At 64.1% G+C, this 44,761-nt stretch carries 36 protein-coding genes, 2 tRNA genes, 1 other RNA gene and 6 pseudogenes; 24 read left to right on the forward strand and 21 right to left on the reverse strand.

What is annotated here, in order from left to right:
- Positions 1 to 73: 73 nt before the first annotated feature.
- Positions 74 to 661: pseudogene (locus XpopCFBP1817_RS22555) on the forward strand (methyl-accepting chemotaxis protein); the annotation flags it as partial.
- A gap of 120 nt (positions 662 to 781) precedes the next feature.
- Here XpopCFBP1817_RS22555 and XpopCFBP1817_RS04135 read toward each other — a convergent pair.
- A complete protein-coding gene (locus XpopCFBP1817_RS04135) occupies positions 782 to 1,483 on the reverse strand; it encodes a pirin family protein (RefSeq protein WP_128416117.1) in 702 nt (233 codons plus the stop codon).
- A 135-nt stretch (positions 1,484 to 1,618) separates the two neighbouring features.
- Here XpopCFBP1817_RS04135 and XpopCFBP1817_RS04140 point away from each other — a divergent pair, with 135 nt between their 5' ends.
- Together XpopCFBP1817_RS04140 and XpopCFBP1817_RS04145 are read left to right on the forward strand one after the other, a co-directional pair.
- Positions 1,619 to 2,563, forward strand: a complete 945-nt coding sequence (locus tag XpopCFBP1817_RS04140; protein WP_128416118.1) for a LysR family transcriptional regulator — start codon at positions 1,619 to 1,621, stop codon at positions 2,561 to 2,563.
- 44 nt (positions 2,564 to 2,607) lie between these two features.
- A pseudogene (locus XpopCFBP1817_RS04145) lies at positions 2,608 to 3,584 on the forward strand (DedA family protein/thiosulfate sulfurtransferase GlpE).
- Positions 3,585 to 3,737: 153 nt separating this feature from the next.
- Here the strand turns inward: XpopCFBP1817_RS04145 and XpopCFBP1817_RS04150 are convergent.
- The 10 genes from XpopCFBP1817_RS04150 to XpopCFBP1817_RS04195 form a co-directional block, all read right to left on the reverse strand.
- Positions 3,738 to 3,814, reverse strand: a tRNA-Arg gene (locus XpopCFBP1817_RS04150).
- A 98-nt stretch (positions 3,815 to 3,912) separates the two neighbouring features.
- A tRNA-Arg gene (locus XpopCFBP1817_RS04155) sits at positions 3,913 to 3,989 on the reverse strand.
- Positions 3,990 to 4,038: 49 nt separating this feature from the next.
- Complete coding sequence (locus XpopCFBP1817_RS04160; RefSeq protein WP_128416119.1) at positions 4,039 to 4,911, reverse strand: alpha/beta hydrolase family protein; 873 nt, start codon at positions 4,909 to 4,911, stop codon at positions 4,039 to 4,041.
- Positions 4,908 to 5,717, reverse strand: a complete 810-nt coding sequence (gene thiD, locus XpopCFBP1817_RS04165; RefSeq protein ID WP_128416120.1) for a bifunctional hydroxymethylpyrimidine kinase/phosphomethylpyrimidine kinase — start codon at positions 5,715 to 5,717, stop codon at positions 4,908 to 4,910. The genes XpopCFBP1817_RS04160 and thiD overlap by 4 nt, the downstream gene beginning before the upstream one ends.
- A gap of 37 nt (positions 5,718 to 5,754) precedes the next feature.
- Positions 5,755 to 6,429, reverse strand: coding sequence for a YoaK family protein (locus XpopCFBP1817_RS04170; protein WP_128416121.1), 675 nt, complete (start codon positions 6,427 to 6,429; stop codon positions 5,755 to 5,757).
- A gap of 6 nt (positions 6,430 to 6,435) precedes the next feature.
- A complete protein-coding gene (locus XpopCFBP1817_RS04175; protein ID WP_128416122.1) occupies positions 6,436 to 6,918 on the reverse strand; it encodes a hypothetical protein in 483 nt (160 codons plus the stop codon).
- Positions 6,918 to 8,315 carry a PhoH family protein gene (locus XpopCFBP1817_RS04180; RefSeq protein ID WP_128416123.1) on the reverse strand — a complete coding sequence of 466 codons (1,398 nt, stop codon included), beginning with the start codon at positions 8,313 to 8,315 and terminating at the stop codon, positions 6,918 to 6,920. Before XpopCFBP1817_RS04180 ends, XpopCFBP1817_RS04175 begins: the two co-directional genes overlap by 1 nt.
- Positions 8,316 to 8,397: 82 nt before the next feature.
- Positions 8,398 to 8,880 carry a peroxiredoxin gene (locus XpopCFBP1817_RS04185; RefSeq protein WP_128416124.1) on the reverse strand — a complete coding sequence of 161 codons (483 nt, stop codon included), beginning with the start codon at positions 8,878 to 8,880 and terminating at the stop codon, positions 8,398 to 8,400.
- Positions 8,881 to 8,917: 37 nt separating this feature from the next.
- A complete protein-coding gene (locus XpopCFBP1817_RS04190) occupies positions 8,918 to 9,268 on the reverse strand; it encodes a ribonuclease E inhibitor RraB (protein WP_128416125.1) in 351 nt (116 codons plus the stop codon).
- 13 nt (positions 9,269 to 9,281) lie between these two features.
- The gene (locus XpopCFBP1817_RS04195; RefSeq protein WP_128416126.1) at positions 9,282 to 9,908 is read right to left on the reverse strand and encodes a glycine cleavage system transcriptional repressor; all 627 of its coding nucleotides are present in this window, start codon (positions 9,906 to 9,908) and stop codon (positions 9,282 to 9,284) included.
- A gap of 93 nt (positions 9,909 to 10,001) precedes the next feature.
- On the opposite strand from XpopCFBP1817_RS04195, the gene dapA reads away from it, so the two are divergent.
- On the forward strand, positions 10,002 to 10,910 hold the full coding sequence (gene dapA / locus XpopCFBP1817_RS04200; RefSeq protein ID WP_128416127.1) for a 4-hydroxy-tetrahydrodipicolinate synthase: 909 nt from the start codon (positions 10,002 to 10,004) through the stop codon (positions 10,908 to 10,910).
- Positions 10,911 to 10,926: 16 nt separating this feature from the next.
- Positions 10,927 to 11,442, forward strand: coding sequence for a hypothetical protein (locus tag XpopCFBP1817_RS04205; RefSeq protein ID WP_128416128.1), 516 nt, complete (start codon positions 10,927 to 10,929; stop codon positions 11,440 to 11,442).
- A 124-nt stretch (positions 11,443 to 11,566) separates the two neighbouring features.
- Here the strand turns inward: XpopCFBP1817_RS04205 and fdxA are convergent, their stop codons facing one another.
- From fdxA to XpopCFBP1817_RS04230, 5 genes are all read right to left on the reverse strand, one after another.
- Positions 11,567 to 11,890, reverse strand: coding sequence for a ferredoxin FdxA (fdxA, locus tag XpopCFBP1817_RS04210; RefSeq protein ID WP_005994928.1), 324 nt, complete (start codon positions 11,888 to 11,890; stop codon positions 11,567 to 11,569).
- Positions 11,891 to 12,266: 376 nt separating this feature from the next.
- Positions 12,267 to 13,145: a 2-dehydro-3-deoxygalactonokinase gene (locus XpopCFBP1817_RS04215; RefSeq protein ID WP_128416129.1), complete on the reverse strand. Its 879-nt coding sequence runs from the start codon at positions 13,143 to 13,145 to the stop codon at positions 12,267 to 12,269.
- Positions 13,142 to 14,059 carry an SMP-30/gluconolactonase/LRE family protein gene (locus XpopCFBP1817_RS04220; protein ID WP_128416130.1) on the reverse strand — a complete coding sequence of 306 codons (918 nt, stop codon included), beginning with the start codon at positions 14,057 to 14,059 and terminating at the stop codon, positions 13,142 to 13,144. Before XpopCFBP1817_RS04220 ends, XpopCFBP1817_RS04215 begins: the two co-directional genes overlap by 4 nt.
- Positions 14,053 to 15,201, reverse strand: coding sequence for a galactonate dehydratase (gene dgoD / locus XpopCFBP1817_RS04225; protein WP_128416131.1), 1,149 nt, complete (start codon positions 15,199 to 15,201; stop codon positions 14,053 to 14,055). The genes XpopCFBP1817_RS04220 and dgoD overlap by 7 nt, the downstream gene beginning before the upstream one ends.
- Positions 15,198 to 15,830 carry a 2-dehydro-3-deoxy-6-phosphogalactonate aldolase gene (locus tag XpopCFBP1817_RS04230; RefSeq protein WP_128416132.1) on the reverse strand — a complete coding sequence of 211 codons (633 nt, stop codon included), beginning with the start codon at positions 15,828 to 15,830 and terminating at the stop codon, positions 15,198 to 15,200. The genes dgoD and XpopCFBP1817_RS04230 overlap by 4 nt, the downstream gene beginning before the upstream one ends.
- Before the next feature lie 417 nt (positions 15,831 to 16,247).
- Here XpopCFBP1817_RS04230 and XpopCFBP1817_RS04240 point away from each other — a divergent pair, with 417 nt between their 5' ends.
- From XpopCFBP1817_RS04240 to XpopCFBP1817_RS04290, 11 genes and pseudogenes are all read left to right on the forward strand, one after another.
- Positions 16,248 to 17,219 carry a LysR substrate-binding domain-containing protein gene (locus XpopCFBP1817_RS04240; RefSeq protein ID WP_128416133.1) on the forward strand — a complete coding sequence of 324 codons (972 nt, stop codon included), beginning with the start codon at positions 16,248 to 16,250 and terminating at the stop codon, positions 17,217 to 17,219.
- Positions 17,215 to 17,767 (forward strand): annotated as a pseudogene (locus XpopCFBP1817_RS04245) (TonB-dependent receptor); the annotation flags it as partial. The gene XpopCFBP1817_RS04240 and the pseudogene XpopCFBP1817_RS04245, both read left to right, overlap by 5 nt.
- A 610-nt stretch (positions 17,768 to 18,377) precedes the next feature.
- Positions 18,378 to 19,745 (forward strand): TonB-dependent receptor, encoded by a 1,368-nt coding sequence (locus tag XpopCFBP1817_RS04250; RefSeq protein ID WP_425479056.1) that lies wholly within the window; start codon positions 18,378 to 18,380, stop codon positions 19,743 to 19,745.
- Positions 19,746 to 19,854: 109 nt separating this feature from the next.
- Positions 19,855 to 20,037 (forward strand): annotated as a pseudogene (locus XpopCFBP1817_RS04255) (hypothetical protein); the annotation flags it as partial.
- Positions 20,038 to 20,102: 65 nt separating this feature from the next.
- Positions 20,103 to 22,019, forward strand: a complete 1,917-nt coding sequence (locus XpopCFBP1817_RS04260; RefSeq protein ID WP_128416135.1) for a sialate O-acetylesterase — start codon at positions 20,103 to 20,105, stop codon at positions 22,017 to 22,019.
- An 11-nt stretch (positions 22,020 to 22,030) separates the two neighbouring features.
- Positions 22,031 to 23,773 carry a GH35 family beta-galactosidase GalD gene (gene galD, locus XpopCFBP1817_RS04265; RefSeq protein WP_167393822.1) on the forward strand — a complete coding sequence of 581 codons (1,743 nt, stop codon included), beginning with the start codon at positions 22,031 to 22,033 and terminating at the stop codon, positions 23,771 to 23,773.
- 124 nt (positions 23,774 to 23,897) lie between these two features.
- Entirely contained in the window at positions 23,898 to 26,801 is a 2,904-nt protein-coding gene (locus XpopCFBP1817_RS04270) for a TIM-barrel domain-containing protein (RefSeq protein WP_128416136.1), read from the forward strand.
- A 91-nt stretch (positions 26,802 to 26,892) separates the two neighbouring features.
- Positions 26,893 to 29,280: a glycoside hydrolase family 95 protein gene (locus XpopCFBP1817_RS04275; RefSeq protein ID WP_167393823.1), complete on the forward strand. Its 2,388-nt coding sequence runs from the start codon at positions 26,893 to 26,895 to the stop codon at positions 29,278 to 29,280.
- A complete protein-coding gene (gene xylB / locus XpopCFBP1817_RS04280) occupies positions 29,277 to 30,770 on the forward strand; it encodes a xylulokinase (RefSeq protein WP_128416137.1) in 1,494 nt (497 codons plus the stop codon). Before XpopCFBP1817_RS04275 ends, xylB begins: the two co-directional genes overlap by 4 nt.
- 48 nt (positions 30,771 to 30,818) lie before the next feature.
- Positions 30,819 to 32,156, forward strand: coding sequence for a xylose isomerase (gene xylA, locus XpopCFBP1817_RS04285; RefSeq protein WP_128416138.1), 1,338 nt, complete (start codon positions 30,819 to 30,821; stop codon positions 32,154 to 32,156).
- Between the two features lie 85 nt (positions 32,157 to 32,241).
- Positions 32,242 to 33,669, forward strand: coding sequence for a sugar porter family MFS transporter (locus XpopCFBP1817_RS04290; RefSeq protein WP_167393824.1), 1,428 nt, complete (start codon positions 32,242 to 32,244; stop codon positions 33,667 to 33,669).
- A 9-nt stretch (positions 33,670 to 33,678) separates the two neighbouring features.
- Here the strand turns inward: XpopCFBP1817_RS04290 and XpopCFBP1817_RS04295 are convergent, their stop codons facing one another.
- A complete protein-coding gene (locus XpopCFBP1817_RS04295) occupies positions 33,679 to 34,101 on the reverse strand; it encodes an XVIPCD domain-containing protein (protein ID WP_128416140.1) in 423 nt (140 codons plus the stop codon).
- 388 nt (positions 34,102 to 34,489) lie between these two features.
- Here XpopCFBP1817_RS04295 and XpopCFBP1817_RS04300 point away from each other — a divergent pair.
- From XpopCFBP1817_RS04300 to XpopCFBP1817_RS04315, 3 genes are all read left to right on the forward strand, one after another.
- A non-coding RNA gene (locus XpopCFBP1817_RS04300) (sX9 sRNA) lies at positions 34,490 to 34,565 on the forward strand.
- A gap of 593 nt (positions 34,566 to 35,158) precedes the next feature.
- Positions 35,159 to 37,666, forward strand: a complete 2,508-nt coding sequence (gene thrA, locus XpopCFBP1817_RS04310) for a bifunctional aspartate kinase/homoserine dehydrogenase I (protein WP_128416142.1) — start codon at positions 35,159 to 35,161, stop codon at positions 37,664 to 37,666.
- Positions 37,667 to 37,707: 41 nt separating this feature from the next.
- Positions 37,708 to 38,676: a homoserine kinase gene (locus tag XpopCFBP1817_RS04315; RefSeq protein ID WP_128416149.1), complete on the forward strand. Its 969-nt coding sequence runs from the start codon at positions 37,708 to 37,710 to the stop codon at positions 38,674 to 38,676.
- Positions 38,677 to 38,750: 74 nt separating this feature from the next.
- Here the strand turns inward: XpopCFBP1817_RS04315 and XpopCFBP1817_RS04320 are convergent, their stop codons facing one another.
- Positions 38,751 to 39,065 carry an EthD family reductase gene (locus tag XpopCFBP1817_RS04320; protein ID WP_128416143.1) on the reverse strand — a complete coding sequence of 105 codons (315 nt, stop codon included), beginning with the start codon at positions 39,063 to 39,065 and terminating at the stop codon, positions 38,751 to 38,753.
- A 143-nt stretch (positions 39,066 to 39,208) separates the two neighbouring features.
- Between XpopCFBP1817_RS04320 and thrC the strand changes: the two genes are divergently transcribed.
- Both thrC and XpopCFBP1817_RS04330 read left to right on the forward strand, forming a co-directional pair.
- A complete protein-coding gene (thrC, locus tag XpopCFBP1817_RS04325) occupies positions 39,209 to 40,516 on the forward strand; it encodes a threonine synthase (protein WP_128416144.1) in 1,308 nt (435 codons plus the stop codon).
- A gap of 101 nt (positions 40,517 to 40,617) precedes the next feature.
- Positions 40,618 to 41,364: a murein L,D-transpeptidase catalytic domain family protein gene (locus XpopCFBP1817_RS04330; RefSeq protein ID WP_128416145.1), complete on the forward strand. Its 747-nt coding sequence runs from the start codon at positions 40,618 to 40,620 to the stop codon at positions 41,362 to 41,364.
- A gap of 115 nt (positions 41,365 to 41,479) precedes the next feature.
- Here the strand turns inward: XpopCFBP1817_RS04330 and XpopCFBP1817_RS04335 are convergent.
- A pseudogene (locus XpopCFBP1817_RS04335) lies at positions 41,480 to 42,008 on the reverse strand (helix-turn-helix domain-containing protein); the annotation flags it as partial.
- A 53-nt stretch (positions 42,009 to 42,061) separates the two neighbouring features.
- Between XpopCFBP1817_RS04335 and XpopCFBP1817_RS21520 the strand changes: the two are divergent.
- Positions 42,062 to 42,319, forward strand: coding sequence for a helix-turn-helix domain-containing protein (locus XpopCFBP1817_RS21520; RefSeq protein ID WP_158251269.1), 258 nt, complete (start codon positions 42,062 to 42,064; stop codon positions 42,317 to 42,319).
- Between the two features lie 11 nt (positions 42,320 to 42,330).
- On the opposite strand, the pseudogene XpopCFBP1817_RS23885 reads toward XpopCFBP1817_RS21520, so the two are convergent.
- Positions 42,331 to 42,513, reverse strand: a pseudogene (locus tag XpopCFBP1817_RS23885) (transposase); the annotation flags it as partial.
- A gap of 453 nt (positions 42,514 to 42,966) precedes the next feature.
- Between XpopCFBP1817_RS23885 and XpopCFBP1817_RS04350 the strand changes: the two are divergent.
- A complete protein-coding gene (locus XpopCFBP1817_RS04350) occupies positions 42,967 to 43,884 on the forward strand; it encodes a TAL effector repeat-containing protein (protein ID WP_158251270.1) in 918 nt (305 codons plus the stop codon).
- Here XpopCFBP1817_RS04350 and XpopCFBP1817_RS23835 read toward each other — a convergent pair.
- A complete protein-coding gene (locus tag XpopCFBP1817_RS23835; RefSeq protein ID WP_244171053.1) occupies positions 43,877 to 43,978 on the reverse strand; it encodes a helix-turn-helix domain-containing protein in 102 nt (33 codons plus the stop codon). The genes XpopCFBP1817_RS04350 and XpopCFBP1817_RS23835 overlap by 8 nt on opposite strands.
- Here XpopCFBP1817_RS23835 and XpopCFBP1817_RS23890 point away from each other — a divergent pair.
- Positions 43,958 to 44,761, forward strand: an 804-nt coding sequence (locus XpopCFBP1817_RS23890; RefSeq protein ID WP_425479057.1) for a hypothetical protein, incomplete at its 3' end; no start/stop codon positions are given. The two genes, XpopCFBP1817_RS23835 and XpopCFBP1817_RS23890, sit on opposite strands and share 21 nt — an antisense overlap.

Genomic DNA, 44,761 nt, shown 5'->3' on the forward strand with positions numbered 1-44,761 from the left:
TGCGCGCACTTGTTTCTACACGATCCGGGTGCAACCAGCTGATCTATCTCGGGAAAACGTGGGGAAACCTCAGATCCTGGATGTCTCCGGGCGGCCGTACAAGGTGGTCAAGTACGCCACCGATGTGACCGATCAGGTGCGCTCGGCCGAGTGCATGCGTGAGTTGATGCGGCAGACCACGAGCATCGCGCAGAACGTGCAGCGCGAGGCGCACCATATTTCGGTCAGCAATCAAGAGCTGGTGAGTCGCGCATCCTTGCAGTCCACCGCAGTGGCGCAGACCGCAACCACCATCGATCAGCTGGCGGAGACCGTGCGCATCAATTCCGAGAACGCGGGGTCGGCGCAGCGCATGGCCGAAGAGTCGGCCAATGTTGCGCGACGCGGTGCAGAGGTCATCGCCGAGGTGGTCAAGACCACTGCCAACATTCGTTCGGCGACCGATCGCATCGGCCAGATCATCGAGGTGATCGACGGCATCGCCTTCCAGACGAATATCCTGGCGCTCAACGCGGCAGTGGAAGCGGCGCGCGCAGGCCAACAGGGCCGTGGATTTGCAGTGGTGGCGACCGAGGTGCGTAGCCTGGCGCAGCGCTGCAGCGTGTCGGCCAAGGAGATTCGCTTTTCAAGCCAAATAAACAACGGCACTCCCCCGGCAGGAAAACGCCGTTTTTTTAAGCGAACCGCACTGCGTCAGAAGCACGCCTTGCTTGTTCCAGCCAGCTGCGAGCATGCGGCGCGCCGATTCACTGCAGCGCGCCGCACTACCAGCCGCGGCCGCTTACTGCGGCAGATCGAACACCAGTACTTCCGCGTCGCGTGCACCGGCCAGCACGAGTTTCGGTTCAGCGGTGATCTGCAGCGCGTCGCCAGCCGACAGCGCGTGTCCGTTGACGCTCAGGCTGCCACGCACCACTTGCACGTAACCAATGCGGCCCTCAGCCAGCGGGTGTTGCAGACGCACATCGCCGTCGAGGATCGAGGCATACAGGCGTGCGTCCTGGTGCAGGCGCAGCGAGCCGGCGTCGCCAGCGGGCGAGGCGATCAGACGCAGCTGATTGCGCTTGCTGTCGGCGTCGAAATGCTTTTCGTCGTAGCTGGGTTCGATGCCGCTGCGCTCGGGCATCACCCAGATCTGCAGGAAGTGCACCGGTTCGCTGGCCGAGTGATTGAACTCGCTATGGCTGACGCCGCTGCCGGCGCTCATGCGCTGCACATCGCCATAGTGCAGCACCGAGCCAGTGCCCATGCTGTCCTTGTGCTCCAGCGCGCCTTCCAGCACGTAGGAAATGATCTCCATGTCGCGGTGGGCGTGGGTGCCGAAGCCTCCGCCCGGCTGCACCTTGTCTTCGTTGATCACTCGCAGCGGGCCGACGCCCATGTGGCGCGGATCGTGGTAATTGGCAAAGGAGAAGGTATGGCGCGAGGACAGCCAGCCATGCTCGGCGCGGCCACGCGTTTCACTCTTGCGGACATTCAGCATGGGGCTTCTCCTTGAGATTCGAAATGGCGCCAGGTCGGTGAATCGATGTCCCGGCGGCTTCGTGGGTAGTCTCCGCTTCCACATCAGGGAGAAAAAGCGAGTAGATTTGGTCGCTATCATCGAAAAAATCGAACAATGAAAATCAGCCTGGAAGCGCTGCACATCCTGGACGCGATCGATCGACGTGGCTCGTTTGCGGCGGCGGCCAAGGCGTTGTTCAAGGTGCCGTCGACGATTTCCTACACGGTCTCCAAGCTGGAAGAGGATCTGGGTGTGCAGCTGTTCGAGCGGGTCGGCCCGAAGGCGACGCCGACCCAGACCGGGCGCGAACTGCTGCGCGAGGGGCGGCATCTGTTGCGTGCCGCGCAGGAGCTGGAGGTGCGGGTGCGGCGAGTGGCGTCGGGTTGGGAATCGGACTTTGCGATCGGGCTGGATGCGATCCTGCCGGTCGCGCTGCTGCAGGCGCAGGTCCTGGACTTCTACACCGTGGCCGACAGCACGCGCTTGCGCGTTTTGAGCGAATCGCTGTCCGGCAGTTGGGAGGCGCTGCTGGATCGGCGCGTGGATCTGATCGTCGCGGCGGGCGAGGGGCCAAGCGGTGGTGGCTACGTCGCCGAGCAGATCGGCACGCTGCGCTTTGTGTTCGCTGTTGCCTGCACGCATCCGCTGGCGGGCGCCGGCATGCTGGGCGCGACCGAGCTGGCAGAACACCGGGCGATTGCCGTAGCGGATTCGGCGCGACGGCTGCTGCCGCGTACCGTGGGGCTGTTGTCCGGGCGCGATGTGCTCACCGTGCCGGACATGCAGGCCAAGTTGCAGTTGCAGCTGGCCGGCGCAGGTTACGGGTTTCTGCCCGAAGCTTACGCGCGCGGCGCGCTGCAGGATGGCCGGCTGTGCGAGGTGCAGGTGGAAACCCACAAGCCCGACGAGACGTTCTACCTAGCATGGCGGCCGGGCGAGGAGGGCGAGGCATTGGGCTGGTGGCGGCGCACCTTGCGCAGCGAGGGCCTGTTCGATGGCTGGTTGCAGGCGCTTGCCGAGACCTATTGTTCCGCCGCTGCCGGGCAGTCGTGCGCGTGAGGAAGGGCGGATAATGCGCGTTCGCCGCCGTGCAGGGGCGTCGCATGCAAGGCTTGATCGAACAGTACGGGGGTGGCCCTGGTCTTCGCCAACGTGCTGGCGTTGTCGCTGGTGCTGCCGGTGCCGGCATTGCCGACGCTGGTGCTGGTCGGTGCCGGCTACGCGCTGCGCGGCGGTAGCGATGCATGGCTGGCCGGGTTGGCGGGGTTAGGGGTGTCGGTGCTGGCGAGCCTGCTCGGCGATCTGGGCTGGTATCTGGCTGGCCGTCGCTTCGGCAATCGCACCTTGCAGTCACTGTCCCGGCTGTCGCTGTCGCGCGATACCTGCATGAAAAAGACCGAGCGGTTCTGCTCGCGCTGGGGTGTGCGGGTGTCGGCGGTGGCCAAGTGCGTGCCCGGGTTGTCAATGGTGTCGGTGCCGATGGCCGGCGCAATGCGGGTGCGCCCGGCGGCGTTTCTGCGCTACGACGCATTTGGTGCATCGTTGTGGGCGTTCGTCGGCCTGAGCCTGGGCGCGGTGTTTGCGCATCAGGTGCAGAACGTGCTCGCATTCCTGTCCGACCTCGGGTCGGGTGCTGTCGTCGTCCTGGCTGCCTTGCTGGCGTGCTACGTCGGTTGGCGTTGGCGGCGGCATACCCTGCTGCGTTGGCTGGAACATGCGCGCATCGCGGTGGAAGAACTGGCGCCGTTGCTCGATGGCGATGACAGTCTGCGGCCCAGCGTGCTGGATATCCGTGCGCCGGGTAGCCCATACCATTCCTGGTGCGGTCTTCGCCGACGAGCGCCTGCTCGCGCAGATTCTGGCCACCGTGCCGCGCGATCGTAGCGTGGTGATTTATTGCGCGTGCCCGGACGAGGTATCGGCTGCGTGGTTGGCCGGCCGGGTGCGCGAGCGCGGTTATCGCGATGTGCGTCCATTGCTGGGCGGGCTGGACGCCTGGCGCGATGCCGGGGATCGGGTGACCGCAGTGGTGCCGGTGGCGGTGGTCGGCGACGCCAATCCAGGCGGCGCACTTGCTTGATCGCCAGCGCCCCACGCATCGGATAACCGATTGCCGCTTTCCGTGGTGCGTGCCCGTGGCGTAAGTACGTGTTGCGATGTGCCGATGCGAGAATGCGCCGCCTCAAACGGCAGGCAAAAAAAAGACCAGCAGGCTGGTCGTTTTCTTCAAGATTGGTGCGCCCGGAGAGATTCGAACTCCCGACCGCCTGGTTCGTAGCCAGGTACTCTATCCAACTGAGCTACGGGCGCATGATCTTGTTTTTGACTTGCAGATCCGACGCAGTGCGATCGGACCTTTGTAACTAAAAAGACAGCGGTTGAAGGCTGTCTCTTGCTTGTTCTGAAGATGGTGCGCCCGGAGAGATTCGAACTCCCGACCGCCTGGTTCGTAGCCAGGTACTCTATCCAACTGAGCTACGGGCGCGTCGTCAGGAGCGGGATTATGCGGATGCCCAGCGCACTCGTCAATCCCTTTATGACGTTCGCCTGGCCGGCGCCTCACCCACCAGGGAGCGCCGCAATGTGGCAGCCACGGCAGCAGGCGCTTTCATCCATGCGAAGTGATCGCTGCGCGCGCCCAACTGCGCATCCTCCAGTTGCCGGCTCTCGGCGTGCGCCTGCGGCATCTTTTCCAGCAACGCGCGCAGCGCGCCGACCGGGCCGAAGTGATCGTGGGAAAAGCTCACCGCGCTGATCGGAATCGTCAGCTGGCCGAGCGCGTGTTCCAGATCCCACGTGGTTGCGGCCGCGCGATACCGATTGCTGCGGCCGACCCGCGCCCAGTCGGCGATCAGGCTGCGCGCTTCAGTGCCGCCGAAGCCGAGCGCTCGCCCGTGCAAGACGCCTTGCACGCGTGCGAGCCATGGCAGCAATCGATAGGCGAACGGCAAGCCATAGCGTATCGGCACCGGGAAATTGCGCCAGTACGGCGAGCCGCTGGCGACCAGCCATAGCTGCGCGACCTGCGACGGCTGCAGTGCGGCGTGACAGCAGGCCAGTTGGCCACCAAGGCTGTGTCCGCCCAGCACGCGCGGCAGCTGCGGATCATGCATCTCGAGCAGGGCCTGGCTGGCCGGAATGTCGTCGGCAAGCAACGCACGATAGCCCCAGTCGTGCTGCCGTGAGGGGCGCAGCGTGCTGCTGCCGTTACCGCGCCATTCGTGCAAATACACCGCAATGCCGGCAGACGCGAGTGCGTGTGCGAACGGCTGGTAGTGCCGCGCCGCCACGCCGAGCGCCGGCAGCCACAGCAGTGTGGCGATCGGCTTCGCCGGTGCGCAGCGGATCACCTGCCAGCGATGTCCATCCGCTGCGCTGGCGGCGAGCGTGCTGCTGTGCACGCTCATACGCTGGGCGCAGCGCCGAAATGGTCGAGCACCAGGACGTCGCCATGGCCGGGCGACTGGCCGAGCCGGATGGCGCGCACAACATAGTCGATGGCCGCTTCGCAGGCGTTGAGCAACGACAGGCCCTGGCACAACTGCGCGGCAATCGCCGCCGACAGGCTGCAGCCGGTGCCGTGCGCGTCCACCTGCAGGCGCGGATGCATGAACACGTCCTGGGTGACGCCGTCATTGAAGCGGTCGATCACGCGTGCGCCTTCGAGCAGATGTCCGCCTTTGAGCAGCACTGCATTTGCGCCGAGGTCGAGCAGGGCGGCGGTGGCGTGCTCGGCGGCCTCGGCATCGTCGATGCGGCGGCCGGTCAGCAGCTCGGCTTCGGGCATGTTGGGCGTAATCAGCGTGGCCAGCGGCAGCAAGCGCGCGCGTAGCGCGTCCAGTGCGGCGGCTTGCAGCAAGCGCGCGCCGCTGGTGGAGACCATCACCGGATCGAGCACCACGAACGGTGGACGATGTTTTTCGAGCAGATCGGCCACGCAATGGATGACCTCTGCATTGGCGAGCATGCCGAGCTTGACCGCCTGGATCTCGAAGTCGACGAAGCAGGCGTCGATCTGCGCCTGCAAAAACCCGATCGGCGGAATGTGCACGGCGGTCACCGCGCGGGTGTTCTGTGCGGTGAGCGCAGCGATTGCCGACAAGCCGTGCACGCGATGCGCGGCGAAGGTCTTGAGATCGGCCTGGATGCCGGCACCACCGCCGGAATCGGAACCGGCGATGGTCAAGGCGGACAGCGTGCTTGGCGTGGTCATGCGTGGATTCTGCACTGCTGCCTGGTGGATGTGCGGATCATCGCGTACGCCAGCGACGCCATTGCAGGTATGCAACGTAGCTGGCACCGGTCAATCCGGTGAGGCAGGCTGGCAGGTAGAGCGCGTCGTATCGCCAGCGCTGGAACAGCCAGGTGCCGAGGATGCTGCCGCCGAGAAGGCAGCTGATGATGATCAGCCCGCTCAGCGTGAGTCGGCGCACTAGCAGCGGGCGCCCGCGCAGCAGCTGCCCCAGGCCGATGCCCAGGTGGGTGAACATGCCGCTCAGCTGCGTGGTGCGGACCGCTGCGCCACCGAGGGTGGTGGCCATGGCGCTCTGCAGGCCGCAGGCGCCTGCGGCGACCAGTACGCCGCCGACATGATGCAGCTTGAACAGCGCAATCGCAGCCAGCAACAGCAGCGCTTCGATCAGCAACGCCGCGCCGTAGCGCTGTCCAAGCCGCAAGACATCGTCCTGGATGATCAGGCCGTTGAGCATGGCGCCTGCGCAGAGGGCGATCAAAATGCCCCAGAGAAAGCCGATCTCCGGCCAGGTGCCTTGCACGAGGGCAACGCCGAGCAGGCTGGTCGTGCCGGTGAGGTGGCTGACCACCTGATGTTCGGAGCCCAGGTAGCCGACCACGTTGACCATGCCAGCCACGCCCGACAATGCCACCGCGCCAATCCAGACCCAACGCGGCAGCAGGATTCCCATCTCGGGTCAGGGGGGGCCGTTAATGGCGATCTGCGAAAATGCGCCGGTTTGCGGGTCGTATAGCGCGCCCCAAAAGGTACTGCCGCCGTCGCACACACGGATCGCTTCCAGGGCCGGTTTCACTGGCGGATCGTTCGGTAGCTTGAACGCGTTGATGTAGATCAGCTGCTGGCCCTGGATCACCACGCCCACGTATTGGCGATCGAAATCGCGTGGCTCGGCGATGCTGGGGGTCAGGGCATCCTGTCTGGATTCAAGCAGTTCAATCTGTTGCAGGCTAGGCGCCCAGTAGTCGCTGATCTGGCCCGGATGACGCGCCGGGCTGTCGCGCGAGCAGGTGTCCAATATCTGCTCGGCAACGCTCTGGCGGGTGATGATCCACGACTGCCCATTCTTGAGGTTGGTCGGCACGCTGGCGGGCGGCGGCGTGGTTGCGCAGCCGGCCAGCACGAGCAGTGCGACCGCCGCAGCGCCGCGCAGCCTATGCATCACAACACCTCCGAAGCGAAGTCGGCCAGGCGCGAACGCTCGCCGCGACGCAGCGTGATATGCGCGCTGTGCGGCCAAGCCTTGAAGCGGTCCACTGCGTAGGTCAGGCCCGAGGTCGTCTCGGTGAGGTAGGGCGTGTCGATTTGTTCAACGTTGCCAAGACACACGATCTTGGTGCCGGGGCCGGCGCGGGTGATCAGCGTCTTCATCTGCTTGGGGGTGAGATTTTGCGCCTCGTCCAGGATCAGGTAGCGCGACAGGAAGGTGCGCCCGCGCATGAAGTTCATCGAGCGGATCTTGATGCGGCTGGCGAGCAGATCGTTAGTTGCCGCTCGTCCCCAGGCGCCGCCTTCCTGATTGTGCGTAAGCACTTCCAGGTTGTCGGTCAGTGCACCCATCCACGGGGTCATCTTTTCTTCTTCTGTACCGGGCAAAAAGCCGATGTCTTCGCCGACGCTCACGGTGGCGCGGGTCATAATGATTTCGCGGTAACGCTGCTGATCCATCGTCTGCGCCAGGCCGGCGGCCAGCGCGAGCAGGGTCTTGCCGGTGCCGGCGGTGCCGAGCAGGGTGACGAAATCGATCTCCGGGTCCATCAAGGCATTGAGTGCGAAATTCTGCTCGCGATTACGCGCCACGATGCCCCATACCGCGTGCGGGCTGGTACGGAAATCGTCGACCAGGCACAGCGTGGCCTTGCCGCCGCCGATCCTGGCCACGCGCAGTTCGACATCGTCTTCGCCTGGCAGATACAGGTACTGGTTGTGATGCCAGTCTTCGTCGTCTGCCAGCACGATCTCGTAGTGGGTGCGGCCGCGCTCGTTCCAGCTGCGCAGGTCTTCGTTGTGCTTCTGCCAGAAGTCTTCCGGTAGCTCGATGGCGCCTGTAAACAGCAGGCTGAAATCGTCCAGCGCGCGGTCGTTCTGGTAGTCCTCCGCATTCAGGCCGCTGATGTAGGCCTTGATGCGCAGGTTGATGTCCTTGGACACCAGAATGACCGGCACATCCGGGGTTTCTTCGCACAGCGCCAGCACCGATGCCAGGATCTTGTTGTCCGGAATCATCTCGCCGAAGGTGCGGCCCGGATCGATCGGGTTGGTCTGGAAATACAGCCTGCCGATCGCGGCCTGGCCCTTGAGCTGGATGCCCTGTGGGTGGCTGAGCAGGATGCCGGTCTTGATCTGCTCGGCGTTGGTGTTTTCCAGCAGTTCGTCCAGGAAGCGGCTGACCTGGCGCGCGTTACGGCTGACCTCGGAAGTGCCCTTCTTGGCGTTGTCGAGCTCCTCGATCACCTGCATCGGCAGGAACACATCGTGTTCCTCGAACTTGAACAGCGCGGTGGGATCGTGCATCAGCACGTTGGTGTCCAGCACGTAGATGCGCTTGCCTCGGGTCATTGGGTCTTCCAAGTGATGGAGCAGGGGCGAGCCATCACGCCTGCAGGGCAGGGTGATGGAGGACGCGGGAAACGAGGGGGTTTCACTGCTTGGCGTGCGCCTTCAACGCGGCCAGCACGGCGTCGGCATGGCCGGCAACCTTGACCTTGCGCCAGGCCTGCACGACATGCCCCTCGGGCGACATCAAGAAAGTGCTGCGCTCGATGCCGAGCACCTGCTTGCCATACATGTTTTTTTCCTTGATCACATCGAAAGCGCGGCACAAGGCTTCGTCGCTATCGCTGATCAGCGGGAAGGTGAATCCCTGCTTGGCGCAGAAATTGTCGTGCGACTTCACCGAGTCGCGCGACACGCCAAACACCACCGCCCCAGCCTGTGTGAACTGCGTCAGCAGCGCGTTGAAATCCAGGCCTTCGGTGGTGCAGCCGGGTGTACTGTCCTTCGGATAGAAGTACAGCACCACCCACTTGCCGGCGTAGCCGCGCAAGCTGGTCTGGGTGCCGCCGGACAACGCCAGCGGCAGGTCGAAGGTTGCATCGGGTAGTTCGAATACAGCGTCTGTCATAGTTGCTCAGCCCAAAGTGGAGGGGCGTGCGGCTCGGTCATGCCGGGCCGACGTCCATCCCATCATAAGCAGCCACATGGAAACGTTTGGCAAGCGCATCGAATTCCGCATTGCGCTGATTCAGCGACTCGATGGTGTGCTGTTCCAGCTTGTCCACATGCAGGAAATACGACTCTTCATCGTCGCCATCGTCTTCGTCGCGCTCGCCGAGGAAGATGTCGATGACGCGGTAGCCGTCCTGGGTCAGTTGTTCTGAGAGCTTTTGCAACGGTTGCTGCGCCGGGTCGGCAAAGAAATATTCCCAGCGCAACGGGGCGTCGAGATTCCAGTCGGTCTCGGAGCGGATGTGATCGAACATCTGTCTCAGCGCGGAGAGTGCGATGGCCATCGGTACGTCTGCCTTAAAACTTCATCGGGTCCATGATCGCGTCGAGATTGAGGTGATCGCAGAATTCCAGAAAATCATCGCGCAACGCGGCGATGTGCATGTTGGCCGGCACGCCGATCGTCACTTGCGCAGAAAACATCTCCGCGCCGGTCTGCATGGCGCGATAGCGCGTGCTCTGCAGGTTTTCGATGGTGATGCCCTGGCGGTCGAAGAAATCTGCCAGCTGGAACAGGATGCCAGGCTTGTCGGCGGCGATGACTTCGACGATGTAGGGCAACAGGTTGGATTGGGTCTGCTTGGGGCCGGTGCGATACCAGACCAGCTTGAGGCCTTCTTCGCGTTCGAGCCGGGTCAGCATCGCTTCGAGCTTGGCGACCGAATCCCAGGAGCCGGTGGCCAGTGCGGTGACCGACACATCGCGCCCCACTGTGGCCAGGCGGGCGTCCACAAGATTGCAGCCGCTGTCGACAATGCGGCGGGTGACGGGCAGCAGGGGGGACTCCGGATGCGTCGTGTAGGCGTTGATCAGGAGGTGATTTTCGGTCGGCGAGGGCCGAGGTGTGGTGTCGGTCAAAGGGGGTTCCGGCATTGCATCAGGCTGAATGGCCGCCCGGGCAGGCGCCCTGGCGACGACCAGCATACTTGCCCGTGGTTTCGCGCCGCAAGTAACATGCAGGCGACCAGAACCCGCGTGTGCGCGGGCCTTTTCCTGTCACGTAAGAGCAGCTGAATCTTGTCCCTTTCCGGCATCATCACCGCGCTGGCGACCCCTTTCGGTCCGGATGGCGCACTCGACCTGGATGCCTGGCGGCGGCTGCTGGAGCAGCAGCTGCATGGCGGCGCGCAGGGAATTGTGGTTGCCGGCTCCACCGGCGAAGCCGCTGCATTGAGCGACGAGGAGTACGACACGCTGTTGCGTGCCGCCGTTGCGCAAGTCGCCGGCCGCGTGCCGGTGTTGGCCGGTACCGGGTTGTCGGGCACTGCCAAGACCATTGCGCAGACGCGCCGCGCTGCTGCGCTGGGTGCGCAGTACGCGCTGGTGGTCACGCCACCCTACGTGCGTCCGACCCAGGCCGGCTTGCAAGCGCACTTTTTGGCGGTTGCCGACAACAGCGGGCTGCCGGTGGTGCTGTACAACGTGCCGGTCCGCACCGGTTGCGATCTGTTGCCGGCGACGGTTGCCGCGCTGGTTGCGCATCCGCATATCGTCGGCATCAAGGAGGCACGTAGCGAACCCGAGCGCGTCGCCGCGCTGGTTGCCCTGCGCAGCGACGCGTTTGTGATCCTCAGTGGCGACGATGGCAGTGCCGCGCATGCGATGCTGTCTGGCGCCGATGGGCTGATTTCGGTGGCGTCCAACGCGTTGCCGTCGGCATACCGGCGGTTGTGCTATCTGGCCCGCGACGGCCAGCGCGACGCCGCCCTCGCCTGGGACGCGCGCCTGAGCGAGTACCACAGCTTCTGCGGGATCGAATCCAATCCCATCCCGGTCAAGGCGCTATTGCAGCGTGCCGGGATCGGGCACGGCTTACGTTTGCCGTTACTGCCACTTTCTGCGGCGCACCAGCCTGCCGCCGACCGCCTTGCCGCCGACGCGGTTGCGTTGGAAGCGCTTTCCAGCCGCGAAATGCTCGCGGCCTGACCCAGGAGATCTATCGATGCGTCTTTCCGTTTCCCCCGTCCGCGTGCTCTCGCTCGCGTTGCTGGCGACCGCCACCGTCGCCGCCACGAGTGGTTGCAGCTGGTTCAACAAGGGCGCCCGCGGTGACTACGCGCTGACCCCGGAGGCCCGTCCGCTGGAAGTGCCGCCGGATCTGAACCTGCCCGACACCTCCGGTGCAATGAAGGTGCCCACGCTGGCATCGACCAACCAGCACGCCACCTCGGCGCCGTCGGCAAGCGCTAACAGCGGCTTTAGCGTGCCGGGTGAGCGTGACGAAGTATTTGCCAAGGTGGGCGCGGCACTGGCCGATATTCCGGGCCTGACCATCGCCAGTAAGGCGCAGATGCTCGGTTCCTACGACGTAACCTACGAAGGCGCCAGCTTCCTGGTGCGCGTGGTCAAGACCGACGCGGGCAGCTATGTGTCGGCAGTGGATCCGCGCGGCATGCCGGCAACGTTGGCAGCCCCGGTGTCGCTGATTGCTGCGTTGAAGGGCAAGTTGGGCGGCTGAGGTTGTTTCAGCGTGCTGGAGAGCAAAACGGGCGCCTTGGGCGCCCGTTTTGCGTGTTGGTACGGTGTCGTCGTCGCAGTGCTGCGCTTTCGCAAAGCGTTGGGCCGGATAGCGCAACGCTGTTTTAGCGTTGCAGCAGCGGTAACTTGTTCGGCTTGCCGTCCCAGTCGGCGGCATCCGGCAACGGCTCCTGGCGTACGGTCAGCACTGGCCAGGCTTTGGCTAGCTCGGCATTAAGAGCGACGAAGCCCTCCTGACCTGCTGGTACGTCGTCTTCCGGATAGATGGCGTTGGCCGGGCACTCGGGCTCGCACAGGGTGCAGTCGATGCACTCGTCCGGGTCGATGACCAGAAAGTTCGGGCCTACATGGAAACAATCCACCGGACAGACCTCGACGCAGTCGGTGTATTTGCACTTGATGCAGTTTTCGGTAACAACGAAAGGCATGGCGGAGTCCAGCGTTAAGCCGGCCAATTCTAAAGCAGTCGGGTGATGGGTGTGGGGGGGTTGAGGGATTTGTGTCGTGGTTGGCCGTCTTCCTGCCGCTCTCAGGTAAGCCTTGCCTACACGCAAACCTTGCGAGTTGAGATGGCTGTCTTCCGCCGTACCCTCACCCCAACTCACGCTCCGCGCCCCTGCCCGCGCTTGCGGCGCGGGCGCTCCAAGCCACGCGCGCCAGCGGCGCGCAAGCCGTGCCTTCTCGCCCCGTAGGGAGAGGCGCTTTACTTCCCTGCTCCCGTCGGGAGAAGGCGTCGCGCAGGGGGCGGATGAGGGGACGGCTGCTGCATAAAAATGCAGATGTTTAAAAGTGGCAGCGCCTGAATCAAACCAACTCGCGCTGCCTAGCCAGCGCAAACAACCCCGTAGCAGCCAGATCTTCCGGATGCAGCTGGCTTTTGACCCCCAAATGCGCCAGCGCCAACGCATACCGCTGCGCCAGGCTGGGGCTGCCGACCAGGTGGACCGCGCCGTGGTCACCGTGGTGGTCGCACAGTTCGTGGCCGATCAGCAGGCCCGAGAGGTAGGAGGGCAGTGCGGTGGCGGCGAGGCGGTCGAACAGGCCCAGCGTGCGGGCGCCGAACAGGTGGTGGCTGAGCCCGCCGGGTTCGGCGCTGCGGTCTACGCCGAGCAAAAACGCATCGGTGTCGCGTGCTGCGTGATCGTCCTGCATCAACTTGCCCAGGATGCTGTGCTGGCGCAGCACGGCATACAGCTCGCCTGTCATGACGGTGGCGAAACCGGTCAGTTGGCCGTTGGCGATCTGTGCCCATTTGCTGTGCGTGCCGGGCAGGCAGGCGACGTGTTCTCCGTCGCCAAGTGCGGCGATCAGGCCGACCAGCTGGGTTTCTTCGCCACGCATGACATCGGGCACGCCGTGCTGCTCGCCGGTGCTCACGCCGGGCACGAACCACAGTGTGCGTCCGGGTAGCAGGTCGTTGTAGCTGCGCATTGCTTGAGCAAGTGCGGTGGTGTCGACCGGGCAGGGCAGGTACGCTTGTTCGACCCAGCCGTTGCGGCTGCCGATCATGCCCGATAGCAGCAGTGGGCCGTCCCAGCCTTCGATCAGCTTGCTCAACCCCTCGGCGAAGCGGCCCTGGCAAGCCAGGATGCCGTCGCTGCCGCGACGTTGGTCCAGCACCGTGCCATCGGCATTGAGCAGATAACCGCGCAGGCTGCTGGTGCCCCAGTCGATGGCGATCATGCGCTGGTCACCCGGCTCTCCGGCAGGCCGTGGATCGGCAGGTCGCAGAGGTACAGGCCGCCGGCTTCGGGGGTGCGGGCCAGCTCTTCGGCGCTGTGGTCCAGGCGTGAGCTGATCACATGCAGGCGGTCCAGCGCGGCGCCACCGAAGGCGCTGCAGGTGGGGTGCTTGACCGGCAGTTGCACGATGCGCTCGACGCTGCCGTCGGGCCGATAGCGCACCACGCGCCAGGCGCGCCACTGCGCGTTCCACAGGTGGCCTGCGCTGTCGATGATTGACCCGTCCGGCTCGGCATCGTCGCGATCAAGTGTGGCGAAGACGCGCGTGTTGCTGGTCTGCGCACTGTCGGCGTCGTAGTCGCAGCACAGGATCTGCGGGCGCACCGAGTCGCAGTAGTACAGCGTGCGGCCATCGGGGCTGAAGCAGATCGAGTTGGGGATCGACACGCCTGGCAGCGGCAAGGCACGCAGGCCGTGACGCAGCGAGAACTGGTACATCGCGCCGCGCGCGGCCTTGTCGTCGTGCTCGTCCATGGTGCCAAATACGAAGTTGCCATTGCGATCGGCGCGGCCATCGTTGCTGCGCGTGAGCGGGTTGTCGGCTTCGACATCGGCTAGCTTTTCGAGCGGCAGCGCATCGCCTTGTCCGTCGGCATGGTCCGGGTCGGCGATGCAGATCGATTTGGCCAGCGCGATCAGTACGCGGCCGTCATCCATCAAGCCGATGCACCCCGGGCGATCGGGCAGCGCCCAGTAGCGCGTGTGCGCGCTTTGCGGGTGATGCCGCCACAGGCTTTTTTCGCTGATGTCGACCCAGTACAGCGCCTGGCGCTGCTCGCACCACAGCACGCCTTCGCCATGCGTGCAGCGGCTGTCGACCGCCAGTACTGCGGTGTGTTCGATCATGCTCACCATTCGGCAATGCTGCCATCGCCGTGACGCCACACCGGGTTACGCCAATCGGGCGGATTGTCGTTTGCGCGCTTGAGCATCTCTTCGTCGATCTCCACACCGAGGCCGGGCTTGGGCAGGGCGGCAATACTGCCATCTACACACTGAAAATCGTCTCTATTGATGACGTAATCGAGCAGGTCGGCGCCTTCGTTGTAGTGGATGCCTATGCTCTGTTCCTGCAGCACCGCGTTGTGCGAGACGAAGTCCACGTGCAGACAGGCGGCGAGCGCGATCGGGCCGAGCGGGCAGTGCGGGGCGAAGCCGACATCGTAGGCTTCGGCCATCGCGGCGATCTTGACGCACTCGGTGATGCCGCCGGCATGCGAGAGGTCCGGCTGCACCATCCCGATACCGCCGGCGCACAGCACGTTCTTGAATTCGAAGCGCGAGAACATGCGCTCGCCGGCCGCCAGCGGAATCGAGGTACTTGCGGCCAGCCGCGGGTAGTACTCGGCCTGTTCGGCCAGTACCGGTTCTTCGACGAACAGCGGCTTGAACGGTTCCAGTTCGCGCAGCAGCGCCTTGGCCATCGGCGCGCCGACGCGGCCGTGGAAGTCGATGCCGAAGTCGATGCTGTTGCCGAAGGTCTCGCGGATCTCGGCGACCTTGACCACGGCCGCGTCGACGGCGCGCGCGCTGTCGATCAGCTTCATTTCTTCGGTACCGTTGAACTTGAAGGTGTCGAAGCCCAGCGCTTGGTAATCGGTGATCTGCTGGATGATCGCGCCGGGCCGGTCGCCGCCGACCCAGCAATAGGTCTTCATGCGATCGCGCACCAGCCCGCCCAGCAGCTCGTACACCGGCACGCCCAGCGCCTTACCCTTGATGTCCCACAGGGCCTGGTCGATACCGGCAATTGCGCTCATCAGGATGGCGCCGCCGCGGTAGAAGCCGGCGCGGTACATGGTCTGCCACAGGTCGTTGATGCGCGCCGGGTCCTTGCCGACGACATAGCCGGCCAGTTCGTGCACGGCGGCCTCCACCGAGCGCGCGCGGCCTTCGATGACCGGTTCGCCCCAGCCGGTGATGCCCTCGTCGGTCTCGACCTTGAGGAACAGCCAGCGCGGTGCGGCGTGGTAAGTGGTGAGGCGGGTGATCTTCATCCTTGCAGTTCCTGGTAGGCCTGCACGAAGGCGCGTGCATGCATCTGGGTCGTTTGGAGCGATTGCGCGGGTTTGTACAGTTCGCCACCGATGCCGGCGCCGGCAGCGCCCTGCGCGAGGAAGCCGGCCAGCGTCTGCGGGCTGACACCGCCGACCACATAGACCGGAATGTGCGTGGGCAGCACCGAGCGCAGCGCGCGCACATGCGCGGCGCCATAGGTCGCGGCGGGGAACAATTTCAAGATTGTTGCGCCGGCATCGATGGCGTCGAACGCCTCGCTGGCGGTGGCGAAGCCGGCGACCACGGTGAGCCCGCGCGCCACCGCATGGCGGATCAGCGACGGGCGCGTATTCGGGGTGACGATAAAGCGCGCGCCGATCTCGGCCAGGGTGTCGACGTCTTCATTGCGCAGCACGGTGCCGGCGCCGATCCAGGCGCGCGCGCCGTAGCTCTGCTGGGCCAGCGCGATGCTCTGGGCCCAGCGCGGCGAATTGAGCGGGATTTCGATCGCGTCGAAACCGGCGTCGATCAGCGCGCCGATATGGTCGAGCGTTTCTTCCGGCGTGATGCCACGCAGGATGGCGATCAGCGGCAGGGCGAATAGGCTGGCGGTGGTGTCTGAGGTCATCGTGTTACTCGCGATAGAGCGGAAAAGCGGCCGCTGGCGACCGGTTGGTCGGCAACGTCGTGGGAGCTTGCGCAACTGCGCGCTGCAAACATGGGCCGCAGGCGCGCGGTGAAAGATCGGAACCGGGGGAACGGGCAGGCGCGGCTAGGCAATGACGGGGCTGATCGCAGCAATTGCATGCGCCCTCAAACCGCCCACAATCGGCCGGCAACATGCGGTTATCGTCTTCCAACTCCGCGTATATGAGGTGCACGATGCCTCTCGTGAAAGATTTAGGTCACGTCTGTTCTGGCTGCTCCCGGGAGGTCGGGGCTCCTGCTGCGGCGCTCGATAGCCTCGCGCGGGGAGATATATGCTGCAAATGAAATTTTCAGCATATTCTATTCCTCCTACGAATACACCCTCGCGGCGACCTCCATGGTAAATTCTGGCACTCCCTGGTTCAACGCAGCCCGGCTCAAGACACGCCAGCTCTTGCTGCTGCTGCATTTGCACGAACAGCGCTCGGTCTTGCGTGCGGCCGAGGCCGCCAGCATGACCCAGCCGGCGGCCTCCAAACTGCTGGCGGAAATGGAGGACATGCTGGGGGTGAAATTGTTCGAACGGCATGCGCGTGGGGTGGAGCCGACCTGGTACGGCCATGTGCTGATCCGGCGCGCGCGCGCAGCAATGTCGGAGATCGGCCGGGCGCAGGAAGAGATCGCCGCGCTGCGTGCCGGGCGCATGGGACAGGCCTCGATCGGTACCGTGGTCAATCCGGGCACCAACCTGGTGCCGCAGGCGATCGCCGAGGTCAAGCGCGAGTTACCCGACATTCTGGTGCGGGTGGAAATGGATTACAGCCGGCCGTTGGTGGCCAAGTTGCTCGATGGCCAGCTGGATATCGTGATCGGCCGCATTCTGGGGCCGGAGGGCGTGGGCGAGCTGGAATTTGAGCCGCTGGCTGACGAGCCGCATTCGGTGATCGCGCGTGCCGGCCATCCGCTGGCCAGCCGGGCCGGTCTGCAGCATGCCGATCTGGTGCGCTATGGCTGGATCATGCCGCCGGCCGACAGCGTGCTGCGCACGCGGCTGGATTCGATGTTCATGGAGCATGGCGTGCAGACGCCGACCAATGCGATAGAGACCTCGTCCCTGCCGGTCACCTCGGCGTTGCTGCGGGGCACCGACATGCTGACCGCCCTGCCGGTGGAATCAGTGGCGGCACTGATCCAAGTCAAGCTGTTGACCGTTCTGCCGATCGAACTGGGCGTGCGGATGGAGTCGTTCGGCATCATCCGTCGGCGCGACTACATACTGCCGCCGGCTGCCGAACGCATCCTGCAGGCACTGCGCACGACCGCGCGGCGTTTGTATCCCGGTTTGCGCGGGCCGGAATCGCTTGGCTAAGCTGATGGCCGGTGTGGACGTGTAAAAGAACCCCTCGGCAGAAATCATCGAAGGCGACCTGGGCGGCACGGTCAATCTGCGCACGCGCATGCGGTTCGACAACCCCGGCCGGATCGTCGGCGGCTATGTCGATGACGACTACCGCGACAGGAGCAGGCAGTACAAGCCGTCGGCCGCGTTCCTGTTCAGCGATCGCTGGAACACCGGCATCGGCGAAATGGTCTGCATGATCGACATCGCGCATTCGGAGCTTGCCACGCGCTCGGACGGCATCCAGCTGCAGCCGTACGTGCGGCGTACCGACGATGCGGTGCTTCTTGCCGGTAGCAGGCGCAGCGAGGTCTTCGTGCCCGGCGGGGTGAACTGGCGTCGGTTGGATTGCGAGCGCAGGCGCGACGGTAGTGCGGCAGCATTCCAGTGGAAGCCGCGCGATGCCACCGAGATCTATGCGCAGTTCCTGCGTTCGCGCTACGACATGAACTGTCAGGAGCGCGCGGCGTTTGTCAACGACAGCAACAACAGCATCACGCCAGCGCCGGGCACGACCGTCGAACTTCTATCGCTTCAACGACTATCTGCATCTGGGCGTGCAGGCAACAACCTGACCAATACGGTGACTCAGGTGTTGATGGGGCCGACCTCGTCTGCCGTCGGCGCAGGGGACACGCGTCTGTATTCGCGCTCTTAGTTCGTCAACGACCGGCGCTACTCGCTGGTGCTGCGAATGAACTGATAAGCGTGGTCGGTTGCGGATTCAGCCTGCGCCAGCTCGCAGCGTTAAGCTCGTTCCGGGGAATCCGGCCGTCTGGCCCCGCACGGCCAGACCTGCGGGGGTTTCTCGGTGTTTCTATATTTTTAAGGAATAGCTCGCCAGGAATATTTCATTGGTTTGGCATGAGAGTCGCGCCCTATGCTCCGGCCGCAGCCGCGAGGTAAGCCTTATCGGGATGACCACGCATCCAGCCAGTCTCGGCCTTTTTCGTATTCGGATGCGGGCCAGCAACAACCACGGGCAGGGCGTTCGCGCACCGGCCCGCCAAAACACAAAGTACATGCGTCCTGGGAGGGAGCACCATGTCAGTGCAACATCGCCACATTCCGGGAGGCTGGACTGTGGGTCAGTGTTCGATCCGTGATTTCCGCCGCTCCGTGATGGCCATGAGTGTGGCGACGCTGTTGAGCGCGCAGGCCTATGCGCAGGACGCGCCCCCCACTGCTGCTCCGGCGCAGGACCCGACCACCCAACAGCTCGACACCGTGCAGGTCACCGGCACCCGCAGCAGCGTCACCAAGGCGCAGCTGGTCAAGCAGAACGCCGAGCAGATCGTCGATTCGATCGTTGCCGAAGACATTGGCAAGCTGCCCGACAACAACGTGGCCGAGGCGCTGCAGCGCATCTCCGGCATCCAGATCACGCGCAACTACGGCGAAGGCAGCTCGATCGCCATTCGCGGTCTGACCCAGGTGCGTACCGAACTCAATGGCCGCATCAATGCGCAGACCGAGAAGACCTACGCGGCCTACGGCGTATTGCGCTTCGGTGTAGACAGCGATTCGATCCCGTTCGACGGCAATATCGGCGTGCGCGTGGTGCGTACCGAGGTCGGCTCCACCGGCGTGCGTACCGGCACGGACGGCGAGGGTGGCGGTCTGATTCCGGTGGATGCACAGCAGACCTATACCGACGTGCTGCCTAGCTTGAATCTGCGCTGGATGCTCAGCGACACGCTGCAGTGGCGTTTTGCAGCCTCGCGCGGTATCTCGCGCCCGACTTTCGATCGCCTTAATCCAAATTTGAGCCTTGGTACCAACTCTGGCGCGGGTGGCTCCACCTTAATAGGGAGCGCGGGTAATCCAGAGCTGGAGCCGGTTAAAGCTGATCAATTCGACACGGCGCTGGAGTGGTATTTCGGTCAGGGCTCGATGATGTACAGCACGCTGTTCTACAAAAAAGTAGAGGGCTTTATTGCCAATGCAGTCTTCAATGAGATCTACGATGGCCAGCTTGCGCAGATCACCCGCCCGGTCAATGGCGATGCCGGCAAGATCCGCGGTGCGGAACTGGGCTACACGCAGTTTTTCGACTTCCTGCCGGGTTGTTTGAGCGGCTTCGGCCTGCAGACCAACTACACCTACGTCGACAGCGAGGCGCCGAGCCCGACGGCCACCGACACCAACGGCCAGGCGCTGACCGTGCCGCTGGAAGGCTTGTCCAAGAACAGCTACAACGCGATCCTCAGCTACGAAACGGCGCGCTTCCAAGGCCGTGTGGCCTACAACTGGCGCAGCGACTGGCTGGTGACCACCGCAGGCAACGGCACCGGCAATCTGCCGGTCTACAACAAGGGCTTCGGCCAGTTGGATGCCTCGCTGCGTTTCAACATCAATGCTGTGTGGTCGATCTCGCTCGATGGTGTGAATCTGCTCGATACCCGGCGCGAAAGCTATCTGGGCAGCGAGTCGCGCTACCGCGACTTTGTGATCAACGATCGTCGGTATGGCCTGACTTTGCGGGCCAGCCTGTAGAACGTGCCGTAGGAAGTGCGTCTGCTGTCCGGCGAGCGGTGCAGGTAGCTTGTTGGACCGGTGTTTTTTCAGTCGGTGGCAACCATCGACCGCAACGGGAGCCGGAGCAATGATCGTCATGATCGATCAGCCTACTGAGCCCCGTCGTCTTCGTACGCAATCGTGGCAGGCCCGTCTGTGGGTGTTGCTGCTGTTGGCGTCTGTCTTTCGGCTGCATGCCGCCGATTCCGGTGCGCAGGGGCCTTACCAATGGCGCAGCGTTGCCATTGGCGGTGGCGGTTTTGTCACCGGGTACGGCGGCGTGTGCCGTCGCATTGTTGCGCGCCGATTGGCTGCGCCGAACTTGGAGATCACTGCATGACTGCTTCTCTCATTGCCCGCGGTTGCCTGTTGGGCCTGGCCCTGATCAGCCCCGCCGCGTTGGCACAACCGACCTTGCCGTTGTTGTTTGCCGATGGTGCGGTGCTGCAGCGCGACCAGCCGATGCCGGTCTGGGGTTGGGCATCGCCCAATGCGGCAATCACAGTCGGCTTTGATGGCAAGCGCGCCACCTCCAAGGCCGATGCGAAATGGCAGTGGAAAGTGAAGTTGCCTGCGCACAAGGCTGGCGGCCCATACGTGCTGAGCGTGCAGGGCGATGGTGGCGAGCTGCAGGTACGCGACGTGCTGGTCGGCGATGTGTGGCTGGCCAGCGGGCAATCGAATATGGAATGGCCGCTGGCGCAGGCCAGCGATGGCCTGCAAGCGGTGGCTGCCGCCAACGACCCGCAATTGCGCCATTTCAAGGTACCCAAATCCTGGTCGGAGCAGCCGCAAGCGCGCCTGAGCGGCGGCGATTGGAAAGCGTCCAGCCCGGCCACGGCGGGCGACTTCACTGCGGTGGGATATTTCTTCGCCAAGGAGCTGCGCGCCAGCACCGGCGTGCCGATCGGTATCGTCAACTGCACCTGGGGTGGCAGTGCGATCGAAGCGTGGATGGATGCGGCTTCGTTGGGATTTGACGAACGCCAGAGCCAGGGCGCGACGGCCGCGATCAAGCAGCGCGATGCAGTTGCGCAGGCCGCGACCGGCACGCGCATCGCACGCTGGACCAAGGTGGAAGGCGACATGCCGCAGTGGCGCGAATCGACGTTCGACGATAGCGACTGGGACAGCATTCCGACCACACAGCAATGGGAATCCAGCGGCTATGACGGCATGGATGGCATTGCCTGGTACCGCACCACCGTCACCCTGAGCGCGGCAGAAGCCAAGGCCGGCGTGCGTGTTGGGGTGGGCCAGATCGACGATTCGGACATCACTTACGTCAATGGCACGCAAGTGGGCCAGACCGAGAAACAATGGAATCTTCCACGCGTCTACGCCGTGCCGGCAGCGGCACTGCATGCCGGCATCAATCACATTGCGGTGCGCGTGGAAGATCTCAGTGGCGGCGGCGGCATGCATGGCCCCGATGAAGAACGCTTCGTCGAGACCCGCGACGGCACGCAGCGTCCACTCAACGGATGGAAATTCCGTCCGGCCGCAGTGCGGGTGTCGCTGCTGGACAACAAGAACCAACTGCCGACGCTGCTCTACAACCAGATGATCCACCCACTGCAGCCGTTCCCGGTCAAGGGCGTGATCTGGTACCAGGGCGAAACCAATGCCAGCGAGACCGGCGCGGTGAAATATCGCGAGCAGTTTGCCGCGATGATTCAGCAATGGCGCGGCGAGCGCGGCGCGAAAGAACTGCCGTTTCTGTGGGTGCAGTTGGCCAACTTCAAGGCCGGCGGCGACAAGGGCAACGTCAGCCCCTGGGCGCTGCTGCGCGAGTCGCAATCCAAGACGCTGGCGCTGCCGGCGACCGGGCAGGCGGTGATCATCGACATCGGCAACCCGACCACTATCCATCCCACCAACAAGCGCGATGTGGGCCACCGTCTGGCGCTTGCAGCGCGGCATGTGGCTTACGGCGAGACGCTGGTGTACAGCGCACCGGTGTTCAAGCAGGCGCGCTTTGCCGATGGAAAGGCGGTGCTGCGTTTTGATCTGCAGGGCAGTGTGTTGCAGGTGCGTGGCGGTGGCCAAGTGCAAGGCTTCCGCGTGGCCGGGGCGAATCAGCGCTTCCATCCGGCCACCGCGCGCATCGAGGGCGATCGCGTGATCGTGCGCAGCGATGCGGTGCGTGCACCGGTCGCGGTGCGCTACGGCTGGAGCGAAAACCCCGACGACGCCAACCTTGTAAATCGCCAACACCTTCCTGTTTCCCCCTTCCGCACCGATACCTGGTGACACAGAGTCTTATGTCCATGCCGTCCCCTGTTGCACGTGTGATTTCTTCGTCTTCTGCACGTCGTTGTCTGCGGCCGCTGCTGCTGTCTGCGCTGACGCTGACGCTGGCTGCGTGCCAATCGGGCGAGCAGGACGACACCGCCAAACCGGCCGCAGTCGCACCGGCTGCCAACACTGCAGCGACAGCGCCCGTCACCGCACCAGCGCCGGCTGCGCAGACGCCGATGCCGCAGTTCGTCGGCAAGGACGGCAAGCACGCGTTGATGGTCGATGGTGCGCCGTTCCTGATCCTAGGCGCGCAGGTCAACAACTCCAGCAATTATCCCGGCGTGATGGACAAGGTGTGGCCGGCGATGCAGTTGCTTGGCCCCAACACCGTGCAGGTGCCGATCGCCTGGGAGCAGGTCGAGCCGGAAGAAGGCAAGTTCGATTTCTCCTTCGTCGATACGCTGCTCACGCAAGCGCGTGAGCACAAGGTGCGGCTGGTGCTGCTGTGGTTTGCGACCTGGAAGAACAACGGCCCGGCGTACGCGCCGCATTGGGTCAAGACCGACAATCAGCGCTTCCCGCGCGTGCTGACGCGCGAGGGCAAGGCGATCGGCTCGCTGTCGCCGCATGCGCAGGCCACATTGGATGCCGACCGTAAGGCTTTCGTCGCCTTCATGCAGCATTTGAAGAGGGCCGACCCGCAGCGCACTGTGATCATGATCCAGCCGGAGAACGAGCCGGGTACTTACGGCAGCGTGCGTGATTTCTCGCCGATGGCGCAGAAGCTGTTTGAAGGCCCGGTGCCGGATGCGTTGCTCAAGCGCTTGAACAAGCAGCCGGGCAGCTGGGCGCAGGTGTTCGGTACCGATGCCGACGAGATCTTCCATGCTTGGTCGATCGGTCGTTACATCGATCAGGTGGCCGAAGCCGGCAAGGCCGAATACCCGCTGCCGATGTACGTCAACGCCTCACTGCGCGGGCCGTTCAATCCCGGCCAACCTGGTCAATACGCCAGCGGTGGACCCACCGATAACGTGCTGGATGTGTGGAAGGCTGCTGGCCCGCATATCGACCTGCTGGCGCCGGACATCTACATGCCCGAGTACCGCATGTACACCTCGGTGCTGGAGCGTTACGCACGCCCGGACAATGCGCTATTCGTCGCAGAAACCGGCAATCGCCCGGAATACGCGCGTTATCTGTTCCCCACGCTGGGCCATGACGGCATCGGCTGGTCGGCGTTCGGCATGGACTACACGCGCTATTCCAACTATCCGTTGGGCGCCAAACACGTCAACGAAGAAACGCTGGCACCGTTCGCGCTCGGTTTCGATCTGGTCAAGCGCGGCATGCGCCCGTTCGCCAAGGCCGCCTCCGAAGGCAAGCTGCATGGCACCGCCGAAGAACCCGGCCAGGCCGTGCAGGAACTCAAGCTCAACGACCGCTGGAGCGCCACCATCACCTATGGCGTGCCGCAGTTCTGGTTTCAGGGCAAACCGCCGGGCAATCCGGAGCCGATTGGCGCGGCCTTGATCGCTGAGCTGGGCCAGGACGAATTTCTGGTTACCGGTTATCACGTCCGCGTGACCCTGCATCCGGCCAGCGAAGCCACCGCCAACATGCTCTACGACCGCGTCGAGGAAGGCGTGTACGAAGGCGGCGACTGGAAGTTCCAGCGTAACTGGAATGGCGACCAGACCGATTACGGCGTCAACTTTTCCAACGCGCCGCAGCTGCTGAAGATCAAGCTGGCTACTTACAAATAAACGCGGCTATCAGCGTTGCCGCGCAGCTCGATCACTGCGCAGCACGCTGTCAGCCACGTTGAATCCATCGAACCCATGCGCTGCCGCCCCTGCGGCACCGTTTCGTAATTCCAAGGGAGTGAACATGCAAACCACCAACCGTTGCGCCGGCCATGCGCCTGCCACCCGGCGTACACCGCTTGCCCATTGCCTAGCGTTGTCGCTGGCCTTGCTGGCCAACGCCGCGCATGCGCAGCAAGTGCGCAAGGACGTCGATGGCGTCACCGTGGTGCCGAGCGCCAAGGGCGCCGCACCGGTGCGTCTGCAGGTGGTCGATGCCGGCATCATCCGCGTCAGTGCCGACCCGGACGGCGACTTCGTGCGCACGCCCAGCCTGATGCGCGTGCCGGTGCAGGGCGACAGCAACTTTCAGCTAGCCGAGCAGGGCGATAGCGTGCAGCTGAAGACCGGCAAGGTCACCGCCACCGTGTCCACCGTCGACGGCCATGTCAGCTTCGCCGATGCCCACGGCAAGCCGGTGCTGTCGGAAGTGGCTGGCGGGCGCAGCTTTGCTCCGCTCAAGGTCGAAGGCAAGCAGTACCTGAGCGTGCGTCAGCGCTTTCAGTCGCCAGACGACGAAGCGTTGTACGGCTTCGGCCAGCATCAGCAGGGCTGGATGAATCAGAAGGGACGCAATGTCGAGTTGCAGCAGAACAATATTGATATGGCCGTGCCGTACCTGGTGTCCAGCCGCAACTACGGCCTGCTGTGGGACAACAACGCGATCAGTCGCCTGGGCGACCCGCGCGGCCTGCAGCCGCTTCCCAAAACGCTCAAGTTGTACGACGCCAAGGGCAAGGCCGGGGCATTGACCGCGCGCTATGCGATCAACGGCAAGCAAATTGTCGAGCGTCGCGAGAGCGAGGTGAACTACCAGTACCTCAGCGACCTGACCAAGTTCCCCAAGAAGGCGATCACCAAGGACAAGGACAGCCGCATGCAGGTCACCTGGGAGGGCGAGATCGAAGCGCTCACCGGTGGCGAGCACACCTTCTCGCTGTATTCTAGCGAGTACGCCAAGTTGTACGTGGACGGCAAGCTGATCATCGATCGCTGGCGCCAGAACTGGAACCCGTGGAATCACGAGTTCAAGCTCGATCTGAAGCCGGGCACGCGTCACACCGTTAAGGTCGAGTGGGACCTGATCGACCCCAGCTACATCGCGCTGCTGCATCGCGATCCGCTGCCGGCCACGGAGGCCAAAGACGTGTCGCTATGGTCCGAAGCCGGCCAGATGATCGACTACTACTTCGTCTGGGCCGATTCCTACGATCAGGCCGTTGCCGGTTATCGCGAACTCACCGGCAAGTCGGTGATGCTGCCCAAGTGGGCGTATGGCTTCTGGCAGAGCCGCGAGCGTTACAAGAGCCAGGATGAGTTGGTTGGCGTGCTGGCCGAGTACCGCAAGCGCAAGCTGTCGCTGGACAATATCGTGCTGGATTGGTCGTACTGGCCCGAAAACGCCTGGGGCTCGCACGATTTCGACCCCAAGCACTTCCCGGACCCGGACGGCATGGTCAAGTCCGTGCACGATATGCACGCGCAGATCATGATTTCGGTCTGGCCCAAGTTCTACCCCACCACCGCCAACTACAAGGAACTGGATGCCGCCGGTTTCATGTACAAGCGCAATGTCCAAGTCGGTGAGCTGGACTGGATCGCCAAAGGCTACAAGAACGCGTTCTACGATCCGTATTCGGAAAAAGCGCAGGCCATTTACTGGCGCCAGGTCAACGAAAAGCTCAACAGCAAGGGCTTCGATGCGTGGTGGATGGACGCCGACGAGCCGGACGTGCATTCCAACCTGGACATCGGCGAGCGCAAGGCACGCACCACGCCGACCGCGCTGGGCCCGTCCACCGAGTTCTTCAACTCGTACCCGTTGCCGCACACGCATGGCGTGTACGTAGGTGATCGGGCGGCCGACGACAAGCGCGTGTTCATTCTGTCGCGCAAGGGCTATGCCGGCACCCAGCGCAATGCGGTGGCAGTGTGGAGCGGCGACATCGTCTCGCGCTGGGACGACATGCACGACCAGATCTCCGCGGGCGTCAACATGGCGCTCTCGGGCCTGCCCAACTGGACCTTCGACATCGGCGGTTTCGCGGTGGAGAAGCGCTACGAAAACCAGGACCCGGCGCATTTGCCGGAATGGCGCGATCTCAACACGCGCTGGTTCCAGTTTGGTGCGTTCGTGCCGATCTTCCGCTCGCACGGCCAGTTCCCGTACCGCGAAATCTGGAACATCGCCCCCGAAGGCACGCCGTTCTACGACAGCATGGCCTACTACAACCGCCTGCGTTACGCGTTGCTGCCGTACATCTACAGCCTGGCCGGCGACACCTATCAGAGCGACGGCGTGATCATGCGCGGCATGATGATGGACTTCCCGAACGACCCCAAGGTTCGCGACATCAACGACCAGTATCTGTTTGGGCCTGCCTTCCTGGTCGCTCCGGTGACCCGCTTCGGCGCCACCTCACGTCAGGTGTATCTGCCGGCCGGCAGCAGCTGGCTGGATTTCGCCACCGGCAAGCGCTACGAAGGTGGCCAGAGCATCGAAGCGGCCGCGCCGATCGAGCGCATGCCGTTGTGCGTGCGCGCCGGTTCCATCGTGCCCACCGGCCCGGTGCAGGAATACGTGGACCAGACGCCAGACGCACCGCTCACTGTGGTGGTCTACACCGGCGCCGACGGGCAGTTCTCGCTGTATGAGGACGACGGCAAGGGCTACGGCTACGAAAAGGGCGAGTTCAGCCGCATTCCGCTGAGCTGGAACCAGGCCAAGGGCGAGCTGAGCATCGGCAAGCGCGAAGGCAGCTGGACCGGCATGCAGGCCAAGCGCACCGTCAATGTGCGCTTCGTCGATGGCCCGCGCGACGACGCCGGTGCGCTCGAGCCCAAGACCGACGCCAGCATCCAGTACGACGGCAAGCCGGTCAGCGTGTTGCAGCGCAAGATTGCGTCCGGCAAAGCGCGTCGTCGATGATCGCAGGTCGTTGTCAGTCAGTGAGTGCGCAGATGCCGGATCGCCGCGAGGCTCGGGCGTGCAGGTCCGGTCATGCAGCACGGTGGTGCACGTGCTGACCCGCAGGGAAGTCTGCAAGGCAACCGGTGCCGCACTCGCGGGGCTGGGGGCTGCGCCGGCTGCGTCCGCGGTTGCTGCGCCGGCAGTCGCCAAGGCAGCCGGCAAGCAATCGCTGCCTGCCGTCGCGGCCGGCGATGCCTTGCAGCTGTGGTATCGCGAACCGGCCAACGAATGGGTACAGGCCTTGCCGGTCGGCAACGGCCGGCTGGGCGCGATGGTGTGGGGCGGCATTGCCCACGAGCGCCTGCAACTCAACGAGGACACGCTGTACGCAGGCGGCCCATACGACGCCACCAGCCCCGAGGCGCTGGCGGCCTTGCCGCAGGTGCGCGCACTGATTTTTGCCGGGCGCTATGCCGAAGCCGAAGCACTGGCCGACGCCAAGTTGCTCTCGCGTCCGCTCAAGCAGATGCCATATCAACCGCTGGGCGATCTGCTGCTGGATTTCGATCGTGCCGACGGCATCAGCGAGTATCGCCGTCAGCTCGATCTGGATACCGGCGTGGCCACCACCACGTTCCGTTCCGGCGGCGCAGTGCATCGGCGCGAGGTGTTCGTATCTGCGCAAGCGCAGTGCATCGTGGTGCGCCTGTCGTGCGATCGCCCACGTGCGATTTCCTTGCGCGTGGGTATCGACAGCCCGCAGACCGGCGAGGTCACGGTGGAGCAGGGTGGCCTGCTGTTCAGCGGTCGCAACGGCAGCTTCGCCGGTATCGACGGCAAGCTGCGCTTTGCGTTGCGCGTGTTGCCGCAGATCAAGGGCGGCACGGTCAGCGATCTGCGCGACCGCGTGCGCATCGAGGGCGCCGATGAAGTGGTGCTGCTGCTCACTACCGCCACCAGCTACCAACGCTACGACGCAGTCGATGGCGACCCGCTTGCGCTAACTGCAGCAAGTTTGAAAAAAGCAGGCAAGCTGGACTACGCCGCATTGCTGCGTGCGCATCTGGCCGATCATAAACGGCTGTTCCGGCGCGTGGCGATCGACCTCGGCACCAGCGAAGCGGCGAAGCTGCCCACCGACGAACGCGTGCAGGCGTTTGCCAAGGGCAACGACCCGGCACTGGCAGCGCTGTATCACCAATTAGGCCGGTACCTGCTGATCTGCAGCTCGCGTCCAGGTTCCCAACCGGCCAATCTGCAGGGCATCTGGAACGACCTGATGCAGCCGCCGTGGGAAAGCAAGTACACCATCAACATCAACACCGAGATGAACTACTGGCCCAGCGAGGCCAACGCGCTGCACGAATGCGTCGAACCGCTGGAATCCATGTTGTTCGATCTGGCCAAGACCGGGGCGCACACCGCACGCGCGATGTACGACGCGCCCGGTTGGGTGGTGCACAACAACACCGACCTGTGGCGCCAGGCCGGTCCGATCGATGGCGCCAAGTGGAGCCTGTGGCCGATGGGCGGCGTGTGGCTGCTGCAACAGCTGTGGGACCGCTGGGATTACGGCCGCGACCGTGCCTATCTGGGCAAGATCTACCCCTTGTTCAAGGGCGCGGCGGAGTTCTTCGTGGCCACCCTGGTGCGCGACCCGCAGACCGGTGCGATGGTGACCACTCCCTCGATCTCGCCGGAAAACCAGCATCCGTTCAACGCCGCGCTCTGCGCTGGCCCCACGATGGACGCGCAGCTGCTGCGCGATCTGTTCGCGCAATGCATCGCGATGAGCAAGCTGCTCAAGCTGGACGATGCCTTTGCACACCGCCTGAGCACGCTGCGCGAGCAACTACCGCCCAACCGCATCGGCAAGGCGGGGCAGTTGCAGGAATGGCAGCAGGACTGGGACATGGAGGTGCCGGAGATTCATCACCGTCACGTCTCGCATCTGTACGCGCTGCATCCGTCCAGCCAGATCAATCTGCGCGATACGCCCGACCTCGCGGCGGCCGCCAGGCGCTCGCTGGAGATTCGTGGCGACAACGCCACTGGTTGGGGCATCGGCTGGCGCTTGAATCTGTGGGCGCGTCTGGCCGATGGCGAGCATGCGTACCGCATCCTGCAACTGCTGCTCTCGCCCGAGCGCACCTACCCGAATCTGTTCGACGCGCATCCGCCGTTTCAGATCGATGGCAACTTCGGCGGCACTGCCGGCATCACCGAAATGCTGCTGCAAAGCTGGGGCGGCAGCGTGTTTCTGCTGCCCGCATTGCCCAGTGCCTGGCCACGCGGCAGTGTGCGCGGGTTGCGCGTGCGTGGCGGTGCCAGCGTGGACCTGCAATGGGAGGGCGGTCGCCTGCAGCAGGCACGCCTGCACAGCGACCGTGGCGGGCGCTATCAACTGTCTTATGCAGGGCAGACCCTGGACCTGGACCTGGGCGCCGGTCGCACCCAGCAGGTGGGCCTCCACAACAACCGATTGGTGACGCAATGAGCTTGTACGTAGGACTGGATGTGGGCACGCAGAGCGTCAAGCTGGTGGCCTACGATGCGCCAGAGCGCGACGTGGTGGCCACCATCGCCGCGCCCATGGAACTGATCAGCCGCGACGACGGCACCCGCGAGCAGCACGCGCAGTGGTGGATCGATGGCATCGTGCACTGCTTCGCCCAACTCGATGGCGCGCAGCGTGCGCAGGTGCGCGGCATCTCGGTCTCCGGCCAGCAGCACGGTTTTGTGCCGGTTGCCGCCGATGGCAGCGTCACCGCACCGGTGAAGCTGTGGTGCGACACCAGCACCGCGCTGGAATGCGACGAGATCATGGACGCGGTGGGCGGCGTCGCCGGCAGTGTGGCCACTGCAGGCAACCCGATCATGGCTGGCTACACCGCCTCTAAATTACCTTGGACGCGCAAGCATCGCCCCGAGGCGTATGCAGCCATGACCACGGTGATGCTGCCGCACGAGTACGTGAACTTCTGGCTCACCGGCGAGCGCTTTGCCGAAGTGGGCGATGCCTCCGGCACCGGCTGGCTGGACGTGCGCACGCGCCAGTGGTCCGAGCGCATGCTTGGCGCCGTCGATGCACAGCGCGATCTGCGCGATGCACTGCCGCCGCTAGTGGAGACTGGCGCGGTGTTCGCATTGTCCGACGCAGCTGCCGACGCATTGCATCTGCCAGCGGGCGTGCGTGTCACCACCGGTGGCGGCGACAACATGATGGCCGCCATCGGCACCGGCAATGTGGTGCCGGGTCGCTTGACCATGAGCCTGGGCACCTCCGGCACCTTGTTCGCCTACGCCGATCACCCGGTGGTGGACGACGACGCACGCTGGGCCGCGTTCTGCTCGTCCAGCGGTGGCTGGCTGCCGCTGATCTGCACCCTGAACTGCACCGTTGCCACTGAGGCGGTGATGCAGATGTTCTCCATCACCCGCGAACAGACCGAGGCGCTGATCGCCAGCACCACACCGGGTGCCGATGGCCTGGTATTGCTGCCTTTCTTCAACGGCGAGCGCACCCCGAATCTGCCGTCCGCACGCGGCTGCCTGTTCGGCATGGAGTTGCATAACACCACGCCGGCGCATTTCTATCGCGCCGCGATGGAAGGGGCGACCTACAGCCTGCGCAACGGCTTCGATGCGTTCGTGGCCGCAGGCCTGCAGTTCGACACCATCCTGCTTACCGGCGGCGGCAGCAAGAGTGCGCAGTGGCGGCAGATGGTGGCCGATATCTTAAATCTACAGGCCATTGTGCCGACCCAGCCCGAAGGCGCCGCATTCGGTGCCGCGTTGCAGGCCTCGTGGGCCTGCGATCGCCACGACGGCGGCGCAGACGCATTGCCGGATGTGGTGCTGGAGCATCTGCAGACCGACCAAGCGCTCTCGGCGCAGCCGGATCCGCAACGCGTGGCCCGGTACCAGCAGCATTACCAGAACTTCCTCAAGCACCTGCAGGTCGTCAGCCCGCTCTACGCCGGCTGATCGACAACATCCTTTACAACTCCCCCAGCAGCAAGGACACCTCACCCCATGCGCAACACCGTCTACATCGGCGCGAAAGAATATTTCCCCGGCATCGGCAAGATTGGCTTCGAAGGCCGCGACTCGGACAACCCGCTGGCCTTCAAGGTCTATGACGCCAACAAGCAGATCGGCGACAAGACCATGGCCGAGCATCTGCGCTTTGCGGTGGCGTATTGGCACAGCTTCTGCGGCAACGGCGCCGATCCGTTCGGCCCTGGCACGCGTGCGTATCCGTGGGATGCGGGTAACACCGCATTGCATCGTGCCGAAGCCAAGGCCGATGCCGCGTTCGAGTTTTTCACCAAGCTCGGCGTGCCGTACTACTGCTTCCACGACATCGATCTGACGCCCGATGCCGACGATATCGGTGAGTACGAGCGCAATCTCAAGCACATGGTGGGCATCGCCAAGCAGCGCCAGGCCGACACCGGCGTGAAGCTGTTGTGGGGTACGGCGAATCTGTTCTCGCACCCGCGCTACATGAATGGTGCCTCGACCAATCCGGACTTCAATGTGGTCGCGCGTGCAGCGGTGCAGGTCAAGGCTGCGATCGATGCCACCGTCGAGTTGGGCGGCGAAAATTACGTGTTCTGGGGCGGCCGCGAAGGCTACGCCTGCCTGCACAACACGCAGATGAAGCGCGAGCAGGACAATATGGCGCGCTTCCTCACCCTGGCACGCGACTACGGCCGTGCGATCGGGTTCACCGGCAACTTCTTGATCGAGCCCAAGCCGATGGAGCCGATGAAGCACCAGTACGACTTCGACAGCGCCACGGTGATCGGCTTCCTGCGTCAGCACGGCCTGGACCAGGATTTCAAGCTCAATATCGAAGCCAACCACGCCACGCTCTCGGGCCACAGCTTCGAGCACGACCTGCAAGTCGCCTCCGATGCCGGCCTGCTCGGCAGCATCGATGCCAACCGCGGCAATCCGCAGAATGGCTGGGACACCGACCAGTTCCCGACCGACCTGTACGACACCGTCGGCGCGATGCTGGTGGTGCTGCGGCAGGGCGGGTTGGCACCGGGCGGCTTGAATTTCGATGCCAAGGTGCGCCGCGAATCGTCCGATCCGCAGGACCTGTTCCTGGCGCATATCGGCGGCATGGACGCGTTCGCACGCGGGCTGGAAGTGGCCAACGCGTTGCTGACGTCTTCGCCATTGGAGCAGTGGCGCGCCGAGCGTTACGCCAGCTTCGACAGCGGCGCCGGTGCGGCGTTTGCCGATGGCACCAGCACGTTGGTGGATGTGGCCAAACACGCAGCCGGTAACGAACCCAAACAACTGAGCGGCCGCCAGGAAGCCTACGAAAACCTGATCAATCAGTATCTGACGCGTTGATGTCCCGTGGCCGGCGGCGCACTGCGTCGTCGGCCGATGCCGGCCATCCCCGTGGCCGCTCCTTTGCATGCTTCCAGGTGACCCCATGTCCAGTGTTTGCCTAAACGGCGCCCCCGATGCCGGTGAGAACACCCGTTTTATCGTCCTGATCAGTTGCGTGGCCACGATCGGCGGTTTTTTGTTCGGTTTCGATAGCGGCGTGATCAACGGCACTGTCGATGGCCTGAAGCAGACCTTCAATTCCAGTGCCGCCGAGACCGGGTTCGACGTCGCCTCGATGCTGCTGGGTTGCGCCATCGGCGCCTTCTTCGCCGGCCGTCTGGCCGACCGCTGGGGCCGCCGCGCGGTCCTGATCATTTCTGCTGCGCTGTTTCTGGTCTCGGCGATTGGCGCCGGTGCCTCGCACAGCTCCGGCTTCTTCATCTTCGCTCGCGTGATGGGCGGCTTTGCGGTGGGCGCGGCCAGCGTCATCTCGCCGGCCTACATCGCCGAGGTCGCCTCCGCACGCTATCGCGGCCGGCTCGCCACGATGCAGCAGATCGCCATCATCAGCGGGCTGTTCTGCGCGTTTTTGAGCAACTATTTGTTGGCCAATGCCGCCGGTGCCTCGACCGAGCCGTTATGGAGCGGGCAGGCTGCGTGGCGCTGGATGTTCTGGATGCAGGCGATTCCCTCGCTGGCGTTTTTGTTGCTGCTGCTGGTCATCCCGGAAAGCCCGCGCTACCTGGTGGTCAAGGGCCGTCACGCACAGGCGCTGGTGGTGTTGCAACGCTTGTACGGTAACGCCGCCGCGCAGACCAAGCTGAGCGAAATCTCGGCGTCCTTGTCGGCCGACCAGCACAAGCCCAAGTTCTCCGACCTGATCAACAAGGCCACCGGCAAAGTCCGCTCCATCGTCTGGATCGGCGTGGGCCTGGCGGTGTTCCAGCAACTGGTCGGCATCAATGTGGTGTTCTATTACGGCGCCGTGCTGTGGCAGGCGGTGGGCTTCTCCGAGCAGGACGCACTGCTGATCAACGTGCTGTCCGGTGGCCTCAGCATCGGCGCCTGCCTGGTCACGGTGATGCTGGTCGACAAGATCGGCCGCAAGCCGCTGCTGTGGATCGGCTCGGTCGGCATGGCGGTGTCGCTGGCGCTGGTGACGTATGCGTTCGCGACCGCGTCGCTGGATGCCACCGGCAAGCTGGCCATGTCCGATGCGATGGGCATGCTCGCGCTGGTCGCCGCCAACGTCTACGTGGTGTTCTTCAACGCCTCGTGGGGCCCGGTGATGTGGGTCATGCTGGGCGAGATGTTCCCCAACCAGATCCGCGGCTCGGGCCTGGCGATTGCCGGTGCCGCGCAGTGGACCTCCAACTTCGCCATCACCGTCAGCTTCCCCATCCTGCTCGGCAGCATCGGTCTTGCCGGTGCCTACGGCATCTACACGGTCGCCGCCTTCATCTCGGTGTTCTTTGTGCTCAAGTACGTCTACGAGACCAAGGGCAAGGAGCTGGAGCAGATGGGAGGTTGATTTTGTTTTTTATGCATATATAGGCATGGAAGACGAAGAAGGCCGCGCATTGCGCGGTCTTTGATGCGCTGCAGGCAGTTTGTCGGTCTGATTACTCAAGAACACATGGTCCACGCGCGTCATCCCTCCGTCCTTCGCCGTCGCCAGAAGGCTGTTGCACATCCGTTCGCTCGTTTCATCGAAGGTGCGGCCATTGGCTTTGTCTACCTCGCCTACCTTGCCGCGGATCTGCTCCAGCAACGTCTGGTCAGCGCGGCTCAGGCTGGATGTGGCCGATGATTCGGAAGAGCGGGAACGTTCCGGGGCCGTGGCAGGTGACGGGTTGGTCACTTCGCCGGCCTTCTTGAATCGGACCCAGTCCCTGCCACCCTGGCGGCCAGCGGTCATGGTGAAGGTTTTTGCAGTCCCCAGGTCCAGGCCGTTGCGCTCCATTTGTCGTGGACCCAGGCCAAGGCCCTTCAGATCATCCGGATGTCAGGTGGGTGACGGTCCTGGGCTGCATCCCGTGGGAGACGCGAGTCTTCGGTCAGGTAAGCCAGCAAGGGCTCGATGGCGTGGATCCAACTGTAGCCCTCCGCCAAGGGTTGGTTTCTGGCTTGCACAACTATCAAGGCCGTCTCCACCGGCGTTAGTTCTACCTCCAAGGCGGCTGCGAACGCGGTCGCTGACAGATCGGACGGCGTCTGCAGCAGGGCGTCCCGTGGGAAGCGCTGCCTGTGGACCTTGGCGATGGCAGCGGCATGAAGCCTGCACCGATCAAGAGCGGCTGGCGCACTCCTGCGCTCACTGCCAGGGGCGCGCGGCCGGTGCTCGGTGCGGCATGTACCACTCGCATACGGCGCTTCTTCCGCGGCGTCCGCACCCACCGTAGGGCTGCTGGCTACGTGTTGTTAGCCACCCGGAGAACCGACTTTTGCTGGATCTGAATCTCATGCAGCGTCAGGCGGCAATTGGAAGGCGAATGCGCGACGACACCCAGATCACTGGCCACGCCTCGTGGAAGATCTCGCTGCGGTTCTTGCCATGCGGGCAAGGTCATTTGTGCCGACTCCAACGTGGCGCAGCACCGGTCTCGGCGATACGAAGGCTGCGCAAGTATCGCTTGGCCCGGTGCATAAAAAGTTTCCATGGCAATCAAACGCTTGCTGGTTGCGTCGCTTAAATCTTTGTCCTGCAAGGCTTTCTGTATAGGCGTCCATCCATGCACGGCGAGCGTGCTACGCGGTACTTGACAGCGTTCGGCCTGGTGATGTCTTTTGCATGCATGCCTAACGCCTCTGTCATCGCTTCGCTCCCTTGTCAGCCGCATCTGCGGCCGGGTGCGGGCGTGGCCGGCATTATCACCACCATTACCACCGCCACCATTCGCCCGGTGCGGTCCGTCGTCTTCGCGTAATTTCCGAAAACAACGGCCCCGCACCCGGATCAGGATGCGGGGGGCTCCCTCTCTCGCCTGAAGCGGACGGGGCCTCTCTAACGAGGTCTGTCGATGTCATCGCTTGCTGTTTCGCTCGAACCCGCTGCTGTTCCCGCGCTCGCTGCGCGCGCCGTGGTGCACAAATTTGGGGGCACCTCGGTGGCCGATGCCGAGCGCTACCGGCATGTGGCGCAGTTGTTGCTCGCCCGCGACGAGTCGGTGCAGGTTACCGTGGTGTCGGCGATGAAGGGAGTGACCGACGCCTTGATCGCGCTGGCGGAACTGGCCGCACATAACCGCCCCGAATGGCGCGAGCGCTGGCATGAAACGCGTGCGCGGCATCGCGGTGCGGCGGTGGCCTTGTTAGGCGAGCATTCCGGGCCGACGGTGGAGTGGTTGGACGAGCGCTTCGAGCATCTGGCGCAGATTCTCGGCGCATTGGCGGTCATTGGCGAATTGCCGCGTGAGGTGCTCGATCGCGTGCAAGGCCTGGGCGAGGTGTATTCGGCGCAGTTGCTCGGCGATCATTTCCGCGCGCTTGGCGAGGATTGCGCAGTGCTGGATGCGCGCGATGTGCTGGTGGTCAATCGTGGCGAACTCGGCGTTGATGTGGATTGGGACATCAGCGCGCAGCGCCTGGCAACCTGGCGGCAAGCGTACCCGCAGACGCGCGTGGTGGTCACCGGGTTTGTGGCGCGCGACCGCGCCGACCGCATCACCACGCTGGGCCGCAACGGCAGCGATTATTCCGGTGCGATCTTTGCAGCGTTATTCGATGCCGATGAGCTGCATATCTGGACCGACGTGGATGGCGTGCTGTCGGCCGACCCACGCGTGGTGCCTGAAGCGGTGCAGCTGGAAACGCTGAGCTACGATGAAGCGTGCGAGCTGGCGTATTTCGGCGCAAAGGTGGTGCATCCGCAGACCATGTCGCCGGCGATCGAGCGCGGCTTGCCGATCATCATCCGCAATACCTTTCAGCCCGAACATCCGGGCACGCGCATCACCGCCAGCAGCAAGGTAAGCGGGCCGATCAAGGGGCTGACTTTGAGCCCGGATCTGGCGGTACTCAATCTGGAGGGTACCGGGCTGATCGGCGTGCCGGGTACGGCCGAGCGGGTGTTTGCGGCGCTGCGCCTGGCGCAGGTGTCGGTGGTGATGATCTCGCAGGGCTCGTCCGAGCATTCGATCTGTTGCGTGGTCAAGCAGCACGAATCCGAGCGTGCGCGTAATGCCTTATTGCAGGCATTTGCGCACGAACTCACGGTTGGCCAGGTGCAGCGCGTGCAGCTGACCACCGGCATCAGTGTGCTGGCCGCAGTGGGCGATGGCATGGCCGGGCAGCCGGGCGTGGCGGCGCGGTTGTTCGAGTCCTTGGGGCGTGCTCAGGTCAATATCCTGGCGATTGCGCAGGGCTCGTCCGAGCGCAATATCTCGGTGGCGATCGACGCGGCGCATGCGACCAAGGCCTTGCGCGCGGCGCATGCCGGCTTCTGGTTGTCGCCGCAGACCTTCTCGGTAGGCGTGATCGGGCCGGGCAATGTGGGCGCGGCGTTGCTGGATCAGCTGCGCATCGCGCAACCGCAGTTGCTGGGCAAGGCCAACATTGATCTTCGTCTGCGCGCAGTGGTTTCGCGCGGCCGCATGTTGCTCGACGAGCGTGGCCTGGTCGGCAATTGGCGCGATGCGTTTGCTTCCGCAGCCACTGCCACCGATCTGGAACGTTTCACCACGCATCTGTTGTCGGCGCATCTGCCGCATACGGTGATCATCGATTGCAGCGGCAGCGCGGAAGTGGCCGATCGCTATGCAGACTGGTTGGCCGCCGGCATCCATGTGGTGACGCCGAACAAACAGGCCGGCTCCGGCCCGTTGCAGCGTTATCAGGCGATCCGTGCGGCGGCCGATGCCAGCGGTGCGCGTTTCCGCTATGAGGCTACCGTTGGTGCGGGATTGCCGGTGATCACCACGCTGCGCGATCTGGTCGATACCGGCGATGCGGTGACCTCGATCGAAGGAATTTTCTCCGGCACGCTGGCCTGGTTGTTCAACAAATACGATGGCAGCGTGCCGTTCGCCGAGCTGGTGACGCAGGCGCGCGGCATGGGCTATACCGAACCGGATCCGCGCGACGATCTGTCCGGTGTGGACGTAGCGCGTAAGCTGGTGATCCTGGCGCGCGAAGCGGGGCGCGAGATCAGTCTGGAAGATGTGCATGTCGAGAGTCTGGTGCCCGAAGCACTGCGTCAGGCCAGCGTGGACGATTTCATGGTGCGCCTGCATGAGGTGGATGCCACGTTCGCACAGCGCCTGGCCGGCGCGCGTGCACGCGGCAATGTGTTGCGTTATGTCGCGCAGTTGCCGCCGGATCGCGCCCCTAGCGTTGGCCTGGTCGAACTGCCTGCCGATCACGCATTCGCCAATCTGCGCCTGACTGACAACGTGGTGCAGTTCACCACGCGCCGCTATTGCGAGAACCCGTTGGTGGTGCAGGGGCCTGGTGCGGGCCCGGAAGTCACCGCGGCAGGCGTATTTGCCGATCTGTTGCGCGTGGCCGCGGGCGAGGGGGCACGGTTGTGAATCAGGCGGTTGCAAACCAGGCGGCTGTAAATCAAACGGCGATAAGTCAAACAACCGAAGCCAATCACGTGGCGACCGCGACGCGAGGGCTGCGTGAAGCGCGCGCCTTCGCACCAGCCTCTGTTGCGAATGTGGCAGTGGGATTCGATCTGCTCGGTTATCCCATTGACGGCGTCGGCGACACCGTCATGGTGCGACGCATCGATGCACCACTGGTGCGCATCGCCGTCATCCGTGGCACCACTGTGGCCTTGCCGTTGGAGGCCGAGCGCAACACGGCGGGTGCCGCCTTGATGTCGTTGCGCGCAGCGTTCGCGCTGCCATTCGGCTTTGAAATCGAGATCGACAAAGGCATCGCCTTGAGTTCGGGCATGGGAGGCTCTGCTGCGTCGTGCGTAGCGGCGTTGGTCGCCGCCAATGCGCTACTGGACGAACCGCTGCGCAACGAGCAGCTTTATCAGCACGCATTGGATGGCGAGGCGGTGGCCAGCGGTAGCCGCCACGGCGACAATCTTGGCCCGTTGTTTTTAGGCGGGTTGGTACTTTGCACGCTGGAGCGTCTGGTGCCGATCAGCGTGCCGATTGAGTGGCACAGCCTGTTGGTGCATCCGGACGCGGTGCTGGAAACACGCCGCGCACGCGAAGTTCTGGCTGGCGACTATCAGTTGCGCGAGTTTGTCGCGCAGAGCGCCAACCTGGCGTTGGTGCTGGCAGGTTGCCATGCCGGCGATGCGGGCCTGGTCCGTGCGGGCCTGCGCGATGTGCTGATCGAACCACGCCGCGCACCGTTGATCGCCGGATTTGCCGCTGCCAAGCAGGCCGCGCTGGATCACGATGCATTGGGTGCCAGCATTTCAGGCGCTGGCCCCAGCGTGTTTGCCTGGTTTGAATCGCGCGCGGCCGCCGAAGCTGCGGCGGCCGCTGTGCAAGCCGCATTCGCAGACGTTGGCCTGGGTAGCCAGCACTGGGTTTCCCCGATCTCCAGCCCGGCCGCGCGGTTGCTCGCATGAGGCATCGCGCGCATGCCGTTCTTGATCGATCGCCCGCGCACGGCACGCATGCCGTGCAACCTGCGACGCAGCATTCAGCCGACCACGACCTCGCTGATCTGCATAACCGGCGCAAGATCGGTGTAGCTGGGGATGTCGCTCAGAATTTCCTTGGCATGCGGTCCGAAACTGGCGCCGAAGGCTTCCACCGATTCGCAGAAGATGTGGAACATGCCGATAAAGGGCGGTGTGCTGCCCGGCTCGCCGCCGTTGATGCCTTTATCCACCGTATAACTGAGGCAGGCCGCGCCCATCCGCGCGCTCACCAACAGCATGTGCTTGTCGCGGTAGTAGGCGTGATCGAAGCGGGCGCCATCGCGGTACGGGTACATCACGCTGACCTTGATCATCTGCCGACTCAACTGGAAGGTGCGCGCAGCATCGCGCCGCACCGCCCTCGTCGGGCGACCACTCGGCGGGAAGCGGCCATGCCGTCACGTTCGGCACTCTCACTCACGGGCAACGCCCCGTTTTCGTCTTGTCTGGAGTCACCATGAACTTCCTCTCGACCCGTGGCGGCGCGCCTGCCGCAAGCCTGAGCCAGGCGATTGCCACTGGCTTGGCGCCCGATGGCGGCCTGTACGTGCCGCAGACCTTGCCGCCGACACGCACGCTCACGGCCGGCACCAATCTGGCCGACACCGCCGCCACGTTGCTGCAACCGTTCTTCGAGGGCGATGTATTGGCAGCCGAGCTGCCGGCCATCTGCGCCGAAGCGTTCGATTTCCCGGCGCCGTTGATGGCACTAGGCACGCCCGGCGATTACGTGCTTGAGCTGTTTCACGGGCCTACCGCCGCGTTTAAGGATTTCGGTGCGCGCTTTCTAGCCGCCTGCCTGACCCGGCTGCGCCGCGTCGAAGACCGCCCGCTCACCATCCTGGTCGCCACCTCTGGCGACACCGGCGCTGCGGTGGCCGCCGCGTTTCATCGCCAGCCAGGCTTGCGGGTGGTGGTGCTGTATCCGGATGGCCGCGTGTCGCCGCGCCAGGCGCATCAGCTGGGCTGCTTTGGCGACAACATCCAGGCTTTGCGCGTGGCCGGCTCGTTCGACGATTGCCAGGCGATGGTCAAGCAGGCTTTGAACGATGCCGCGTTGCAGGCGCAGGTGCCGCTGAGTTCGGCCAACAGCATCAGCCTGGGCCGCTTGCTGCCGCAGATGAGCTACTACGCGCACGCCGCTCTGCAACACCATGCCAGCGCGGGCGCTGCGCTGAATCTGGTGGTTCCCACCGGCAATCTTGGCAACGGGCTGGCGGCGATCCTGGCGCGCGCGCTCGGTGTGCCGCTGGGCCGCATCGCGCTGGCGTCCAATGCCAATCACGTGTTGCCGGATTATTTTTCCGGCGACGACTACGCGCCGCAGCCCAGCGTGGCGACGCTGGCCAATGCGATGGACGTGGGGGCGCCGAGCAACTTCGAACGCCTGCGCTGGCTCTACCAGGGCGACGATGCCGCATTGCGTGAGGCATTCCGTGCGTTGTCGGTGGACGATGCGGCGATCCGCCACACCGTGCAGCAGCGCTTTGCGCGCTACGGCGAAGTGCATTGCCCGCACACCGCCACCGCCGTGCATGTGCTCGAACAACTGCGCGCCGAAGGGGCCGAAGGCGGCACCAGCGACTGGGCGGTGGCGGCCACCGCGCATCCGGCGAAGTTCGAGGGGGTGGTGGAGCCGTTGATCGGCCGCGCCGTCGAGGTTCCACCGGCGCTGGCCGCGCTATTGCAGCGTCCCGCACATGCCGAAACGCTTGCGCCGGACTACGCCGCCTTTCGGCAGCGCCTGTTTGCGGATGCGGCCTAACCCAACGCGTTCAGCCTGCCGGGGTTGGAAAGTGCCGCAGATGCGGCTATTGGTAGGGGGTGCGGTCCGACCATGGCGCCGCGTCCGATGCGGGTTGTTGCATGTCTTATCGAGTGATCGCCGTTGCTGCTGCGTTGTGCGGGTGGGCAGCGGTTGGAATGTCCAGCGCGGTCGATGCCATGTCCGCCTCCACTGTGCCGCCGTTGGGCGCACCGCGCCTGGGCCTGGTCGATGCGTTGGCGCGCCAGGCGCCGTCGCTTGACCGCCAGGTGCTGGCCTTGGCTGCCGAGGCGCTGCAATGCGCGCGGCAGCGCCAGCAGGTTGGCGACGAGCGCGTGCTCAGCGTCATCGACTACAGCCGGCCGTCGACCGAGCGCCGCTTGTGGGTGTTCGATCTGGCACGGCAGCGGTTGTTGTTTCAGGAGTGGGTCGCGCACGGGCGCAACACCGGTAGCAATCTGGCGGCGAAGTTTTCCAACGACGACGGTAGTTTTCAGTCCAGCCTGGGTGCATTCACTGCGCAGGAGTCGTATACCGGACACAACGGTTATTCGTTGCGGCTCAGGGGCCTGGAGCCCGGTTTCAACGACCATGCCCGCGATCGCGCGATCGTCATCCACGGCGCGCCGTATGTCAGCGAGGCCGTGATTCGCTCGCACGGCCGGCTCGGCCGCAGCCTGGGTTGCCCGGCGGTGCGTCCGGCGGTGGCCAGGCAGTTGATCGATACCCTGCGCGAAGGCGCCTTCGTGTTTGCCTACTACCCGGACCGTGCCTGGTTGCGTCAATCGCGGTTGCTGAGTGTCGGATGTGGCGCGTCGGTGGCGAGTGCGACCGTGGGTGGGCGCTGATCGGGCTTGCAGTGCAGCCGATGACGGCCCGAGCCGTTTGAAGAGCACGCTTTCATCGAATCGGCGATCGCGCTGTTGAGCGATGCGTCGCACTCAGCCACTCCACCGCCACACCTCAAACCGTATCGCCCGCCAAGCCACGCAGCGCGGCGTAATCAATGATCTGCACCAGGTGCAGTTGCGGCAGCGCGATCAGGTGCTATTGCTTGAGTTTGGTGAAGGTGCGGCTCACCGTTTCCCCGATAGCCCGAGATTGGTCGGCGATATCGCTGCGGCTCATCGGCAGCACCACGGTGTCGCCGATGGCGCCGGGCTGGGTGGAGCGGGCAGCCAGACGCAACAGGAAATGCGCCAACCGTTCGCTGGGTTGCAGGCGCGCCAGCACAGGCCGGTGTCCTGCGCGGTGGCCAGTTCCATGCTGGCGCGCTGCAGCAGCTTGCGTTCCAGCTGCGGGTAGTGATCGCGCAACTGGCGCACCTGTGTTATCGGCGTGCCGCAGGTCCGGCTGTCGATGATGGCTTCGATATCGTGACGGTGCTGCGCGGTTTCGGTCAGCCTCACATAGTCGCCCGGCAACACAAAGCCAGTGACCTGACGGCGGACATCAGCCAGCGTGCGCGCCTGCGCAGCGCACCGGACCTTATTGATACGGTGAAAATATATCTAAACTTTCTTACCCTGATACTCTTAGGCTGCAATGGACAAAGAGGACGCAAGGCATCAGACGCTGGATCGGTTGCACGAACGGCGCAAACAAGGGGTTCGACTGCATCGCCTTGGCCATGGATTGATGCAGATCGTCAAACTGACGGGGCTGTCATCTCCGACAGTGCGACGCGTGATCGATGGTGATGCGTCAGGCGGGCCCGAGGCGCCCCTCAACGCCGATCTCAAGCACGCCATCGGCTCGAAACGCCGCAACTCCGACTTGACCCGTCGCAGTTCGGAAGCCTGATCGCTTGCCGCCGGATGCGTGGATGACCGATTCGCGTCGTGCTTCCGCCAGGCATACAGACGATGGATCGATATGCGGAGCCGACCTGCCGCATCGGCGACCGAGTGCCCACGGTCAGTGACCTGCTTGACCGCCTCGACCTTGACCTCTTGCGTGTAGCGCTTGCTGCTCATAGACACCTCCGAATCGACCATTTCCCATGGCTATGAGATGTCTAGGAAACCCTGGGCGCATCAGTGCGCATTCTTGTTGGAAACTTCGTTTGCGCCCAAGCAAGATAATTCGGTCCTGGTAGCTTAGAAAGGTGATCAACGGTTAGAGGATGGGCTATGGCGACATCTCCGATTAGCAGACCAACAAGTCCCGTGCAGGATTCGCCCCCTGTAGCGACGGGCAATGATGCAGGCAACGCCGCTAATTCGCGATTTCCTTCCTCGCAAGCTGAGCCCGCTGGCTTGCTGAAAGGCCTTAGACGCTGGATCGGTTGTCTTCAGGGAAATAGACAACGGAGGGCAACCGCCTCGGCCGAAGGTGAAGCGTCATCCTCACGCCGCCTCAGAACAGTGCGCAATAGTGATTCGAGGCCCGCAGAGACCGCCGACATCGCACGGATCGCAGGAAACTCTGGCGGTGCACAGGCCCTGCGCGTGGTCGACGATCTTGGCCCCACGCTCATGGATGCCGGCTTCAGTCCCGCCGACACCGCATGGATCGCAGCACACCCTGGCGTTGCACAGGCCCTTGGCGCGGTCAACGATCTTGGCTCCACGCTCATGCAGGCCGGCTACAGTCGCGCCGACATCGCACAGATCGCAGGAAACCCTGGCGGTGCAGATAACCTGCGCGCGGTCAACGATCTTGGCCTGAGGCTCATGCGGGCCGGCTACAGTGCCGCCGACATCGCACGGATCGCAGGACACCCTGGCGGTGAACGGGCCCTTGGCGCGGTCAACGATCTTAGCTTCACGCTCATGCATGCCGGCTACAGTGCCGCCGACATCGCACGGATCGCAGGACACCCTGGCGGTGAGCAGGCCCTGCGCGTGGTCAACGATCTTGGCCCCATGCTCATGGATGCCGGCTACATTGCCGCCGACATCGCACGGATCGCAGGTCGTGATGATGGCGCTCAAGCAGTGCATGCCTTCGCTTCTCAAGTAGTGCAGGCCCTCGTTTCTGCTGGCCCTGCGCCCACGCAGTACGGTGTCAGTACCAACACCGACGATCGACGATCACCGGACGAAATAGCGCGCACGGCCGCACTGCACCGCCCAGGGCCCGCGTTCGGACCAGAGAATTTGACTGAAATGCGGCAAGGACTAGGCCGATCAGCGGGTACGCCGGGGCAGCTCCAGCGCGCAAGGACGTACGATGCCCTACTGGAACATGTCGAACGCTTCTTTCATGAACAAAACTGGCGCGATCTTCGCAACGCTGCCAATGGAATCTTTGAGGACGCCACTGACGATTACGAAAAAAATCGAATCACGTGGACCGATTACGATTCGATCGCCAGACATCTGCAGATTATATTCCGGGCCGTGTCGGATGACATGCCTACGTAACGGCGTTTCGGGCTAGGGTCCGGTACACCGTGGGGCGTGAAACTGAAAACAATTCCGCCAGATCACTGATCGAATGGTTGCCCCTGTCGTGCATCCGGCGCAGTTCTCTCTGTTGCTTGGTTCAAAGCTTCGGTTGCTTGCCCCGGAGCTTTCCTTTGGCACGTGCAATCGCCATCCCTTCACGGGTGCGCATACGGATCAGGTCAGCCTCAAACGCTGCGAAGGTCGCCACGATGTTGAAAAACATCTTCCCCATCGGGTCTGTCGGGTCGTACACGCTTGCGCCGAGGGCAAGCTTTACCCCGCGTTCTACCAGCGCATCCGCAATATCGCGCGCGTCAGGAACCGAACGCGCGAGGGTCACGCGGCGTATCGCAACCGGTTCGAGATGGTCTATCGGCACCGTGCCGAGCGTCCAAATGCGGTCTGGCAGGCCGACCACACCGAATGCGACATCCTGTTTCTGGACTCGAACGGTGCGCCGGTCCGCCCTTGGCTGACAACCGTCATCGACGATCATTCGGGCCGTCGCGGCCTACATGGTGTTTCTCGGCGCGGCTTCATCGTTACAAACGGCGCTCGCCCTGCGGCAGGCGATCTGGCGAAAATTTGGATCGGCAATGGCCCGTCAGCGGCATGCCCGATGCGCTCCATGTCGATCACGGCAGCGATTTCACCAGCACACATCTTGATCAAGTTGCAGCGGACCTGCATTTCCGAATCGTCTACTCGGCTGTCGGTCCGACATCCTCCCCTTATACCCGATTCCCCCCTCCTAGAAGTCTTCTGCGAGCAGCTCCTCAACAGCGTTGCGAATCAGCGTTGGATTCGCCGGCCATACAACGTGTGTACGGGGCATCTCTCACCGCGCCCGCCT

This window comes from Xanthomonas populi, from assembly GCF_002940065.1.
GTDB classification, from domain to species: Bacteria; Pseudomonadota; Gammaproteobacteria; order Xanthomonadales; family Xanthomonadaceae; genus Xanthomonas; species Xanthomonas populi.

What these genes read in the sequence shown, in the direction of transcription:
- XpopCFBP1817_RS04135 (WP_128416117.1), bottom strand. Translation starts at nt 1,483, where the DNA reads ATGCTGAATGTCCGCAAGAGTGAAACGCGTGGCCGCGCCGAGCATGGC.
- XpopCFBP1817_RS04140 (WP_128416118.1), top strand. Translation starts at nt 1,619, where the DNA reads ATGAAAATCAGCCTGGAAGCGCTGCACATCCTGGACGCGATCGATCGA.
- XpopCFBP1817_RS04160 (WP_128416119.1), bottom strand. Translation starts at nt 4,911, where the DNA reads ATGAGCGTGCACAGCAGCACGCTCGCCGCCAGCGCAGCGGATGGACAT.
- thiD (WP_128416120.1), bottom strand. Translation starts at nt 5,717, where the DNA reads ATGACCACGCCAAGCACGCTGTCCGCCTTGACCATCGCCGGTTCCGAT.
- XpopCFBP1817_RS04170 (WP_128416121.1), bottom strand. Translation starts at nt 6,429, where the DNA reads ATGGGAATCCTGCTGCCGCGTTGGGTCTGGATTGGCGCGGTGGCATTG.
- XpopCFBP1817_RS04175 (WP_128416122.1), bottom strand. Translation starts at nt 6,918, where the DNA reads ATGCATAGGCTGCGCGGCGCTGCGGCGGTCGCACTGCTCGTGCTGGCC.
- XpopCFBP1817_RS04180 (WP_128416123.1), bottom strand. Translation starts at nt 8,315, where the DNA reads ATGACCCGAGGCAAGCGCATCTACGTGCTGGACACCAACGTGCTGATG.
- XpopCFBP1817_RS04185 (WP_128416124.1), bottom strand. Translation starts at nt 8,880, where the DNA reads ATGACAGACGCTGTATTCGAACTACCCGATGCAACCTTCGACCTGCCG.
- XpopCFBP1817_RS04190 (WP_128416125.1), bottom strand. Translation starts at nt 9,268, where the DNA reads ATGGCCATCGCACTCTCCGCGCTGAGACAGATGTTCGATCACATCCGC.
- XpopCFBP1817_RS04195 (WP_128416126.1), bottom strand. Translation starts at nt 9,908, where the DNA reads ATGCTGGTCGTCGCCAGGGCGCCTGCCCGGGCGGCCATTCAGCCTGAT.
- XpopCFBP1817_RS04205 (WP_128416128.1), top strand. Translation starts at nt 10,927, where the DNA reads ATGCGTCTTTCCGTTTCCCCCGTCCGCGTGCTCTCGCTCGCGTTGCTG.
- fdxA (WP_005994928.1), bottom strand. Translation starts at nt 11,890, where the DNA reads ATGCCTTTCGTTGTTACCGAAAACTGCATCAAGTGCAAATACACCGAC.
- XpopCFBP1817_RS04215 (WP_128416129.1), bottom strand. Translation starts at nt 13,145, where the DNA reads ATGATCGCCATCGACTGGGGCACCAGCAGCCTGCGCGGTTATCTGCTC.
- XpopCFBP1817_RS04220 (WP_128416130.1), bottom strand. Translation starts at nt 14,059, where the DNA reads ATGGTGAGCATGATCGAACACACCGCAGTACTGGCGGTCGACAGCCGC.
- dgoD (WP_128416131.1), bottom strand. Translation starts at nt 15,201, where the DNA reads ATGAAGATCACCCGCCTCACCACTTACCACGCCGCACCGCGCTGGCTG.
- XpopCFBP1817_RS04230 (WP_128416132.1), bottom strand. Translation starts at nt 15,830, where the DNA reads ATGACCTCAGACACCACCGCCAGCCTATTCGCCCTGCCGCTGATCGCC.
- XpopCFBP1817_RS04240 (WP_128416133.1), top strand. Translation starts at nt 16,248, where the DNA reads ATGGTAAATTCTGGCACTCCCTGGTTCAACGCAGCCCGGCTCAAGACA.
- XpopCFBP1817_RS04250 (WP_425479056.1), top strand. Translation starts at nt 18,378, where the DNA reads ATGAGTGTGGCGACGCTGTTGAGCGCGCAGGCCTATGCGCAGGACGCG.
- XpopCFBP1817_RS04260 (WP_128416135.1), top strand. Translation starts at nt 20,103, where the DNA reads ATGACTGCTTCTCTCATTGCCCGCGGTTGCCTGTTGGGCCTGGCCCTG.
- galD (WP_167393822.1), top strand. Translation starts at nt 22,031, where the DNA reads ATGTCCATGCCGTCCCCTGTTGCACGTGTGATTTCTTCGTCTTCTGCA.
- XpopCFBP1817_RS04270 (WP_128416136.1), top strand. Translation starts at nt 23,898, where the DNA reads ATGCAAACCACCAACCGTTGCGCCGGCCATGCGCCTGCCACCCGGCGT.
- xylB (WP_128416137.1), top strand. Translation starts at nt 29,277, where the DNA reads ATGAGCTTGTACGTAGGACTGGATGTGGGCACGCAGAGCGTCAAGCTG.
- xylA (WP_128416138.1), top strand. Translation starts at nt 30,819, where the DNA reads ATGCGCAACACCGTCTACATCGGCGCGAAAGAATATTTCCCCGGCATC.
- XpopCFBP1817_RS04290 (WP_167393824.1), top strand. Translation starts at nt 32,242, where the DNA reads ATGTCCAGTGTTTGCCTAAACGGCGCCCCCGATGCCGGTGAGAACACC.
- XpopCFBP1817_RS04295 (WP_128416140.1), bottom strand. Translation starts at nt 34,101, where the DNA reads ATGGAGCGCAACGGCCTGGACCTGGGGACTGCAAAAACCTTCACCATG.
- thrA (WP_128416142.1), top strand. Translation starts at nt 35,159, where the DNA reads ATGTCATCGCTTGCTGTTTCGCTCGAACCCGCTGCTGTTCCCGCGCTC.
- XpopCFBP1817_RS04320 (WP_128416143.1), bottom strand. Translation starts at nt 39,065, where the DNA reads ATGATCAAGGTCAGCGTGATGTACCCGTACCGCGATGGCGCCCGCTTC.
- thrC (WP_128416144.1), top strand. Translation starts at nt 39,209, where the DNA reads ATGAACTTCCTCTCGACCCGTGGCGGCGCGCCTGCCGCAAGCCTGAGC.
- XpopCFBP1817_RS04330 (WP_128416145.1), top strand. Translation starts at nt 40,618, where the DNA reads ATGTCTTATCGAGTGATCGCCGTTGCTGCTGCGTTGTGCGGGTGGGCA.
- XpopCFBP1817_RS21520 (WP_158251269.1), top strand. Translation starts at nt 42,062, where the DNA reads ATGGACAAAGAGGACGCAAGGCATCAGACGCTGGATCGGTTGCACGAA.
- XpopCFBP1817_RS23835 (WP_244171053.1), bottom strand. Translation starts at nt 43,978, where the DNA reads ATGCACGACAGGGGCAACCATTCGATCAGTGATCTGGCGGAATTGTTT.